The sequence below is a fragment of the Frankia sp. Hr75.2 genome, from assembly GCF_949319125.1.
Taxonomy (GTDB): domain Bacteria; phylum Actinomycetota; class Actinomycetes; order Frankiales; family Frankiaceae; genus Parafrankia; species Parafrankia soli.
In genome coordinates, this window is the sequence record NZ_CASGGV010000166.1 from 1 (window position 1) to 57,671 (window position 57,671).

Here is a 57,671-nt window from a genome sequence, read left to right on the forward strand (position 1 = left end):
CCCCGCCCCCCACCCCGGCCGCCCGCAGGTCGGCGACGGTCATGTCGAGGTACGGCCCGGACGGCAGGCGGTGACCGGCGTGGGTCACGGTCGCACCGCGCTCGAACCGCGCCGCGGCGAGCAGCAGGCCGGAGACGAGCTGGCTGGAATCCGACGCGTCGACCGTCACCGCCCCGCCGGAGACCGCCCCGGTGCCGCGCACGGTGAAGGGCATCCGGTCGCCGTCAATGTGGGCGCCCAGCTCGCGCAGCGCGCGCAGCAGCGGGGCGAGCGGGCGGTCCCGCATCCGGGGATCGCCGTCGAAGCGCACGTCCCCGCGGGCCAGTGTCGCCAGCGCGGGAGTGAAGCGCGCGACCGTTCCCGCGTTGCCGCAGTCGATCGCGGCCGTGCCCCGTACGGCGCCGACCGGGCCGGTGACGACGATGTCGGCGGCGCCCTGGTCCGCGCCCGGCTCACCCGGCCTGCCCGGCTCGGCGCCGCCTGGTGCGGCCTCGTCGGTCACCGTCGCGCCGAGCTCGCGCAGGGCGGCGGCCATCAGGACGGTGTCCCGGGAGCGCAGCGCCCCGCGCAGGCGGGAGACCCCGTCAGCCGCCGCGGCCAGCACGAGCGCCCGGTTTGTGCCGGACTTCGAGCCCGGCACGGTGACGGTCGCCCGGACCGGACCGGTCGCGACCGGAGCCGACCACGGGTCGCCCTGCCCGCGCTGCACTTCGGTGATGGTGGTCACCGTGCCAGCATGCCGGATTCCCGGCGCTAGTCGGGCCGGCGGGCCGAGGCGATCAGGTGAATACCGATTGACTCGCCCTCACGCTCGGCGGCGAGCTCGACCTCGGTGCGCACCAGGGTGGGGAAGCAGGAGACGTCCTCGGCGACGGCCCGGCGGACCGCCTCGGCGGAGAGCACCGTGCGCGGGCGGATCCAGTCGACCTCCAGACCGGCACTGGTGAGCAGGGCGCGCAGCTCCTCGGGCCAGAAGCACCGGGTGATGGTGCCGTCCTCGGCCGGGACGAGCACGACGTCCGCGCGCGGCACGTCGGACAGCTCCGCCCAGCGGTGCTGCTCGGCGAGCCGGGCGAGCCCGAGAAGCAGGGAGTCGACGCACAGCAGCAGCCGGCCGCCCGGCCGGAGCATGCGGTGGATCTCCTCGAGCGTGGTCTCGGTAGCCAGGCAGAACGACAGGGCCCGTGCCTCGGCGAGCACGGCGTCGAACGAGCCGGGACGGAACCAGTCCAGCGAGCGGGCATCACCGACGACCCGCCGCACGGCCCCCGGGCCGGGAGCGGGCTCGCTCTCGCCCGGCGTGTCCACGCTGCTGAGGCTCCCCACGACCCGGACCACCTCGTGCCCGGCCGCGACCATCTGGCGTGCGAATCTGGCCCGCGGGCCGGAGACGTCCAGGACGCGGACCGGATCGGCGGGCAGCCACTCCTTCAGCTGGGCCGAGGCGACCTCCTCGTAGAAGGCCCAGTAGGGGTCGTCACTGCCGGCGGGGGCCTCACACACCAGCGTGTTGGAGGACCCCCGGGACGAGTGAGTGTCGGCGTCGGGGCCAGACAACATGGACCGTTCCTACCCTTCAAGGGGCAATGATGCGAGGCACGTCACATGCGCAAGGTGAAATTCTGACAGATGTTCGGGCCGACCACGCAGTGTCCTTCCCGGGCGGCTCGGACGGAAGTGACCCGGCCGAGCCACCGGCGCCGGTCAGGGCGGCCGCGACGGCAGGCGAGGATCCCCTCCTTGTGGACGGTGGACGACTGCGGGTGGTTCCCGTCCCGCCACGCGCCGAGGTTGTCGGCACCGTCGTCCTCCTGCACGGGGCGGGCAGCGGCACCGACACGCCGGCGCTGACCGCGCTCACGGAACGCCTCACCGCCGCCGGGATCCGGGTGGCCGCCCTGGAGATGCCCTACCGGGTGGCCGGCCGGCGCGCCCCGGACCGCCCCGCCCGGCTGGACGCCGTGCTCACCGCGGCGGTCGCCGCGCTGGGCCCGCCCGACCGCCTGGCGCTGGCCGGGGCGTCGATGGGATCGCGGGTGGCGGTGCGCTGCGCCCGTGCCGTCGGTGCCCGCGCGGTGCTGGCGCTGGGCTTCCCGCTCGAGCCGCCGGGCGGGAAGCCGTCGCGCGGGCCGGAGCTGGCGGGGGCCGGCGTCCCCGTCCTCGTGGTGCAGGGATCGCGCGACGCCTTCGGCATGCCGGTGGCCGACCCGTCCTGCGGGATCAGGGTGCACGTCGTGGCGGGGGCCGACCACTCGTTCCGGGTGCGGGTCCGGGACGGCCGGCCCGTGGGGGAGGTGATCGGGGAGGCCGCGGAGGTGGGCGCGTCCTGGCTGCTCGCCCGCCTCGGGGACGAGCCCTCCGGCACGGTCGGGCACGAGCCCGGGGACACGGTCGGACATGAGCCCGGAGGCATGGTCGGAGACGGGCCCGGCGGCACGGCCTGAGCGCGCCGCGGCTGAGTGCTCACGTCTGTTTCGGTTACCCACCCGCGACCCGTTCGACCCACCTGACCCGCCAGGAATCGAGAACAGCACCCGCCGGGAATCGAGAACAGCCCGCGGTGGTTGGCGCCAGTGGGAAGCGCGGGAGGCCAGGCGTGGCCGGTGTCGCACGGAGGTGGTGCGACCGCCGGAGTGCCCGCGTCACGGAGGTTCGATGACGTTCCAGCACAGCACACCAGGCCCGCGCTCGCAGGATCGCCGGGTGACGGGGCCGGGCCGCGGGCGGCCGGTCGCCGCGCCGGTGCGCACCAGGGCGGTGGCGGGGGTATCGTCCGGCGCGGAGAGCGGTCCAGTCAGGACGGCAGCCGGCGGGCCGGCGATCGGTTCCCGGCGGGGCGAAGGAGTGATCCTGGTCGACGAGACCAACGACGAGTCCACCCAGGAGCGCGGCGCCCGGTTCGAGCGGGATGCCCTGCCGTTCCTCGATCAGCTCTACGCTGCCGCGCTGCGGATGACCCGCAACCCCGCGGACGCGGAGGATCTCGTTCAGGAGACCTTCGTCAAGGCATTCGCGGCCTTCCACCAGTTCCAGGAGGGAACCAACCTCAAGGCCTGGTTGTACCGCATCCTGACGAACACGTTCATCAACACGTACCGCAAGCGCCAGCGGCAGCCGCTGCAGAGCCCGACCGAGCAGGTCGAGGACTGGCAGCTCGCCGAGGCGGAGTCGCACACGTCCACCGGCCTGAAGAGCGCCGAGGCCGAGGCGTTGGAGCACCTGCCCGACAGCGACATCACCGAGGCGCTCCAGGCGCTGCCCGAGGACTTCCGGATGGCGGTCTATCTGGCCGACGTCGAGGGGTTCTCGTACAAGGAGATCGCTGAGATCATGGGCACTCCCATCGGTACCGTGATGTCACGGCTGCACCGTGGGCGGCGTGGTCTGCGAAAGTCGCTGGAGCAGTACGCGCTGGAGCGCGGGCTGGTTCCGGCGGGGTCTGCCGAGAACGAGGGCGGTGGGTCGTGAGCTGCGGAGGACCTCACAACATCGATTGCCGCAAGGTGCTCGACGCGGTCTTTCTTTACCTCGACGGGGAGTGCAACGACCCGCAGCAGCACCTGATCCGGGCACATCTCGACGAGTGCTCGCCGTGCCTGCGGGAGTTCGGGGTCGAACACGAGGTGAAAATGCTCGTCGCGCGCAAGTGCGGCGGGGAGCGGGCACCGGACTCGCTGCGGCTCAGCGTGCTGGCCCGGCTGCGCGCGGCCCGCACGGGCGCCGACGCGACCGAGTTCCGCCCCGACTAGGCGAGCGCCTCCCCGCTCGTGCGGGGAGGTCGGCAGCGGGCGGTTAGGCTGCCTGCTGTGCGTATCCTCGTCACCGGCGCGGCCGGTTTCATCGGTTCCACCGTCGTCGATCGGATGCTTGCTGACGGTCATTCGGTCGTGGGCATCGACGACCTGTCGTCCGGGCGCATGGAGAATCTCGCGCAGGCGGCGGCCGATGCCCGGTTCTCGTTCGAGAAGGGCGATATCACGTCGCCCGATCTCGGTGACTTCGTCGCCCGGGTCCGCCCCGACGCGGTGGCTCATCTCGCGGCGCAGATCGACGTCCGGATCAGCGTCGCCGACCCGCTGCTCGACGCCCGGCTGAACGTTCTCGGCACGATCAACCTGCTGGAGGCGGCCCGGGCCGCCGGGGTGGCGAAGGTCATCCACACCTCGTCCGGCGGGTCGATCTACGGCACGCCGGCCGCGCTGCCCGTCGACGAGTCCGTGCCGCCCGCGCCCGAGTCGCCGTACGCGGCCGGGAAGGCCGCCGGCGAGCTGTACCTCAACGTGTACCGGGTGACCTACGGTGTCGCGACGACGGCGCTGGCGCTCGGGAACGTCTACGGGCCCCGCCAGGACCCGCACGGCGAGGCCGGGGTGGTCGCCATCTTCGGCACCGCCATGCTCGAGGGGCGCCCGACCAAGATCTTCGGTGACGGGACGACCAGCCGGGACTACGTCTTCGTCGGGGACGTCGCCGACGCCTTCGCCCGGTGCGTGCCGGCCCAGGCGGCCAACGGCCTGCGGATCAACATCGGGACCGGCGCCGAGACCACCGTTCTCGACCTGCACAGCCGCATCGCGCGGGTGGTCGGGGTGCCGGACGAGCCCCAGTTCGCCCCGCCGCGCCCCGGCGAGCTGCAGCGCATCAGCCTGGACGTCGGCCTCGCGGAGCGGGAGATCGGCTGGCGGCCGCGGATGGACCTGGACGGCGGGCTCACCCGGACCGTCGACTGGATCCGGGCCCGGATCAGCGCCCACGCCGCCGCCTCCGGCTCGGCCGGCGTGACCGGCTGACGAGACCGGGCGGGAGCGCTGGGCGTCCCACCCGGTCCACCTGTCAGGTGTTCGGGCGCTTGCCGTGGTTGGCCTTGCTCTTCGCCCGCGCGCGCCGCTTGCGCTTCTTCTTCGCCATCATGAACTCCTCTCCGCCGCTCTGAGCACATGGTCGCTCTGGGCACATACTGCCAGCCGCCGGCTGCCGCGCAGCGGCGGCGGACCCGGCTGGTCGGCCTACTCGGCGGCGTGGCCGCTGTCGACGGGGCGGGCGAGGCCGCTGGTGGGGCCGGAGTCCGGGCCCGCGCCGGCGCGTCCGCCGAGCCTGGTCCCGTCGCCGGGCGGGGGCCCGTCACCGCCCGGATGATCGTCGGCGGGTTCGCGGCCGGGCGGCACGTCCCCCGCTCCGGGGCGCTCCGGCGCGGCCGTGGCGCCCACGGGTCCGGCCGGGTCGTCCGCGGGCCCGGTCATGGCGGGAACGAGCCGTGGCGTGCCGTCCCGCTCCGTGTGCTCGTCGCCGGGCGGGCCCTCGGCGAGCGGCTCCTCGGCCGACGGGTCCTGGTCCAGGACGTATCCGTCGTCCTCACGGTCCCCGTCCCGCCCGTCGCTCTCGAGCCCGTCACCCTCGTGATCCCTGACGTCCTCGTGGTCTCTGCCGTGCCCGTCGACGCGGGGTCTCTCGTCTTCGAGGTGCTCGTCGTCGAGGTGTCCCTCGTCGTCGCCGGGCCCGTCGCCGTCGCCGTCGCTGTCGTCCGCGCCGTGTCCGTCGGTGTCCGGTGCGCCAGCGGCCCGCCGGGGTCGGGCGAGGCCGGCGGCGAGCCGGGCCTGCAACGTCCGCCGTGCCCGCACCGGTGCCACCGCGCCGAACATGCCCAGGCCGGCGGCCATGAGGACGTCCCCGAGGCTCACCACGGCCGGTGCGCCCGGCGTCGGGAGCGGCAGGATGTCACTGATCAGGCGCAGCGACGTGTCCCCTCCCGCCACCGTGTGGAAGTGCGAGTCGTGGATGCTCTGGACCGATACGCCGGCCCGGTCGGCGGCCCACGCCGAGACCGGCATGTCCCCGCTGTTGGCGCTGATCACGAGCGCGTTGAGCAGCACGCCGGCGCACAGCAGCGGAAGGCCGGGGAGCCGCCGGTTGGCCACGGCGACGACCACCAGACCGGCTGACGCGAGGATCCAGGCCGGGCTGTGCAGTGCTCCGACGAGCCTGCCGACGGCCAGCACGACCAGTACGCCGACGAACAGCCAGGGCCTGGCGACGTGGACGCGACTGAGGGCGTCGAGGGTTCCGCCCCTCGCGAGCCCCACGGCCAACCCGCACAACAGGGTCAGGAGGAGGAGTACGAGCACATCCGTAAGTGTGGAGGGTCGCCGCTCGATCGCGCAGCACCGCCCGCCGGTGTGACCCTTCCGCGACGGGCCCGGGACGCAGCGGCGCCGACGACGGCGCCGACGACGAGGTCGCGGCCCGTGCCCGCGTGGGCGCCCGATCCGGCGCCGCGCACCGGCATGGCCCGGGGGTGTGGGGTCGTCCTCCCAGCCGGGCGCGGCCCCGCCGCGGGTCGTCCGGATGGCGCGTCGGGTCGATTGCGATCCTGCGCCGACCCGGCGGCTACTACGCTCACATCAGCCGGCGCCGCAGCGCGGTCGACCGGGAGAGCGGTCGACGTGGAGAAGGGGATTCCGATGTCCGAGGAAGTCCGTGCCGAGATGGTCGCCAACGTCTGGAAGGTCGTCGTCGGTGTCGGCGACTCGGTCGCGGCGGGTGACGCCCTGGTAATCCTCGACTCCATGAAGATGGAGATCCCGGTGATCAGCGAGGAGGGCGGCACCGTCGCCAGCATCGCCGTCAACGAGGGCGACGTCGTGCAGGATGGGGACCTGATCGCCGTCGTCGACTCCTGACCGGTCACCGGTGACATGCTGCGCGGGTGACATGCTGCCGCCGGTGGCCCGCGACGGCCCGGCAGGCAGGCCACCGGTGGTGACGTGACGGCGCGGACTTCCCGCCGCCGGTCGCGGGCCGGGTGCCCTAGGCTGCTCTGTCATGGAGGCCTCGTTCTGCGACCGGTGTGGCCAGCTCGCGAGCATTGGCAGTCATGACGTCTGCGCGCGGGCGCGCGCGCTGGAACCACCGCGGTACTGCTCGTCCTGCCGGCGTCGCCTCGTCGTCCAGGTGACCCCGCTGGGCTGGAGCGCGCGCTGCGCCGAGCACGGGACGTCGGTGTCGGCCTGACCCGTGGCCGCTTCCCAGCCTTGGCCGCGGGGCCGGGCTCGTCCCGCTACCCGGCCCTGGGTCGGTGGCGGGGCTCGTGGTCTGGACGAGTAGTCCGACAGTTTCGCCCTCGGTGCCGACCGTCCAGGCTCCGGTTCGCTTCCGCGCGCTCGGCTACTCGCCGTTTGGTTTCTTTCTCGCCGTTTCAGACGGCACGCCCTGCGACGTTCGCTCTGGGAGGGCGAGAAGGATGTCAAACGGCGAGCAGGCCATCCCGACGTGTAGGGGTTTTGTCCGATAAATGACGGCTGGCCGTGCCGTGGTCACCACGAACCACGGTCGACCGCGGTGCTCCGCGGAACACCCGAACTCCCGCGAGCCGTGGTCACCACGAACCACGGTCGACCGCGGTGCTCCGCGGAACACCCGAACCGGACACGAACCCCCGATGATAGATCAACATTAGGGTGACGGAAGGTCCGGACTCACTTGCTCAGAGCGTGGCCTGCAGGGACTTGATCGGCATCCGCAGCTCGGTGAGCATGGCCAGGTCGCTCTCCGGATTCTTGCCGAGCGTGGTCAGGTAGTTCCCGACGATCACCGCGTTGATGCCGCCGAGCATTCCCTGGACATCCAGGTCGCCCAGCGTGATCTCGCGCCCGCCGGCGTAGCGCAGGATCGTGCGGGGCAGCGCCAGCCGGAACGCGGCGATGGTACGCAGGGCCTCGCGTGAGTCCACCGCGGGCAGGTCACCGAACGGGGTGCCGGGTCGCGGGTTGAGGAAGTTCAGCGGCACCTCGTCCGGCTCCAGAGCGGCGAGCTGGGCGGCCAGCTCGGCGCGCTGTTCGAGGGACTCGCCCACACCGATGATCGCGCCGCAGCACAGCTCCATCCCGGCGGCGCGGACGAGCTCGCAGGTCTCCCAGCGCTCCTCCCAGCTGTGGGTGGTGACCACCTTCGGGAAGTGCGAGCGCGCCGTCTCCAGGTTGTGGTTGTAGCGGTGCACGCCCAGGCCGGCGAGCTCGTCCACCTGCTCCTGGGTGAGCATGCCGAGCGAGCAGGCGACGTTGATGTCGACGGCCGCCCGGATCGCCGCCACGCCCTCGCGGATCTGCTCCATCAGCCGCTGGTCGGGGCCGCGGACCGCGGCGACGATGCAGAACTCGGTGGCGCCGGTGGCCGCCGTCGCCTTCGCCGCCTCGACCAGGGACGGGACGTCCAGCCAGGCGGAGCGCACGGGGGAGTCGAAGCGGCCGGACTGGGAGCAGAAGTGGCAGTCCTCGGGGCAGCCGCCGGTCTTGAGGCTGATGATGCCCTCGACCTCGACCTCCGGCCCGCACCAGCGCAGCCGCACCTCGTGGGCGAGCGCGAGCAGGTCGCCCAGTGCCTCGTCCGGCAGCTGGAGGACCGCGAGCACGTCCTGTTCGTCGAGGCCGCGCCCCTCGTCGAGCACCTGCCGGCGGGCACGGGCGAGAATGTCGTCGTCGACGGGTCGGGGTGCCTCGGTGACGTTGGTGGTCTCGACGGTCGGGGACGCTTCCGCGGTCGCGGGCGTGGTCACAGGTGCGGTCACAGGTGATCTCCATCAGGAGGTCGTGCCGGCGGCGTGGCTCGCGGCCAGCGGTCGGGCTGGACGTCCGTCTTCTCGTATCAGCGGTCGGGTGGCGGGGGTTGTGGCCGGCCGGGGCCGGTCGATCCGCGCCGAGACCATTGTTCAGTCATCCTCGTGACTCGTGCCCGTGTTGTGACGTGAGTCCGGCCGGGGTCGTCACACGGCGTACCGGCGTCGGAACTCCGCGGCGTTGAATGCGCCGCCGAGGGCCGGTTCGAGCGAGGATCGCGCGATCTGCAGGAACTGCCCGGTGCCGAGCAGCCCGGCCCCGGCCGGCACCGCCCCGGCCAGCGGCCGCGCGGCGAGCAGCTCGAGGTCGACGATGTTGCTGCGCGCGGCCAGGTCGGGCTCGGCCGGCCAGGAGCCCACGACGATGCCCGCCAGGTCGAGCCCGCGGTTGGCCATGACCTCCAGGGTGAGCGCCGTCGCGTTCAGCGTGCCGAGCCCGGCGGTCGTGACCACGAGAACCGGTGCCGCCAGCGTCCGGGCCAGGTCGGCGAGGGTGGAGCCGTCGTGGTCGTACCGGACGAGCAGACCGCCGGCGCCCTCGACGAGGACCAGCCCGCGGTCGGCCTGCAGCCGCCGCACCGCCACCGCCACCGTGCCGAGGTCGGGCGTGGGCAGGCCGGCCCGCCGCGCGGCGCTCACCGGCGCCAGCGGGTCGGCGTACCGGCTGAGCTCGTGCACGTCGTCGACCCCGGAGAGGTCCCGGACGAGGTCGACGTCGCCCAGCTCGCCGGCCCGGACGCCGGTCTGCGCCGGCTTGACCACGGCGACCGCCGTCCCCCTGTCCGCGGCGAGGGCGGCGAGGGCGGCGGTCACCACGGTCTTGCCGACCTCCGTCCCGGTGCCGGTGACGATGAGCACGCTCACGGCGCGGGGAACCGGCCGATGGCGTCGGTGATCACGCCGACCGCGCGGCTCACATCGGCCTCGGTGAGGTCGGCGCGGGCCGCCACCCGCAGCCGGCTCGTCCCGGCGGGGACCGTCGGGGGCCGGAAGCAGCCGACGGCGACCCCGGCGTCGCGGCAGGCCGCGGCCACCGAGACGGCCCGCTCGGGATCGCCGAGCACCACCGACACCACCGCGCCGGCCGGCTCCGGGGCCCCGGTCGCGGCGGCGATCTCCCGCGCCCGCCGCTGGACCCGCTCCGGCAGGTCCGGGTGTCGGGTGAGCAGCCGCAGCGCCGCCAGTGCGGAGCCCGCGCACGCCGGCGCCAGCCCCGTGTCGAAGATGAACGTCCGGGCGGTGTCGATCAGGTGGTCGCGCAGCGCGGCCGGCCCGAGGACGGCACCGCCCTGGCTGCCCAGCGACTTGGAGAGGGTCACGGTGGCGATCACGTCCGGCTCGCCGGCCAGCCCGGCCGCGGCGAGCGCCCCGCGCCCGCCCGGGCCCACGACGCCGAGCCCGTGCGCCTCGTCGACGAGCAGGACGGCGCCGTGTCGCCGGGCGACCGCGTGCAGGGCGGCCAGCGGGGCGAGATCGCCGTCCGCGGAGAAGATCGAGTCGGTGAGGACGAACGCGCGCCGCCAGGAACGTGTGGCCAGCGCCTCGTCGACCGCATCGACGTCCGAATGTGGCGTGACCAGGACGTCCGCGCGGGACAGCCGGCAGGCGTCGACCAGTGAGGCGTGGTTGCGCTCGTCGGAGAGCACCAGGTCACCAGGCCCGGTGAGGACGGTCAGCATCGCCAGGTTGGCGGCGTAGCCCGAGGAGAAGACGAGCGCGGAGCCGAAGCCGAGGTGCTCGGCGAGCGCGGACTCGAGCTCCCCGTGCAGCGTCGTGGTGCCGCTGACCAGCCGGCTGCCGGTGGACCCGGCGCCGAACGCGCGCAGCGCGGCGATGCCGCCCTCGACCACCTCCGGATGGCGAGCCAGCCCGAGGTAGTCGTTGCCGGCGAGGTCGAGCAGGAGATCACCGTCGGTCCACGGCTGCAGCGAGCCGTGTGCGGGCAGCGCCGGCGCGCCCGTGGGCCCGCGCTCGGCGCGGGGCGCCCGGGGGCGCAGCACGCGGTGCAGCCCGGCCTCGGCCCGCAGCCGGGCCGCCTCGCCCAGCCAGCCGAGCGGGGCGGGGCTGTTCGCGTGGCTGGTCGCGCCGCCCGCGGGGCCGGGCACGGTGCCGGCGGGGCTGGCCGGGACGCCGTCCGATGCGTCGGCCGAGGTCGCGGATGGGGTGGTGATGGTGCTGTCGGGCGTCACGTCGGCGAGCGTACGGCGCATTCCGGCCCGGCCGCCCGGCACGCCCACCACGGCGTCTGGCAGTCTGCGTCCCGTGGGAACCCTCGCCGACGCCCTGCGAGCGAGCACCGATCTCAGCGGCGACGACATCGACCATCTCCATGCGCTCGTCGCGGACTGGGCCCTGCTCGCCGATCTGTCCTTCGCGGACCTGCTGCTGCTTGTCCCGGTGCGGTCCGGCTCGGTGCGGGCGGGGCACGCCGGCGGCATGGAGTTCCAGGTCGTCGCGCAGGTACGTCCCACGACCGGACCCACCGCGTATCACAACGACGAGGTCGGCAGCGTCGTCATCAACCGGTGGGTCGTGCAGAACGCCTGGCGCGAGCACCGGATCGCGCGGGAGGGTGAGCCCGAGTGGGACGGCGGGGTGCCGGTGCGCACCGAGGCGATCCCGGTGCGCCACGGCGACCGGGTGATCGCCGTCCTGGCCCGGGACACCAACCTCGCGACGACCCGGACGCCGAGCGCGCTGGAGTCCGCCTACCTGCAGGGCGCGAACAACCTGGCCCTGATGATCGCCGAGGGTGCGTTCCCGTTCCGGGGCAGCTCCGCCGAGCTGCCCGAGGCGCCGCGGGTCGGTGACGGCATGATGCGCCTCGACGGCGCCGGCAAGGTGATCTTCGCCAGCCCGAACGCGCTGTCGGCGTACCGCCGGCTCGGCCACACCGGGAACGTCACCGGTGAGGACCTGCGCACCGTGCACCGCGCGCTCAACCTGCCGGCCACGACACCCGCGGTCTGGCACGCGATCAGCCGGCGCCGGCCGGTCGAGGTCGAGATCGAGGTGGGCAGCACGGTCGTGCTGCTGCGGGCCATCCCGCTCTTCCCCGGCGCGATCCGCGAGGTGCTGGTCCTCGTCCGCGACGTCTCGGAGCTGCGGCGCCGGGAGGCCCAGCTGCTGAGCAAGGACGCGACGATCCGGGAGATCCACCACCGGGTCAAGAACAACCTGCAGACCGTGGCGGCGCTGCTGCGCCTGCAGATGCGCCGGACGAAGGCGGACGAGGCCCGCGACGCGCTGCGCGAGTCGGTGCGCCGGGTGACCTCGATCGCCGTCGTCCACGAGACGCTCTCCCAGACGCTGGGGGAGTCCGTCCCGTTCGACGAGATCGCCGACCAGATCACCTCGGTGACCGTCGACCTCGCGTCGACCGGGACCCGCGCGACGACCAGGCGGATCGGGTCGTTCGGCCGGCTTTCGGGCGAACTCGCCACACCGTTGGCCCTTGTGCTCTCGGAACTTCTGCAGAATGCTGTCGAACATGCGTTCGATGGATCGTCGGGAGCGATCGAGCTCCGCGTGCGGCGCGCCGAGGACCGCCTCGACGTCGTGGTCGCCGACGACGGCGCCGGCCTGCCGGACGACTTCCAGCTCGAGCACTCACCCCGGCTCGGGCTGCAGATCGTCCGTCAGCTGGTGCTGGGCGAGATGCGCGGGACCATCCGGCTGCAGGCCGGTCCGGCACGAGGGACCGAGGCGCTCCTGTCGATCCCACTTTCTTGAAGTTGTGTGTTTGGGCCTCGCTGGCGCGGGTATGCAGGCCAATGTGTCCTCTGTTCACGATCCGCGTACGGCGGTCGTGTCGTCGCCGCAGGGCGGTCGTGGCGCATCGGGCGCCGCCGATGGTGCCGGCGGGGAGGCCGAGTACCCCGAAGGGGATGCCGACCCGAAAGATTTTTCGGCCGCTCCGTCCGGGTCCGCGCAGGGGTGTGCGCCGGACCAGCGGACAGAGCGGCCGATGGTGATGCGTATCGTGAATCTCGCCTCGGGCATGCGTCGATCGACCCGCGAGCGGATGGGAACGGACCACTGCGTGGCTCCGCAGTGGACATCCGGTCCGTCCGTACGCGGACAGGCGGTTCACGATCATTGTTCGGTTGTGTGCGGCCTACCTCAGGTAGGCCTGATCGGTCCTGATGCCGACCGGCTCGATCGCGCCCAGTGTGGGGCGCCCCGGGCTTGGGCGGTCCGGACTCAGGCGGTCCGGACTCTCAGCCGCACCTGGCGCTTGAGCGTCCGACGTTCATCCTCGCTCAACCCGCCCCAGACGCCGGAATCCTGCCCGGTGTCCAGTGCCCAGTTGAGGCAGTCACTAGTGACTGCGCACCGCCTGCAGACGGCCTTCGCCTCTTCGACCTGGCGTTCTGCCGGACCGGTCGTACCGATCGGGAAGAAGAGCTCGGGGTCCTCTTCACGGCAGAGCGCTCTGTGGCGCCAGTCCATGCGTACTACTCCCTCTCTCGTCTCGGGTCACACTGCACATCAGACGCTCGGTGAGCCGCCTTGGTTGCGTCGCGTCCCAGAAGAAAATTCCGGATGTCTGATCGGGTCGCGGCGACCGGGGCTTGTGCGAGTGCATGTGTGCGGACCCAACTGCACGTGCATCCACCTCGGACATTCGCCACCCTCCCACCGGAACGGGCAGGGGCGCAAGAACCTGCATGGTCCGTCACGCCCGGTCTGGCCGCTACCTGTCCGACGGGGACACAAGCGGACCAAGGATCACCCTGCCCTACGTCGGCCGGTGGTCATCACGAGTGGATCCCGTGGTTTGTAGTACTTCGAGGACCTTCGGATCATGTTGAATCGTTGTGGCGTAACGATGGGTCGGCTCGCCCCGCAGGGTCAAACGATGTTGGCCTGTCGGGTGATGCCGGTTAGTCATCTCGTGCTAGGCTGCCCTCTTGGTGTCGATCTGGCTGTCGCCGTGTGGAGTGGCGCGGTCGGCCGGCGTAGCACTGAGGACCACGCAGGCAACCGCGCTGACAGCGGGGCATACGACCAGCACGTGAACTGACCGCAGGTAACCGACGGCAGGTGAGTCGCGGAACACCCGACCGATCCACTCTCCACGCGGCGTGACCGCATGGAACGGACCGCGCAGGATGGGGCGATGGAGGTTCTGGGCCATCGTGGAAGCCGGACACCCGGTCCGGAGAACACGCTCGAGGCGGTAGACGCCGCGTTACGGGCAGGTGCGGACGGCGTCGAGCTCGACGTGCGCCGCAGCGCCGACGGCGACCTGGTGTGTGTGCACGACGCGCGGCTGCCGCGGTTGGGCGGTCGGGCCGTCATCCGCCGGTCGACCAGTGAGCTCGCCAGCCGTGGCATCCCACTGCTGACCGAGATGCTCGACGTCTGGGACGGCCGTGGCCGCCTCATCCTGGAGATCAAGAACCAGCCGGGCCAACCGGATTTCGACGCTCCACGCGAGCGGACGGCCCGCGCGCTCATCGAGCTGCTGCGGGCTCGCGGGCTGCCGGGCTCCTCCGTCACCGGCGCGCACCTCGATCAGGCGACAGCGCCGGCCCCTGGTGCGCCATCCGACGTCGACCCACAGCTCGCCCAGCTGGCCGCCGGTGCGCCGCCCGGCCCCGGTACGCCATTCGCGAACGGAGCGCTTCCCGCGAACGGAGCGCTTTCCGCGCCCGGCTCGGCGGGTGGGCCGGCCGGCGAATCGAGTGGGTCGAGCTCCACCGGGAACCCGGCGCCGGCAAGCCGATCTGTGTCGGGAATCACAGTCTCGTCCTTCGACTGGTTCGCGATCGAGGCGATCCGCGACGCCGGGCTCGGCGTCGCGACCGCGTTCCTCACGATGCCGCGGATGTCGGTGAGCGGCGGGGTCGCCTACGCCCGCTCGGCGGGCCACACGGAGCTGCACGCGCACGTGTCCGCCGTGCTGGGCGTGACCGACGCGGTCCCGCGCGCGCGGCGGGCCGGCCTCCGCCTCGTCACCTGGACGGTCACCGACCCGGCGACGGCGATCGAGCTGCGCGACGCCGGTGTGGACGGCGTGATCTGTGACGACCCCGTGGGCGTCGGCCAGGCGCTGCGGCGCCCCTGAGCGGGCGCTCTCAGCCGGCTCAGGGGCCTCGGTTGCCTCACCGCCTCAGGCGCCTTCAGTCGGCTCAGGTGACGACGCTCAGGAGCCTCGGGCGATTCGGTCGGGCTAGGCGATGACGCGCAGTGCCCGCGGGTGGTCGGTGAGCTCCACCAGCTCGAAGTTCCCCAGGACCTCGCCGTCCATCTGCACCGCGACCGGCTGATCGGCCCGCAGGGTCACCGCCGCCGCGTCGTGCAGCGTGACGACGTTGCGCCCCCGGGGGGTCGGCTCGTCGCCCAGCATCTGGAGCCCCGTCCGCAGCACGCTCGACAGCCTGGCGCGGCGCAGCCCCACCAGGTCGAGGCCGGTGTCGAAGGAGGCCTCCGGGCAGGCGGCGACCGGCCGGTTGTTCAGGTAGGTCCAGGGCCGGGTGTTGCAGACGATCGCGAGCGACACCTCGACGGGCTCACGGCCCTGCGCCCCGGGCTCGGAGTGGTCGACAGCCGCCCCGCCGGTCTCCCCGGTGCCGGCCGCCCCGCCGGCCTCGGTGTCCCGCGAGTCGCCGTCAGCCGCGTCGCCGTCAGCCGCGTCGCCGTCGGGCGCCGCGCGCCCGGTGGCCACCCCACCCAGGATGCCGCCCGCCGCGGTGATGCTGATCGCCGGGCCGGAGCGCCCGACCCGGCGGACGAGCTCGGCGGTCGCGCAGCGCAGGAAGAGCCCGGCGGTGCTGCGACGTCCCTTGTCACGGCGACGCTCGACCGCGGCGACCACATCGGCGTCGAGACCCATGCCGAGGCAGAAGGTGAAGTAGCGGGTCTGGTCGCCGTACCGGGCCCGGCCCACGCTCACCTGCCGGGAGCGGCCCTCGCGCAGCGCGGCAAGCAGCTCCCCGGTGGCCTCCACCGGCGACGCCGAGTACCCGAGCGCTCGGGCGAAGACGTTCGTGCTCCCGCCCGGGACGACGGCGAGTGCCGGGCCCTCGCCCGCCGGGCCGCTCTCGACCAGGCCGTTGACGATCTCGTTCACGGTGCCGTCGCCACCGAGGACGATCACCACGTCGATGCCGAGCTCGCGGGCCCGGGCACCCAGCTCCAGCCCGTGGCCGCGCCCCTTGGTGACCACCGTCTCCAGGGCGACGTCCGCGGCGAGAGCGGTGGCGAGCACGTCGCGGACCCGCTCGGTAGTGGTGGTCGCGACCGGATTGACGACCAGCAGCCCGCGCATGCCAATACGGTAGCCTGCGCAACCATTCCGGGCGTCGGCTGGGAAAACTCTCACACCGTCCGTGCGGATCCCGCGCCGTGGCGTGGGCCTCGCGGCGTGGTCCCCAGCGCCGTCGTGGCGAACGGGACGTAATCTCGGCGGATGGGTACCAACCGCGGCCCCGTCGGGGCGTCCGGCCCTGCTCCGGCACCGAGCGCGCGGGTCGTACCGCGTCCGCTGCTTGTCGCTGGCGTGCTGCTCGGCGTTGAGACGGCGGTGCTCGCGGGCCTGGGCGCGCTGCTGGTGGTCCGGGGCTTCGGTTCCGACATCGAGGACGTCGGCCGGGCGGAGACCGGTGGTGTGCTCGCTCTGGTGGGCGCGGCCTGCCTGGGCCTGGTGACCTGGGGGGTCCTGCGCGGCCGGTCCGGTTTCCGGTCGCCTGCGCTGGTGACACAGGTTCTGTGTCTCCCCGTTGCCTGGGGCCTGTTGCAGGGTGGTCTGTACGGCTATGGTGTGCCGCTGGTGGTAGTTCCGCTCGCGATCATCGTGTCCCTGGGCTTCGGCGGCGGGTACGCCAGGCCGGCCGAAGATGGCGACGCTTGATCGTGGCGGGCTGGGCGGCCGGGTGAGGAGCTGAACCGACCCGGGCCCAGGGGTCGGTTCGCCGGCAGGCTGTGCCGTGCGGCACCCGCGCCGAGCGCGGGTCGGACGGGCAGCGAACAGGACAGGCGTTGCTGGACAGGCAGGTGCTGGTGAGCAGTCAGGCTCAGGCCGGGCGGTTGGCCGGGCCAGGGGCGGGGGTGCGGCCCCGGGGCGTACCGAATGCTGGTCGGCTCAGCCGTCTTCCAGTAGCCCGCGGCGGAGCTGGGCCAGTGTGCGGGCCAACAGCCGGGACACGTGCATCTGCGAGATGCCGAGCTCGTTCGCGATCTGCGACTGGGTCATGTTGCCGAAGAAGCGGAGCAGCAGGATGCGCTTCTCCCGCGGGGGAAGCTTCTCCAACAGCGGCTTGAGGGACTCGCGGTACTCCACGCCCTCCAGCGACTCGTCCTGCACCCCCAGGGTGTCGGCGACGGCCGGAGCCTCGTCGTCCCCGGAGTCGGGCGCGTCCAGCGAGACGGCCGAGTAGGCGTTCGCCGACTCGAGGCCCTCGAGGACCTCTTCCTCGCTCATCTCCAGGTGACGGGCGATCTCGCTGACCGTCGGCGAGCGGCCCAGCGACTGGGACAGCTCGGAGGTCGCCTTCGTCAGCGAGAGCTTGAGCTCCTGGAGCCGACGGGGCACCCGGATCGCCCAGCCCTTGTCGCGGAAGTGCCGCTTGATCTCCCCGACGATGGTCGGGGTCGCGTAGGTCGAGAACTCGACCCCGCGCTCCGGGTCGAACCGGTCGACGGACTTGATCAGCCCGATGGTCGCGACCTGCACCAGATCGTCGAGCGGCTCGCCGCGGTTTCGGAACCGCCGGGCGAGGTACTCGACGAGGGGAAGGTGCATGCGGACGAGCTGGTCGCGCAGGGCGGCCCGTTCCGGATCTCCCTCGGGCAGCGACACCAGCCGGACGAACAGCGCGCGGGCCCGGATCCGATCCGGCGACCCGGCGCCGTGCCCGGACGCGCCGGAGCGGGAGCCCGCACCGGCGGCGTCGACGGCCTCGTCGGGCTGGGCCTGCTCGCCCACGGCCGAGGCGGGCGGCGGACCACCGTGCTCGGCGCCAGGCCCGGATCCGCGTTCGGCCAGGCCCTCGGCCTCGTGCGCCGTCCCGGTGATCCCGCCGACGTCGGGGCCGGCGGTGTCAGCGCTGGCGATGTCAGCGCTGGTGATGTCGCCGGCACCGCGCTGGCTGAGTGCCGCGACCGGGTCGCCCGCGCGGTTCGTGGGGACCGTACGAGGGGTGGTGGGTGTTCTGCCGGCTGAAGTCACGACGTGCCTACCGTGTCGCCGAGGGCCGCTGTGGAGGCCGCGCCGGAGCCGCGGACGTGCCCGGCCGGGGGCTCACCCAGGTCGGCCCGGACACCGCGGCGCTTCTGGAGGGCGATGCTTACCCGGGAGCCCGGACCGGTCGAGCTGGAGACGTCGCCGGCCAGCGCGGTCAGCACCGTCCAGGCGAACGTCTCGGTGGAGGGCGGCTCGCCGTCGAGGCTCTCGACGGTTACCAGGACTTTCATGACGCCGGGCTCGAGGGCGAACCTGCATTCCAGCGACGAGCCGGGAACGGCGGAGACGAGCAGCAGCGCGCACGCCTCGTCCACCGCGATCCGGAGATCCTCGATGTCGTCGAGGGTGAAGTCCAGCCGGGCCGCGAGCGACGCGGTGGCCGTCCGCAGGACGGTCAGATAGGCGCTCGCGGCGGGCAGGGTGAGCTGGACGACGTCGTGCGGGCCGCCGCCGTGGGTGGCCTCGCCCGAGGTGCCGCCGGAGTTCTCCGCGCCGCCGGTCGAAGGCGTCGGATTCACGTTCCTACCCCCAAGAGCCCGGGTCGTGCGAGGAAGGTCCTCGTCGATGATGTCGGTCTTCGTGCCTTTGTGTCGGGTCTTTCCGCCACCGGGTGTCGCTCGTTCGTGGATCTCGATCTGGCTGGGTCTGGCTCGGGTTCCGTCCCGTGATCGGTGCCTTGCTGTTGCCGGTGTCTTGCGGTCGCCGGCGCTGCGAGGCGGGTTTCCCGCGACCCGTGGTGTTGTGTCCGTTTCCGGACGACACTCCGGTGCCGGCGCCTGCCCGATCCATCGGGGCGTTACTCCGATGATGGCCCTGCCGAGGAGGTCCGACTCGCGTGGGCCCCGTCGTTCACCACCGTACCCAGCCCGCCTGGGGTATCGCAGGTCGGGTGATCAGAAGAGGGCGCCGAAGGCCCGACTGGTCGCGGATGGCCGCTTCCTGCCCGGCCACCTGGGTGTTCTCGGCGCCGGGCACGGCCGACCAGGTGGCCGCGGGCGGCCGGGGTGCCGGTGCGGAGGTCAGGTGACAGTGACCTTCAGGGCACGGTTTCAGCCGGGAAGGCGCACGTCAGGTAACACTGTCGTGATGTGGGCGGGGGCCTGCCAGCGTGTCGATCGCGCGGGCGTCCAGCCGCCAGGTGGTCCACTCCGAGGTGGGTGCCGCCCCCACCGACCGGTAGAAGGCGTGCGCGGGGGTGTTCCAGTCCAGAACGGCCCATTCCAGCCGCAGGTAGCCGCGCCGCCCGCAGATCCGGGCGAGCTCGGTCAGCAGCTCCCGGCCGTGCCCGGCGCGGCGGTGCTCGGGCCGGACGAACAGGTCGATCAGGTACATCCCGCTTTTCCCCGTCCAGGTGGAGAAGGTCGGGTGCCACATCGCGAAGCCCACAACGTCGGCCACGTCGCCGGCCGGGTTCGGCGACCCCGCCACCAGGCAGTGCGCCGCGGGTGGGTCGCCGAACAGGGCCATGGTGAGGTCGTCGGCGGTCATCGCGACCGCGTCCGGCTCGCGCTCGTAGGCGGCGAGGCCGCGGACCAGGGCGAGGACGGCTTCGACGTCCCCGTGCCGGGCAGGTCTGATCATGTCCGCTCCCGGGATGTGATCATTTAGATCCCCGGTGGACGGGATCACAGGCGCTCGCCCCACCGGCCGACGGGACACCCGACCCACACACAAAACCGGGCGCCCCCGCCGGGATGGCACTCGGCCACCCGGGGGAACGCCCGGCCCTACCTGTCGCCCGAGTCTCAGGCGGCGGCCTTCGTCTCCCAGAAGATCGTGGAGATCTCGTCGATCAGGTCCAGGAGCTTCTGGCCCTGTGTCGGGTCGACCGAGCCCTTGGCGCCGGCCGCGCCGGCTGCCTTGGTGGCCTGCCAGAACAGGTCATGCAGCTGGGGGTACTTCTCGAGGTGGTTCGGCTTGAAGTAGTCGGTCCAGAGCACCCAGAGGTGGTGCTTGACCAGCTCGGCGCGCTCCTCCTTGATGACGAGCGCCCGGGCCCGGAACTCCGGGTCCGTGTTGGCCTGGTACTTCTCCTGGATGGCCTTGACCGACTGGGCCTCGACCTTCGCCTGGGCCGGGTCGTAGACGCCGCAGGGCAGGTCACAGTGGGCACTGACGCTGATCGCGGGATGCAGCAGGCTCATGCCGCCGTCCTCTCTGTATCGCCTCGGGTCTGTCGCCCAGGGGCGGCCGCGTCCGCGCCGGGCGGGTCGGCCCTGGGTGGTTGCGATCGCGGGACGTGGATCGCGAGTAGGAGTCCGCGGACCAGTTTCCCGCCTTCTGGCAACCTACCCCCGTGAGGCCACGTGTTTCCGTGCGGGCGGTCGCTGTCCGCGGCGAGTCGATGCAACCAACCCTGAACGACGGCGACACATGCCTCGTGCTGTGGGGCGCGTCACCCAGACCGGGTGACGTGGTGGTGGCGCGGCTGCCCGAGCGCGGGCTGGGGGTCAAACGGGCCGAGTTCACCGACTCGGACGGATCCTGGTGGCTGCGCTCGGACAACGTGCGCACCGGCACCGACAGCGCGACGTTCGGGATGATCCCGGCCGGCGACGTCCTCGGCCGGGTCGTGGCGCGGTACTGGCCGCGCCCGCGTGCACTGCGCCGCAGCCGGCCACCCCGGGCGTGAGCCGCCCGGGCGGGCGGCGGGTCAGCCGCGGCTCGCGCCGGTGCTCAGCGGCCGCAGCGAGTCGTAGAACGCCCGGCAGTCGGCGTAGGTGGGGAGCAGGCCCGCCGCCGCGGCCTGGCTCAGTGTCGGCGCGGCGGTGTCCTTCTCCGACAGCAGCGGGGTCAGCTCGGCCGGCCACGGCAGGGCCAGGTCGGGATCGAGCGGGTTGATCCCGAACTCGCGCTCCGGCGTGTACGGCGTGGAGCACAGATAGGTGATCGCGGCGCCGTCCGTCAACGCCATGAAGGCATGCCCGAGCCCCTCGGAGACATAGAGGCCCCGCCGGTCGACGTCGTCGAGCAGGACGGCCGCGTGCGACCCGAAGGTCGGCGAACCGACCCGGATGTCGACGACACAGTCCAGCACGCGGCCGCTGACACAGGTGACGTACTTTGCCTGGCTGGGCGGCACCTGGGCGTAGTGCACGCCGCGCAGCGTGCCCGCCCGGCTGACACTGGCGTTCGCCTGGGCGAGTTCAAGCCGGTGCCCGGTCACCGATTCCAGCGCGTCGACGCGGAACCATTCGAGGAATGTTCCGCGCGGGTCGGAGTGCTGGCGAGGGGTGAACAACCAGGCATCGGCGATCGGCAGCTCGGTTACCTCCACGACAACGCACGCTACTAGGTTGGGCGCGGCGATTCCCGGTCAGCCTCGTCGCCTGCCGTGTGCCGTCGGTGGACGTCCCGCTTCGACTGGTTGACATCAGGATCGGCCTGACACGCGGGGCTTCCGCTCTGTGAGATGAAGGTCGGCGGATGGTGATCGCGGGCCGGCTCGAGCCGTGTTCGAAACCCCCGCGCGTCGCCTGTCGCACTCCGCAGGTCCACGGACGAACAACGCTCGCGTTTCGAGTGAATCGTCTCACGCTTTATCGGTCGTGGATGTGTCGCGAGGCATGAGATCATTGCCGTCGCGCCTGTGTGGAAACCGGCTTGAAACGCGGTGGATTCCGCACCCGGGTCGGACGATGCGGGCCGGTTTCAGGTCGTTTCCAGAAACGCAACGGCAGCTCCGGTGGCGGCCTTCCAGCGGGTCCCCGGGAGCGGACCGGCGCCGGCCCGCGTCGGCTGGCGGGCGCGGCCGGGGAGCTGATCGGCTGATCGGTAGGGTGGCCGGCGCGAGGACGTGCGGCGGCCGGCCGCCGTGTGCCCTGGCTCCCGCCGTGCCCCGGCCCTCAGGTGGGCCTGGCAGGCGGCCGGGTGTGCCGGACCTGGCGGCGCGGACTCCGGCGGCACCGCCCGTCGGAGTCGGATGGGCGACAGGTAGGGAAACACGAGGCGACAGACGGTTGTGAGCGGCGGAGGTTGGACTCATCCCGGGGAGCCCGACAAGTGCCATTACGTCACAGTTCAGCTACGTCACGGCGCCCGGGCGACGCACGCATGTTTCACGCGGATGTCATCCCGGGTTGGCCGCCGGTGAACCGGACCGGGAGGCCCGGAGCCTCGCGCGTGCCATATTGGAAGCAGCGTCGGGCCACCCCCGTCGCAGGCATGTGGCAGTCCAGCCACCTCACACGTCGAGGTGGCGCAGCAGTGCCCGCCGCCCCGCGAACGCCCGATCTTCGCCGGGGCCCCGGGAACGTCCAGCCACGTCCGGTCAGTGACACCGTTCGCCGGACGGAACCGCCGTGGCTTGTCCGAGGAGCCCCTTTCGTGACCGCAACCACAGACCACACGACCCTCGACTCGTCCCTCGCGGCCCCGACCGATGGGCCCGTCTCGCCCGCGGCACCGGTGACGTCGCCGGGGTTCGACGGGCCGAGCCCGCGCCCGTCCGACGACGACCCCGCCTTCGCGCTGCACCGGGGCGGGAAGATCGGGATCGGGCTGACCGCACCTCTGAACAACCGCGAGGACCTCTCGCTCGCCTACACCCCCGGCGTGGCCCGGGTGTGCACGGCGATCGCCGAGACGCCGGCCCTGGCCGACGAGTACACCTGGCGTTCCAACACCGTGATCGTGGTGACCGACGGAACGGCCGTCCTGGGCCTCGGTGACATCGGCCCCGCGGCCGCCCTGCCGGTCATGGAGGGCAAGGCCGCCCTCTTCAAGCACTTCGGCGGGGTCGACGCCGTGCCGATCTGCCTCGACTGCACCGACGTCGAGGAGATCGTCGACACGGTCGCCCGCCTCGCCCCGGGCTTCGGTGGCGTCAACCTCGAGGACATCTCGGCCCCCCGGTGCTTCGCGATCGAGTCGATGCTCCAGGACCGCGTCGACATCCCCGTCTTCCACGACGACCAGCATGGCACCGCGATCGTCGCGCTCGCCGCGCTGGAGAACGCCGCCCGGCTGACCGGGCGGACCCTCGGCGACCTGCGGGCCGTCGTGTCGGGCGCCGGCGCCGCCGGTGTGGCCGTCACCCGCATCCTGCTCGCCGCCGGCATCGGTGACATCGCCGTCGGCGACAGTCGCGGCATGATCTACCCCGGTCGGGACGGCCTGACGACGGTCAAGGCCGCCCTCGCCGCCGAGACGAACAAGGCCGGCCTGCGCGGCTCGATCAACGAGGCACTCGCCGGGGCGGACGTCTACCTCGGCCTCTCCGCGGGCAAGGTGCCCGAGGAGGCCGTCGCCACGATGGCGCCGGAGGCGATCGTCTTCGCGATGGCCAACCCGGACCCGGAGATCGACCCCGAGATCGCGCACAAGTACGCCCGGATCGTGGCGACCGGCCGCAGCGACTACCCGAACCAGATCAACAACGTGCTGGCCTTCCCGGGTCTGTTCCGCGGTGCGCTGGACGTCCGCGCCAGCCGGGTCACCGAGGGCATGAAGCTCGCGGCCGCCCGGGCACTCGCCGACGTGATCGCCGACGAGCTGGCCGACGACCACATCATCCCGAGCGTCTTCGACGAGCGTGTCGCGCCCGCGGTCTCGACCGCGGTTGCCGCGGCAGCCCACGCCGACGGAGTCGCACGCCGCTAGCACCTCCGCCGCGGCAGGGCTCGGGTCGTCCGGAGCGCTGCGGGCAGGGAAAGACAGAGCCTAACGCGACCGCCGCGGAACCTCAGAGTTCCGCGGCGGTCGCCGTTCGGAATCCGGGAGACCGCCGCCGCCCAGGAGCCCGGGGCGCCGCCTCAGACCCGGCCGCAGCCGGGGCAGGGGCGGTTCTCGTTGGCCTCGGTCAGTGGGCGCAGCGCGCCGCAGCCCTTGTAGGAGCAGCAGACGAAGTCCGCTGACGGGACGATGATCACTGGATCGCCGTCTGTCACGAGCACCACCGGCGGTTCCGGTACGGGCGCCGGCCGGCGCCGTCGCCAGCCGAACCGACGGCCGCCCCCGTCCCGGCCGCCTGTGTCCCGGCTGACTGTGTCCCGGCTGAGGGGGGCCGGCGTACTCCCCTGTGTAACCACGGGATTGAGTTCAACACATCCGGTCCGACCGCGCGACGGCCGGGCTGCCCGAAGCCTGTCAATCGGCCTGTGGTCGATCTCCCGGCTTCCGCGGCGTGCGGCGGGATCGGGGCGAACCATGACGAAGAGCAACGGCGGCGTCGGGCGCTGTCGTATGCCGCGTTCACCGGAACCGGACACGGATCGGACACGGATCGGACCGAGCGTGGAGCGGACGGTTCGGTGGCGTTGGTGGGGAGCGTCATCCTAGGGTTACCCTCGTGCTCGCCGCCGCCGCCGTCTCCATCAACCCGGACGACCCGCTGGCCGGCCTCGTGGTCGGCGACCAGCCGGAACCGGTCGTGCCCGAGGGCTGGACCACGGTCACCGTGCGGGCCGCCGCGCTCAACCACCACGACCTGTTCAGCCTGCGCGGAGTTGGGCTGCCGCCCGAGCGCCTGCCCATGATCCTGGGCTGCGACGCGGCCGGGGTCAGCGCGGACGGCGACGAGGTGATCGTCCATGCCGTCATCGGTGACCCGGCTCGCGGGGGCGGTGACGAGACCCTGGACCCGAAGCGGACCCTGCTCTCCGAGCTGCATCCCGGCACGCTCGCGGAGCGGATCGCCGTCCCGCGGGGGAACCTTGTGCCCAAGCCGGCGGCGCTGTCGTGGGAGGAGGCGGCCTGCCTGCCCACGGCCTGGCTCACGGCGTACCGCATGGTGGTCAACCGGGCGGGCCTGCCGGCGGGTGGTGGCGGGACGCTGCTCGTCCAGGGAGCCGGTGGCGGAGTGTCCACCGCGGCCCTGGTGATCGGCAAGGCGGCCGGTCACACCGTGTTCGTCACCTCTCGGGACGAGTCCAAGCGTAGGCGGGCGCTCGAGCTCGGGGCCGATCTCGCCGTCGAGTCGGGCGCGCGCCTGCCGAAGCGCGTGGACGCAGTGATCGAGACGGTCGGGGCCGCGACCTGGTCGCACTCGGTGCGCTCATTGCGCCCGGGCGGACGGATCGTCTGCTCCGGCGCCACGAGCGGCCCGAACCCGCCGGCCGAGCTCAACCGGATCTTCTTCCTGCAGCTCTCGGTGATCGGTTCGACGATGGGCACCCGCGGCGAACTCGCGGACCTCGTCGAGCTCCTCGACCGCACCGGTACCCGCCCGCTGATCGACGACGTCCGCCCGCTCACCGACGCCCGCGCCTCGTTCGAGCGTCTCGCGGATGGCGAGGTCTTCGGGAAACTCGTTCTCACGCCGTAGCCGGTTGACCGCTCCCGGCGAGTGGGAGGACCCGGTACCTGGGCTTCTGTGGTTCTGCGCCGTTCCGCGTCCGATCTGCGACACTATGTCGTCGACCATCCCGTCCGCGCGGTGTCATGGGCGTGGACGCGGTTGCCGGCATGACGAACACGGGACGGGACATTGGCCCAACGCCTCGGTAGTGCGTACACGTTGGATTCCCTGATCGGCCGCGGCGCCATGGGTGAGGTGTGGCGCGGCCGCTCCGACGACGGGACCGTGTTCGCCTTCAAGGTGCTGCGCGCCGAGCTGGCGACCGACGAGGAGCTCGTCGCCCGCTTCCTGCGTGAGCGCTCCATCCTGCGCCGGCTCGACTCGCCCCACACGGTGCGGGTGCACGACCTTGTGGCCGAGCGCGGGCAGCTCGCGATCGTCATGGACCTCGTCGACGGATCCGACCTGCGCCGGGAGATCCGCCGCCGCCGCACCCTGGCCCCGCTGGAGGCCGTGACCGCGACGAGCGAGATCCTCCACGGCGTCGGTGCCGCCCACGAGCTCGGGATCGTCCACCGTGACCTCAAACCGGAGAACATCCTGATGGCGCGGGGCGACACCGATGCCTGGCGGGCCATGGTCACCGACTTCGGCATCGCCCGGCTGCTGGACGGCTCGACGAGCCTGACGAAGCTGTCGGGGGTGCTCGGCACCCCGCACTACATGGCACCGGAGACCATCGAGGCGGGCCGGGCCGACACCGCCGCCGACCTCTACGCCGTCGGAGTCGTCCTCTACGAGCTGCTCTGCGGGGTGAGCCCGTTCGCGGACCGCCCGCCCATCGCCGCGCTGCGCGCGCACGTCGACCTCGTGCCCGGCCGGCCACCCGGTATCCCCGAGCCGCTGTGGGACGTCGTCGCCGGCCTGCTCGAGAAGGATCCGGCTCAGCGCCCGCGGACGGCACAGGACACTGTGCGCATGCTGGCGGCGGCGGCCGAGGGGCTTGAGGGCCTGCCACCCTGGCCGGCACTGGACGTCCCGCCGGCGGGTACCCGGGTGTCGGGCCCGGCAGCGGCGGTCCTCGACACCGGGCCCACGCGGATGGGGACCCGCAAGTACGACTCGTGGGAGCAACTGGGGCCCGGTGACGAGAACCCGGCCGCAGCCGATCCGCGGCCCGCCGCCGACGCCCTGGCGGCGCCGGGACCGGAGAACGAGCCCGCACGAGCGGCTGATGCCGCGGAGGGGGCGGCCGCACGGGCCGTGAGCGGGGCGGACTCGGGAGGTGGGGCCGACCCGCCGTACCCGCGGTCGCAGCCCGGCGCGGGGCCTGAGCCGGCGTCCTCTCCGGACCCGACGTCGCGATCGGTGCCCGGGCCCGCCCCCGCGCCGCGTCCGGGGCATGCTCACTGGCCGGGGGCCTCCGCGGCCGTCCCCGCGGCGCAGTGGTGGCAGCGGTCCCCGGCGCCGCACACTCCCGTGCCGCAGTACCGACACCCGGCAGCCGGCCAGGCGTGGTCGCCCGCACCGGGCCGTCCGGCGGGTTATGTGACCTGGCCGCACTCGCCACCGCGCCGCCCGCGGTCGTTCTGGCGGCGCCCCGTGGGGATCCTCCTGCTGGTGCTGATCGTGCCGTTTGCCGGTCTGGTGGGTCTCGGGGTGGTCCTGGGGGCGATCGACGCCGTCGAGGAACGCTCGTCCGGTCCCCGGGATCCGGCCGCCGCACTGGCGGAGAACGGTTCGGACGACCCGAACGCCGAGGTCACCGTCCATCTCGCCGACAGCAGGCAACTACAGGTCCGGGGGTCGGTGGAGACCGGGCAGGCGACGGTGGGCGGTGTCGCGCAACCGCGCAGTCTGATCATCAATGCCGTCGCGTACTCCTACCACGAAGAGCCGTTGAAGGTCGGTCAGGTGGAGTTCGACCTGGGCCGGCACTTCCTGCGTTTCCAGACCACGGTCGGTCTCGCCGACGACGCCACGAGCTCGGTGAAATACCTGGTCGAGGTGCACGGTGACGGCCGCCGGCTCACGGAGTACACCCTCGGCCTCGGCGAGGCGGAGCAGGCCGACCTGGATGTGACCGGCATCCTGCGGTTGAGGCTGTCGACCACGCTCCTCGGCGAGGAGGAGACCGTCGACAGCAGCTATGCCTACTACCGCAGCAGCACCGTGTTCGGGGACGCTCGGGTGATCGGCCGACAGGGCGCCGTTCCCCCGAACCCGACAGCGACGGGCTGATCCCGGCGCGGCGCGCCGGCCTGCTCTCGGCCGGTGGCGCTAGAGGTCCGGGTCGTCGTCGGGGCGGGCCAGCCAGGTCGCGAGCTGCTCGACGGCGTCCTCGAACTGCGGGTGCAGGTCGACGAAGGTGCGCAGAGCGTCGGCGAGCGAGTCGAACGACACCGATTCCTCGCCGCGGCGGGCAGCCAGCTCCTCGATGCCCCGGTCGGTGAAGTACATGGTGGAAAGGTATCCGTCCCGACGCTGCGGCGGCCTCAACGAGGTCCGGCGGTGAGCCGGGCCCGGAGCAAGCGGGCCCGGCTCACCGCCGAATGTCTCCTGACCGGCATGCGGCCAGCGGGCACGGGTGTGCCCGCGGGGTGATCAGCCCTCGAAGGCCGCTTCGACCAGCGCGGCCTGCTCGCGCTCGTGCACCGAGGACGAGCCGCCCGCGGGGGCGGCCGCGGCCCGCCGCGAGACCCGCCGCAACCGCAGGCCGTCCGGCAGCGACTCGGGCAGGTTCAGGGCCATGTGCGGGTAGGCGCCCTGGTTCGCCGGCTCCTCCTGGACCCAGACGAGGTCGGTCACGTTCGGGTAGCGGCGCAGCAGCGCGGTGAGCTCCGGCCCGGGGGTCGGGTAGAGCTGCTCGACGCGGAGCAGGGCGAACCGCTGCGCGTCGTTGCGCTTCACCCGCGCGGCGGCCAGGTCGTAGTAGACCTTGCCGGCGGACAGGAGCACGCGCTTCACGCTGGCCGGGTCGCTGACCGCCGCGTCGTCGATGATCGGCTGCCAGGAACCGCCGGTGAGCTCCTCGACGGAGGACGCCGCCGCCTTGAGCCGCAGCATCGACTTCGGTGTGAAGACGATCAGCGGCCGGCGCACGGGCGACAACGCCTGCCGGCGCAGCAGGTGGAAGTAGCTGGCCGGGCTGGACGGCGCCGAGACGGTCATGTTGCCGTCCGCGCAGAGTGAGAGGAAGCGCTCGATGCGGGCGGAGGAGTGGTCGGGGCCCTGACCCTCGTAGCCGTGCGGGAGCAGCAGCGTCAGCGACGAGCGCTGGCCCCACTTGGCCTCACCGGCCGAGATGAACTCGTCGATGATCGACTGCGCGCCGTTGGCGAAGTCGCCGAACTGCGCCTCCCACAGCACCAGGGTGTCGGAGCGGGCCACCGAGTAGCCGTACTCGAAGCCCATCGCCGCGAACTCGGAGAGCAGCGAGTCGTAGGTGTAGAAGGTGCCCACCTGCGAGTCACCCTCCTCGCGCAGGGTGCGCAGCGGGGTGTGCTCCTCGGCGGTGTAGCGGTCGACCAGCACGGAGTGCCGCTGGCCGAACGTGCCGCGCCGGCTGTCCTGGCCGGTGAGCCGCACCGAGACGCCGTTGAGGAGCAGCGTCCCGAAGGCGATGGTCTCGGCCAGGGCCCAGTCGATGGAGGCGGTCTCGACCATCTGCGCCCGGCGCTCGATCTGCGGGCGCAGGCGCGGGTGCATGACGAACCCGTCCGGCAGGCTGACCTGGGTGTCGACGACCTTCTTGACCGCCTCGGGCGACACCGCGGTGGTGACCGCGGCGGCCGCGGCTGCTTCCGCCGGTGTGGTCACGATCCGTGGCTGCGGCGTGGGCCGGGTCGTGGTCTCCCGGGTCTCGGCGAACGCCTTCTCCAACTCGGCGCGGTAGCTCTTCATCGCATGCTCGGCCTCGTCGCGGGTGATGTCCCCACGGCCGATCAGCGCCTCGGTGTAGACCTTGCGCACCGAGCGCTTGGAGGCGATGGTGTCGTACATCAGCGGCTGGGTGAAGGACGGCTCGTCCATCTCGTTGTGGCCGCGGCGCCGGTAGCAGACGAGGTCGATGACGACGTCCTTGTTGAACTCCTGCCGGTAGGCGAAGGCCAGCGTGGCGACCCGGACGCACGCCTCGGGGTCGTCCCCGTTGACGTGGAAGATCGGCGCCTGCACCATTCGCGCCACGTCGGTGGCGTAGACCGAGGAGCGGCTGGACGTCGGCGACGTGGTGAAGCCGACCTGGTTGTTGATGACCACGTGCACGGTGCCGCCGGTGCGGTAGCCGCGCAGCTGGGAGAGGTTCAGCGTCTCGGCGACCACACCCTGGCCGGCGAACGCGGCGTCACCGTGGATCAGCACCGGCAGGACGGTGTAGCCGCTGAAGCCCTTGTCCAGCACGTCCTGCTTGGCGCGGGCCACGCCCTCGAGCACCGCGTCGACGGCTTCGAGGTGGGACGGGTTCGCCACCACCGACACGGGGACGGTGCGGCCGTCCTGGTCGGTGTAGACGCCGTCGGCACCCAGGTGGTACTTCACGTCTCCCGAGCCGTGGGCGGTCTGCGGGTCGACGTAGCCCTCGAACTCGTCGAAGATCTGCCGGTAGGACTTGCCGACGATGTTCGCCAGCACGTTGAGCCGCCCGCGGTGGGCCATGCCGATGACGACCTCGTCCATGGCGGCCTCCGCCGCCCGGCTGAGGACCTCGTCGAGCAGCGGGATCGTCGACTCGGCGCCCTCGAGGGAGAACCGGCGCTGGCCGACGTACTTCGTCTGCAGGAAGGACTCGAACGCCTCGGCGGCGCCGAGGCGCTCCAGCACGTAGAGCTGCTCGGCCGGGTCGGGCCGCTCGGCCGAGCGCTCGACCCGGGCCTGGATCCAGGTGCGCTCCGCGGGCTCCTGGATGTGCATGTACTCGATGCCGACGCGGCGGCAGTACGAGTCGCGCAGCACGCCGAGCACGTCACGCAGCGACATCGTGCGCTGGCCGGCGAACCCGCCGACCGGGAACTCCCGGTCGAGGTCCCACAGGGTCAGCCCGTGCCCGATGATGTCGAGGTCGGGGTGGCTGCGGATGGCGAACTCGAGCGGGTTCGTGTCGGCCATCAGGTGCCCGCGCACCCGGTAGGCGTGGATGAGCTCGAGTACCCGCGCGCCGTGGTCGAGGTCGCCCTCGTGGTGCGCGGAGATGTCGGGCAGCCAGCGCACCGGGACGTAGGGCACGCGCAGCGAGTGGAAGATCTCGTCGTAGAACCCGTCGGCGCCGAGCAGCAGCTCGTGAATGCGCCGCAGGTACTCTCCGGACTGCGCGCCCTGGATGATCCGGTGGTCGTACGTGCTGGTCAGAGTCATGATCTTGGAGATGGCGAGCTTCGACAGGGTCTGCTGCGACGCGCCCTGGAACTCGGCCGGGTACTCCATGGCCCCGACGCCGATGATCGTGCCCTGGCCCTCCATGAGCCGCGGGACGGAGTGCACCGTCCCGATGCCGCCGGGGTTGGTCAGGCTGATCGTGACGCCGGCGAAGTCGTCCATCGTCAGCTTGTTCGTCCGTGCACGGCGGACGAGATCCTCGTACGCCAGCCAGAACTGGCTGAAGTCGAGCGTCTCGGCCTTCTTCACGGCGGCGACGACGAGCTGGCGGCCCTTGGGTGTCACCAGGTCGATGGCGAGACCAAGGTTGACGTGCTCGGGCTGCACCAGGGTGGGCTTGCCGCCGACCTCGGCGTACGAAGCATTCATCGCCGGGTGGTCGACCAGCGCCTTGACCATGGCGTAGCCGATGACATGGGTGAAGGAGATCTTGCCGCCGCTGGACCGGGCGAGATGCCGGTTGATGACGATCCGGTTGTCGGCCAGCAGCTTCGCCGGCACGGCGCGCACGGAGGTCGCCGTCGGGATGTGCAGCGAGGTCTCCATGTTCGAGACCACCCGGGCGGACGCGCCGCGCAGCGGGGTCTGGGCCCCGGCTGCGGCGGGCCTCGCCACCGCCGGCTTCGCCACGGGCGCAGCAGCCGGCGCCGTGGCCTGGGCCTGCGCCGGAGCCGCCGCGGCTGCGGGCGCCCCCGGTGCCGGGGAGGGCGCGGAGGGCACGGGCGGGCGCGGTGAACCGGGGTCGGTGGCGGCGGCCGCCTGTCCGTCGCCGGCGACCAGTGTGCCCGCCACATGCGGGGCGGACGGGTTCGCGGGACGGTAGTCGGAGAGGAACTCACGCCATTCGGCGGAGACGCTCTCCGGGTCCTCGAGATACTGCTGGTAGATCTCGAAGACCAACCACTCGTTGGGGCCGAAGTCAGGTTCTGACGCGGGTACCGTCGGTGCTGTCACGGGGCCAATCGCCTCTATCCACGGTGTACATCTCTGCCTGTTCACAGGCCCTTCGCTACCGTCTGCTCAGGTTACCCGCTGTGGACGGACCCGCTTGAGGTGCCCTGCCGGACGTCACATCACAATTGACACCATTTGGCCGGGTCGATCGGTCGGCCGGCGTTCCCGCCGTGCCGCCCGTCGGCCGTCGGTGGCTTTCCCTGACACCAGAAGCAATGGTCAGGCCACGGACCCGGTTCGCGTCGGCCGTCCGGTGCAGAGCGCGAGGTCTTGTGACGCCCGTCCGGAGCTCCCGGTGCCAGGCTCGCGCCCGACGTTCACCGGCCGATCGGGAGGCCCGGCGCCGTCGCTCTGGGTGACTGCCTGCCGGAGGGCGGCGGGCGCGGGAGTGAGCACGTCAGGGGAGCCGTCAGAGGGGTGGAAAGCCGAGTGGTCGATCACGAGGAGTCATCCGCCGGCCGGGTCCGTCCAAGCGGCAAGATCCGCCTTGGGGTGGACGTCGGCGGCACCTTCACCGACCTGGTCGCCGTCGACCCGGACGGCGCGGTGCGGTTCGCCAAGGTTCCCTCGGTGCCCGTCGACCCGTCCGACGGAGTGCTCGCCGCCCTCACCGCCGCGGGGCTGGACGGACCACTCGTGGGCACGTTCGCCCACGGCACCACCGTCGCCACGAACGCGCTGCTGGAGCGGGCCGGTGCCCGCACGGCCCTGGTGACCACCCGCGGGTTCCGGGACGTGATCGAGATCGGCCGGCAGAACCGGCCGTCGCTCTACGATTTGACCCTCGACCGGCCGCCCGCCCTCGTCCCGCGCGAGCTGCGCTTCACCGTGGCGGAACGGTGCGGCCCGCACGGGGTGCTCGAGCCGCTGCGGGCCGCCGAGGTGGACCGGGTCGTCGAGGAGGTCGCGGCCGTCCCCGGCCTCGACGCGGTCGCCGTGTGCCTGCTGTTCTCCTTCGCCCACCCCGACCACGAACGCACCGTCGCGGCCGCCCTGCGCGCCCGGCTGCCCGGGGTCACGGTGGTGGCCTCCAGCGAGGTCCTGCCGGTCTTCCGCGAGTACGAACGGTTCACCACGGCCGTCGCCGACGCCTACCTGACCCCGCGGCTGTCGTCCTATCTGCGGGCGCTCGAGCGGCGCTGCGCCGCCCGGGACGTCACCGTCCCGATGATCATGCAGTCCTCGGGCGGGGTCACCGAGCTGGCCGAGGCGGCCGGCCACGCCGCCCGCTGCGTGCTCTCCGGGCCGGCCGGGGGAGTGGTCGGCGCCGCGTACGTGGCCGGCCTGTCCGGCGTGCGCGACCTGCTGACCTTCGACATGGGCGGCACCTCCACCGACGTGGCGCCGGTCCTCGACGGCCGCGCGCTGACCACCTCCGAGTCGGTGCTCGCCGGGGTACCGATCGTGCTGCCCACCGTGGACGTCCACTCGGTCAGCGCCGGCGGCGGGTCGATCGCCTGGGTCGACGCCGGCGGCGCGCTGCGCGTCGGCCCGCGCTCCGCCGGCGCGGACCCGGGACCGGCCTGCTACGGCCGCGGCGGCACGCGGCCCACGGTGACCGACGCCGACCTCTGCCTCGGATACCTCGCCGACGGCGCCGGGCTCGGCGGCGAGGTCACCCTCTCGCGGGCGGCGGCCGAGGCCGCGCTGGGCGCGCTGGGCGCTCCCCTCGGGCTCTCACCGGTCGAGACCGCCGCCGGGGTGGTGGCGGTCGCGGACGCCGAGATGACCCGTGCCCTGCGCGTCGTCTCCGTGGAACGCGGCCTCGACCCGCGCGAGCTCGTGCTGGTCGCCTTCGGCGGAGCCGGCGGGACGCATGCCTGCGCGCTCGCCGAGGAGCTCGGGATGACCAGGGTCCTCGTCCCGCTCGCGGCCGGCGTCCTCTCCGCGCTGGGCCTGGCGATCGGCGACGTCCGGCGTGACCACGCCCGCCCGCTGATCGGCCGTCTGGGCGAGGTCGACCTGGCGGCCGCGTTCGCCGACCTCGTCGCGAGCGCCGACCTCGCGGCAGGCGCCGGCCTGGCCGGGGGCCACGATTCCGCGGGCGCGGTCGTGCTCCAACACCGGCTGGACTGCCGCTACGTGGGGCAGTCCCACGAGCTGACCATCGACGTGGCGGAGCCCGGGGGCGGCGGCAGCGAGGCCGCGGGCGGCGGTGGTGCGGCAAGCGGCGGTGGTGCGGCGGACGGCAGCGGTGCGGCGGGCGGCTGGGCGGCGGGGGCCGGCGGGCTCGTCGACGCCGTCCGTGCTGCCTTCGAGGCCGAGCACCTGCGCCGCTACGGGCACATCGCGGCGGGCCGCGAGATCGAGACGGTGGCCGTCCGCCTGGTGGTGACCGTGCCCGGGCCCAGACCGAGACCGGTCGCCCCGCGCCCCGACCCCACGGCGCGCCGCGGCCGGCGCCGGGCCTGGACGGACGGCGCGTGGCACGAGATCGACGTGATCCCCCGGGCGGCCCTCGGACGGGGAGACACGGTGACCGGCCCGGCCGTCGTGGAGTTCGCCGAGGCGACCTGCCTGCTCCGCCGTGGTTGGACCGGCGTCGTGGACGACATCGGGACGATCGTCCTCACCCACACGACGCCGTCCGCCGTCTGAACCCGTCCGCCGTCCGCCGTCTGACGGAGTCGGGTGGGCGGCGCTGGATTGTTTGACGGGTATCCAGCGAACGGGAACAGGGTCGGGGTGTGGGCCGTTACTGTGAACAGCGCCGGTCCGTATCATGGCCCCCGGACCCAAATTGAGTCGCTACGTGCGACATCGCGCCGCGAGGCGACCTGGCGGGCCGGCGCCCTAACACGTTGCGCCCCGTCCTCTCTCCAGAGGTCGGGGCGCCGTCGTGTCCGGGGGTTGTCGAGCCCGCGGGCTCAGGTGGCCTGGCGGAAGTGGTCCCATCCGGTGCCCCGCCGGTAGTCGAGCCCGCCGACGAGCACCCCGTGACCCGCGCCGCGGTCATCAGGCCGGGTCCCGTCCGGGCCCACATGGGTGGGGGCGGCCGAACCCGAGGCCGCATCGGCGGGGACGGCCAGTACCCGTCCGATGACGACGCAGCCGGCCGGGAGCAGGGCGGTAGGAGCAAGGCAGGCGACCAGCGCGTGGTCGTCACCTCCAGTGAGAACCCAGGTCAGCGGATCGGCGCCCAGCACCGCGGCGGCGTCCCGGATCGGTCCGGGCACCGGCAGCGCCGTGGGGTCGATGTCGATCCACACGGCGGAGGCCGCCGCGACATGGCCGAGATCGGCGAGGAGACCGTCCGACACGTCGCACATCGCGTGCGCCCCCGCCGCCGCGAGCAGCGGGCCGAGCGCGTAGGGCGGGTGGGGCCGCCGGTGCGCGTCCACAACCTCGGCGTGCGCCCGCAGGATCTCGGGGGGGAGCTTGGTGGCGCGCAGGAGGGCGAGGCCGGCCTCGGCCCATCCGATCCGTCCCGCCAGCACCACCCGGTCGCCGGGGCGGGCGCCGTCCCGGCGGATCGGGGCTCGTCCGGCGAGGTCGCCGAGCGCGGTGATCCCCAGCACGATCCCGGCGGCCGAGCTGACGTCGCCGCCGGCCACGGACGCGCCGACCAGCGCGCACTCGTCACGCAGGCCGTCGGCGAGCTGCTCGGCCCAGGCGACGGGCAGCTCGCCGGGCGCGGCGAAACCCACCACCAGGGCGGTCGGGCGCGCGCCCATGGCGGCGACGTCGGCGAGGTTCTGCGCCGCCGCCTTGCGCCCTGTGTCGTACGCGGAGGACCAGTCGCGCCGGAAATGCCGGCCCTCGACGAGCAGGTCGGTCGTGACGACCACCCGTCCGTCGGGAGCGGCCACCACCGCCGCGTCGTCACCGGGCCCGAGCAGGACGTCCGCCCCGACGGGGAGGCGTCGGGTGATCGCCCGGATCAGCCCGAACTCACCGGTCTCCGCCACCGTCGGCCCGCTGCCGGTGCTGCCGGTGCTGCCGGTGCTGCCGGGGTCGGTGGTGTCGTCGGTGCTTTCGGTGTCCGGCTGGCCGCGTGTGCTCATTGTGGAGCCACGGTAGTCGGCCGGTCCTCGTCTCCGGTGCGTGTCTGGACGTTGGCTGACGTCTTCCGCCGGACCCGGATCGGGGCCGTCGGGCCCCGCCCGCGTGACGAACAGCAGCCGCCGGATACCGGCGCGTGCCCCTCTGGTACCCCTTCCGTGGGCTCCTCACCGGGTGACGCGCGGCGCTGAGCTGGAGCTGAGTGAGGGCTGGACCGCGACTGCAACATCCAGGACATCTCGGCGTCATGTCGCGCTGCGACTCTGACGCGCGTGCAGCGCCCCCACCGCCACCGTCTGCGACCGGCCCCTACCGAGGCCGCCGTCGCCGTCCGGTCGTCCGCTGTCCCGTCCGCCGGTGCGCCCTCCGATCCGGAGCGCCGAGCGACGACCAGGACGATTCCGGCCTACGCCGGTCGCCGGCACGGGTAGAACGCGAGTGGCCCTGCAACCCGGACGAGGAAAGATCGAGGGCCGGCACTATCTGCCCTCCACCCCCGAGACAATCAGCTGGGGTGCCCTCCCGACCGCGCGGACGCGGCCGGTCCTCAGCATCGACCCCGGCACGACCGTCACCATCGACACCGTCAGCCAGGAAGGGATCCTCGAGGACCAGGGGCGGGACCCGGACACGTTCTTCCGCGGTTTCGGCGTGGCGCCGTCCGAGGTGCTCGAGGACGCGCGGGCGATCGCCGCGTCCGGGATACCGCACCGCTTCGGCCGCGACGGCGCGCACATCGTGACGGGCCCGGTGTACGTCCGGGGCGCCGAACCCGGCGACGTGCTGCGGATCGACGTCATCTCACTGCACCCGCGCGCCCGCTACGGCGTGATCTCCACCCGGCACGGCGCCGGCCTGCTCGCCGGCGAGTTTCCCGAGACCCCGGCACCCGACCTCGACGCCGACGCCCGGCGCTGGCAGGCATATCGGACGGACACGTCCTTCTGCGCGGTCGAACGCCGCCGCGGCCGGCTCTTCGGATCCATGCCGAGCGGCCGCGACACCCGAATCCGCTTTCCGCTCAACCCGTCGCTGGGCATCATGACCGTTGCCGCGGACGTCCCCGACGGCCCGGTCGCCTCCGACTCGGTGGGCCGGCACGGCGGCGCGCTGGACTGCCGTGATCTCGGCCCGGGCTCACATCTCTACCTGCCGATCCAGGCACCGGGCGCGCTCTTCGCCGTGGGTGACCCCCACTACGCCATCGGCGACGGCATGATCGGCGCGACCGCGCTGGAAGGTCCGCTGCGAGCCACCCTCCGCCTGGTGACCCTGCGGGACGCGGCGGCCCGGGCCGCTCTCGGCTCACTGCGGGAGCCGTTCATCGAGACCGACGAGCTGTGGATAACGTCGGGATTCGACCCCGATCCGCGGGAGGCCCTGCGCCGGGCGGCCCGCGCGGCGGTGATGTTCCTCCAGACGAAGGTCGGGCTGGACCGGGCGGCCGCGGTCGCTTACCTGTCCTCGGCGGCGGACTTCGGGGTCGGCAGGCTGGCGGGCGGCCCGGAATCCGGGTACTGCCGCATCCGGCGCGCGGACTTCAGCGAGCCCACACCGGTGAAGGCCCGACTGCCCCGAGCCGGTTTCGCCCGCATCGTCGGCGGCACGGACGGCGACACCGACCGCGACCATGACACCGACCGCGACCATGACCATGATGCCGGCCGCGGCGGTGACGGTGACCATGATGCTGGCCGGGATCGCGGTGGTGACGGTGACCTTGACGTCGACCGTGGTCATTATGGCGGTGGTGACCATGGCGGTGGTGGTGACCATGGCGGTGACGAGGCCCGCCTCCCGGAGCAGAACCACGTTTCTGACCGGGACCGTGCCCCTGAGCGGGACCGTGCCCCTGAGCGGGACCGCATGCGCGACGCCCCGCCGCCCCAGCCTCTGGAAACCCCCACCGACGACGGGGCCGCCTCCATTACCCGGGGCCCGGCCGCCTGACCGGAGAGGCCTCTCAATACAAGCGTGGCGGGTGAGTGAGCGTATGGACTCATTCACCCGCCACGCATTTATCGGGGTTAGTTAGGCGTCGTCTAGGCCTTCTTGGTCGGAGAGGGGGATGGGGCGCCAGCGCTGGCGACGTTCGTCGGGGTCGGAGTGGACGGAGGGCATGCCGCCGACCGGGGGAAACGAGCCCGCCATCATGCCGTTCTGCGGGACGTTCGGGAGGCCGGCCGCCCCGTCCGGTGCGACTGGCCCGAATGCTCCGGCCGCCGCGCCGGTCCCGCCAGCCGCCGTGGTCCCGCTGGGCGGCATGCTGCGGCTGGACGATGTGGTGTCGCCGGGTGTCGGGGTCCCGCCGGGTGCCGTGGTCCCACCGGGCGGCATGCTGCCGGTGGGGGATGGCATCGCGTTGGGCGGTGCTGATCCACCGGGGGTTGCCGTCCAGTCGATGCGCGTCAGATCGTCGAGGGGCTCCGGTGCGCTGGGGCGCGCCGGTCCGCCGGCCTGGGGTGAGCTCGAGGGAGTCCTCCCGCCGGGGGAGGCGGCATCGCCAGGCAGTGACGGTGCGTTGGGCGAGAGCGATACGCCCGGCCAGGAGTCCGGACCCGGGTAGATGTGCGGGACGCCCGGGAACCCGTTCGGGGCGGTCCCGACCGATGCCCAGCCGGTCGGTGACCCGCCGGAGGTGGGCCATCCCGCGGTCGCCGAGCTCGGTGTGGCCGCGTTCGCCGGTGGGGTGGCCGGGGTCTGGGTGCTCGGAGTCGGGCCTCCGGCCGGTCGCGATCCGGGGGTCTGTGGTTCCGAGGCCGCCGCAGCGGCGGCCTGGCCCGAGCCGGGTGTGCCGCTCAGCAGGGGTGCCCCGTTCGCACCGGGTGAGCCGGACGGGCCGGGTGTCGCGATTGGGCCGGACGGGCTGGTCGAGCCGGCCGGGGCCGGGGGCGCGGTGCTGGGCAGGGCCGAGTCGGTCCGAGGGTCCCAGGAGGCTCCCGCGGCCCCGGGAGCGAGGTCCGGGTCGGTGGCCCCGTGGCCCGTGATGCCCGGGCCCGCGAGTCCGGAGCCGTGGGTGCCCCGGCCCACGACACCCAGCCCGAGGACGCTGAGGCCCGCGTCGCCGACGTCCGTGTTGCCGCGGTCCGCGTTGCCGGTGCCCCCTGATCCAGGGCCGGTGGCGCCGATGCCTGCCTCGCCCAGGCCAGCGGTGCCGGTGCCCGCGCCGATGCCCCCGCCCGGCTGGGCGGTGCCCGAGCTGCCCGCGTCCCGACCCGACGGCTCCGCCGGTGTGGCGGTCGAGCGTGCGTAGCCGTGGAAACCTGTCGCTGAGGGGTCGCTCTGGGGGGTTGGCCCCGAGCCCGGACCGAACGTGGCCGGGCTGGCCGGCGCCGGCGGCGGCACGGACGCCGGCGGCGGTACGGACGCCGCCGCGGCCGCGGGCGCCGCCGGCGCCGGCGGTACGGGGCTCGCGTAGGCGGGGGCGGCGAGGAGCTGGGTCACCAGCATCGCCGGATCCGGCTGATCGGAGACCGGCGGCGCGAGCGCCACCGGGATGGTGGGGGCGATGCCGGCCGCGGCGAGCCGGGGCCACAGCGGGGCGAGCGCCGCCTCCGGGTCGATCTCGAACTCCGAGCGGCGGACCCGCCAGATGCGCCAGCCGACCCGGCGCAGCTCGCGTTCGCGGGTCAGGTCCCGCTCGACGTCCTCGGTGGAGCGGGTCGCGTCGCCGTCGCATTCGACGGCGAGCCGGGCGCGGCCGCCGGAGACCACGAGGTCGAACCGCCGGCCGTTGATCTCGACCTGCGGGGTGACGTGGTATCCGCGTGAGCTCAGCGCCAGGAACACCCGCTGCTCGAAGAGCGAGTCGAACCTGGGGTGCGGCAGCACCGGGCTCACCTCGGACGGCGAGAGCGGGGTCGCCATGATCGCCATCGGCGCCGACACCGAGTGCGCGAGGACGTAGCTGAGGTAGCTGTGCCGCAGGTCGCCCGGGTCCAGGTCGGCGGTGGAGACCGAGTGGAACAGCCAGACCTGGTCCCGGGCCCGGGACGCGGCGACGTTGAACCTGCGCTGGTACTCCAGCCTGGTCAGCGAGGTGGTGGACGTGCCTGGCGCGATCACGAGCGACAGGAAGACCACGTCCCGCTCGTCCCCCTGGAAGTCCGGAGGCGAGCCCACCCGCAGGTGGCGCCGCAGCTGCTCGGCCGCGGACATCCGGGCGGACAGCTCCGAGCGGATCAGCTCCGCCTGCGCGGTGCCCTGCAGCACGACGATGCCGAAGCTCAGCCCCCGGTAGCGCGGGTCCTCGGCGCAGTTGAGCACCTGGGTGACCAGCGCCTCGGCCTCGATCGGGTTGCGCGGGCCGGCGGGGGTCGAGGTGGTGTAGGCGTGCGGCACGAACTGCGCGCGCAGCGGGGCGAGGCGGTCCGCGCCGAACTGCCGCAGCGGGACGAGCGGGGCGTCCCGGTAGAACATCGCCGACGACCACTCGATGATCTCCGGCATGCACCGGAAGTGCTCGCGCAGCCGGACGACGTCCCCGAACCGGGTCCGCAGCAGCGAGAACAGGCTGGACCGCGGCGTGAAGCCCACCCGAAGCCAGCTCGGGATGTCCGGCAGGAGGGTGTCGAGCCTGGTGAAGACGGGTTCGAGCTCCTCGACGGACGCGTCCGGCGGGGTGCACTGCCGGTCGTCCCCGACGACGATCACCCGGGGGGCCAGCCACAGCAGGAAGAGGCTGTCCAGGCCGGCCTGACTGCCCTCGTCCACGATGACGACGTCGAAGCTGTCGCGTACCGCGGGGATGGTCGACAGGACCTCGCTGATCGGCATCACCCAGGCCGGGACGGCGGTCTGCGCGATGCGCATGGCCTCCCGGGCCGCCTGCCGGTAGCGCTCGGCGTGGCGTCCGGTGAACCGGCCGCCGGCGGCCATGGCGTCGGCGTAGGCGCGCAGGGCGGCGGACTGCTCGGTGCCCATCCGCTCCAGGCAGTGCTTCCAGGCCAGGGCGCCGGCCAGCTCGGCGGTGGCGGAGGCGACCAGCTCGTCGGCGGCGTCCAGGTCGGCGTCGAGGTCGGTCTGGTCGACGGCGCGGACGCGGGCCAGCCAGGTCGCGGCGACGGCGTGCGACCAGGCCCGGCCGAACGACTCCATCCGCTCCGGCCCGAGGCCGTTGAGGCCGACCCCGGTCATGCCGAATCCGCCCGCACCGAATCCGCCCGTACCGGATCCGGCCGTACCGAATCCGCCCCCGCTGAATCCGCTAGCCGCGAAACCGCCTGCCGAGAAGGCGCCTGCGGCGAATCCGTTCGGGCTGTTCCAGCCGCCTGCGCCGCCCGCCGCGGAGCCGTGACCGCCCCATTCCGGGTTCGGGTTTCCCGCGGTGAGGTTGCCCAGCGCGAGCAGGTCGGCGAGCAGGGGATGTGCCTCCCGGACACGTCCGAGCAGCTCGGCGCGACGGCGGGCCCGCGCGCGGCCGTTGAGCGCGCCCGCCGTCGCCTCCAGGGCCGCCACGTACTCGGCGGGGTCGCGCGCCTCGACCGCGATCGCGAGCAGTGCCAGCTCCGGGACGGCGTCGGGCTGGCCGGCCGCCGCGACGAGGTCGGCGGTGAGGTCCCGCAGCTGGGTGCCGGCGACCGTGGCGGACTGTCGCAGCCGATGGGCGTTCACGGCGGCGCCGACGTCCGCGCAGGACGTGGGCGAGTCGAGCGTGATCGTCTCCACGCCGAGCGCGTCGAGCAGCGCCGCGAGCCGGTCGCGTGCGGCGACGGCGACGTCGATGGCCCGTGCGGCGTCCTGGGCCTCGGTGAGCCGGGCCAGACGCACCTCCAGCTCGACGGCGGGATCGGGGGCGACGCCCAGCAGCGACCACGCCCGGGTGGCGGCCTCGAGGGCCACCTCGGCCCGCAGCCGGCACAGGGCCAGATCGAGCAGCTCGGGGGAGCGGGGCGTGACGCCGTCGACGGTGGTGCCGTCAAGGAGCAGACCGGCGTCCTTCTGCGCCTTTGACCGGAACAGTCGGCGCAGCGAGCCGCCGGCCTCCATGTGCTCGCGCAGCGCCAGCGCGGACGACAGCAGCCTGGTCAGGTCGCTGCCCGGACCCTCGCCGCCGGTGGGGAGCTCGACCCGGTGCAGGCCGAGCTCGACCACCGCCTGGCTGGCCTCCGCGATCGCGGGTGCCGCGGCAGCGACCTTCGTCCACAGGACGGCGGCCCGCCCGGCGAAGGCGTCGGCGAGGGCGTCGGCGACCCACTGCTGGCGGACGGCCCGCCGGCCGACGGCATCGAGGGCGCGCCGCACGTCGTCGGCGCCGGCCGCCATCCGTTCCGCCGCCTCGTCGCCGGCCCGGGCGAGCGCGTCGGCGATCACGGGCGCCATGAGCACGGCCTGCCGGCTCAGTGCGTCCTCAGCGGCCTTCGCGGCTGTCAGCGCGACCCGCTCGATGTGCGCGAGGACGGACAGTTCGGAGCGGGTGGGCAGCTCGCCGAGCTCCGGCGGGAGGCCGAACGCCCGCTGCTCGCGCAGGGCGGACAGCGCCAGCGCGGAGGTGATCGGGGAGGGCACGGTCGGCGGGTCCGAAGGCCCGCCGCCGGATCCGAGCAGCCCGGTCGATCCGCCGGCCGGTCCGAAGCCCTCCGCCTGCCCCGAGCGGTCTGCCCGTCCTGAGCCGTTCGCTGGCCGTGAACCGTCCGCCGGCGTCGGCTCCTCGGCCGGCGTGGATTCGCCACCCGCGGTAGCCGACCCGTTGGGCGCGCCGGGCCCGCCCGCGGTCTCCGAGGCGCCGTCGACCGCCTGGCCCGGCCGTGCGGTCTCACTGGGCTGTCCGGCCCGACTGGGCCGTGCGGTCTCACCGGACTGTGTGACCCGGTTGGACTGTTCGGTCCGGCCGGGTTGCACGGTCTGGCCGAGCGGGGTGCGCTGGCCCGGTGGGGCCAGGCGCGCCGCCGGGCCGAGCACGAGCGGCGAGGTGGGCGGCGCGGCGGACGTGTCGCCGAACCCGGCGAACCCGCCCTGCCGGGAGGACGCCGCGTCGGCGGCGGCGCGGCCGGGTGGGGTGGCGTCCGGCGTGGTCAGCAGCTGCCAGAGCTCGGCGGCCTCCGCGTCGGTGATCGGTGGACGCGGCCAGCCGCCGCCCTCCGGCCCCGGCACGGGCACCGGGATCCAGCCGTGCTCGGCGGCCTCGTCCCGCAGCCGGGCGGCGATCTCCGCCCGGGTGCCCGACCAGCCCGGCCCGACCTCGTAGGTGCCGTGGCGGCGCCACTCCGCCGCTCGCCGGGCCGCGACCGCGGTCGAGATCCGGTCGCGTTCCGCGACAGCGGAATCCCGGCGTGAGCGCGCCGTCCGGATCCGCTCGTCCTGCGACCCGGCGTCGTAGACGGCCTTCTGCGCGGCCAGCGCGCTCACGCTGGTGGCGAGCTCGCCCGCGCCGCTCTCGGCGCTGTCGGTGAGCGAGACGCACAGCCGGCGCAGCTCGGGCGGGAGCTTCTCCTGCAGCACCCGCAGGGCCTGGCCCTTCTGACTGGTCACCAGGACCCGGCGGCCCTCGGCCAGCAGCGCGCTGATTAGGTTCGCGATGGTGTGCGTCTTGCCGGTGCCCGGCGGGCCCTCCACGACGACGCCGTTGTCCATGCGCAGCCGCCGCATGACCCGCGCCTGCTCAGGGCTGATCGGCAGCGGCGAGAGCCACTCCTCGGCCTCCGCGGGACGTCCGGACTCCGCCGGTTCGCGGTGCCGTCCGGCGCCACGCTCACCCGGGGCGGCGGTGATCGCGCGCGGGCCCGGTCCGGCGCCCGGGTCGGGGTCGGGGCCGTCGCGGGAGGCGAGCCACGCCAGCCGTTCGGAGGTGTCCAGGGTCTCGACGAGCTGGGCCAGGCCCAGCGGCGGACGGCCGTCGCCGCGCAGCGCGTCCAGCATCTGCTCGTAGTAGTTGAGCAGCGCGGCGTGCCCGCGCGAGCGTAGGACGAGCGCCGGCGCGAGCGTTACGGCGGCGCTCGGCCCGGCCGGGCCAGGCGGCGGCCAGCCCGGACGGTACCCGGCGGTCGTCCCGTCGACGGCGAGGGTGAGCCAGTCCCGCAGCAGGCGCTCGTCGTCGGCGCCCAGCGGGGCGGCGTCCCGGGAGCGCAGGCGCTCGTGCAGCGCGTTGGTCCGCTCGGGCCGGAACGCGGGGACGCCGTCGAGGAACGCGCTGTCCTCGAGCCGGGTGGACGTGCCTCCCGGCACCCGCAGCCGGACGGCGGACGTCATCGGGTCGACCTCGACCACCAGCCGGGTGACCAGCAGGTGCCGGCGGACCGGGCGCGGCAGCCACCAGGTGAGCAGGCCGGTGGCGAGCACCAGCTCCAGGGTGTCGCCCTCCTGGGCCAGTCGCTGCGCCACCCCGTACAGCGTGGTGTGCAGGTGACGCCGGTCGGCGTCGGCCCGGGCCCGGGCACTCCACACGTGCCAGGCCCGCGCCCACTCCGTGAAGGCGGCCTGGACGTCGGCGGGTACCTGCTCGGCCTCGTCCTCGATGCCGTCCTCGGCGCCGTCCTCGACGCTGGCAGCCCCGGAGCTGCCGGCCTCGCCGCCGGTCGGCTGGCTGGCGGTCGGCTGGTCGCCGTCTTCGTGGCCGCGGGTCTCGTTGTCGTCCGACCCGTGGCCGGCTGCGCCGTGGCCGTCGGTTCCCTTACCGTCGGTTTCGTTGCTGCCGGCCTCGCCGGGGCCCGCCCCGGTCCGCGGCTCGCCGTGGCCGGGCTCGCCCGGGGCGGCGGTGTGCCCGGTCCCGTCGGGGCTGACGCCGTTCGGGCTGACGCCGTTGTGACCAGACCCGTTGTGACCAGACCCGTTGGAGCTGATGCCGTTCGGGCTGATTCCGGTGAACTTGATGCCGTTGAAGCCGGCCCCCTTGGGGCTGGCGCCGTTCGATCTGATCCCGTTGGGGCTGCCACCGTCTGTCGTGCCCGGCACGACGACGCCGTTGCTGGTGCCGGCTCCGTTGCGGGTCGGGCTGTTCGTGGGCGGCCCGTCGCCGGGGGCCTTCCCGCTCGTCTCGGCGGCCCCGCGCGGTTCGGCGGCACCGCGCGGTTCGCTGTTACCCGCACCGCCGTCGGCCGGCTCGGTGGCCGGCGCCTGCGCGCCGTCGCTGCCGGCGCCGGCTGATCCGTCCGGTGCCGGTGCCGGTGGCTGCTGCGGCTGCGGTGGTAGGGCGAGAGGCGGGGGTGCGGGCTTGGCGGGTGCCGGAGTCGGGCGGGGCGGGGGGTCGTAGACGAGTACCGGCGTGGCGGTCAGGTCGATGTCGGCGGGTGGCACCGGGCCGTGCAGGACGATTCCCGGGTTGGGCAGGCCCGCGGCGAGGCCGCCGCCACGCACCGGCAGCCGCACCCGTCCGCGCAGGATCTCGGGCAGCGGTGGGGCCGGCGGCAGCAGCGCCGCGGCGGGTGCCTCGAGGAGCACCTCACCGGCGCCCGCGTGCTCGAACAGGGACAGGCCGGCGGGGAGGTCGGCGAGCCAGATCACCAGCGGGTTGTCGTCGACGTCGACGACCTGTTCGGACTGGGAGACGGCCACCTCGTGCAGGAACCGGACGAGCCGGTGGCAGCGGTCGCTCAGCGCCGCGTTCCGCTCGCGCAGGGTGGCGGCGCGCTGCTCGGCGTCCGCGGCGGCGGTTGCCCTGGCCTCCGCCTCGGCGGCGCTGACCGCCTCGGCTGCTGCGTCCGCGTCGGTGGGTACCCCCGGGCCCGTGGGCGCGCCGGCGTTCGGATCACTCGCGGCCAGGCCGCCGTCGGTGGCGTCGCTGGCCCCCGTGCCGCGGGTGCCGGCCGCGGCCGCGTCCGCAACGGCGGCAGCGGCGCGGGCGGTGCTCCGGGCCGCGGCCCGGGCCGCGCGGGTCATGCCGCCGTCCGTGGTCATGCTCCGGGTGTCCACGGCTCGGGTCTCCGAGTGCCGCGCGTCCACGTGCCGGGCGTCCGAGTGCCGCGTGTCCGCCTGCCTCGCGTCCGTCACTCCCGAATCCGCTGTTCCCGAGTCCGTCGTCATATCTCTCCCCGATTCCGGCCGGCGAGTGCCGGCGTCGGAACTCGCGACAGGACATCGCGGATGTCCCGTCTCGTGCGTTCCAGGACCGGTACGCCCGGTACCGGAACTCGTGCAAGCCTCCCGGACGAATGCGGACGACGCGGTCGCGACCCGCGGATATCGGTGCTCATCCGCATGCACAGTTGGCCCAGGGGGTGTGGCGATCCGGGGCGATGGCCCCCGGAACCGGGGCAGCCCGGCCCGACGCGCCCCGCCCGGGCCGCTTGTTCGTGGGATCCGGCGTGCTCTCCGGCGTGCCGTGACCGGCCCCGGGGCCCGGATGCGACAACATACGCATCCGTGAGGTCACGGTTCTTTGCCGACACCCACGTGCACTCCAGGTACTCGCGGGCCTGTAGCCGCGACTGCGACCTGGAGCATCTGGCGTGGTGGGCGGCCCGAAAAGGCATCCGCGTCGTCGGGACCGGCGACTTCACCCATCCGGCCTGGTCGCAGGAGCTCGCGACCAAGCTGGTGCCGGCGGAGCCGGGACTGTTCCGGCTGCGTCCCGACCTGGAGCGTGACGTGCTCGCGACGCTGCCCGCGTCGTGCCGCACCGCGACCCGATTCATGATCTCTACGGAGATCTCCACCATCTACAAGCGAGGCGACCGTACAAGGAAGGTTCATCACCTCCTCTACGCGCCCGATCGCGAATCGGCCGGTCGGATCACGTCCGCACTGGCCCGAATCGGCAATCTCTCCGCAGACGGACGGCCCATCCTCGGCCTGGACTCCCGTGACCTGCTCGAGATCACGCTCGGTGCCGGCGAGGGCTGTTACCTGATCCCCGCGCACGTGTGGACGCCCTGGTTCGCCGTGTTGGGCTCAAAATCCGGGTTCGACGCTGTCGAGGACTGCTACGCCGACCTCGCCGAGCACGTCTTCGCGCTGGAGACGGGCCTGTCGGCGGACCCGGAGATGTTCTGGCGGATCTCCGGGCTGGACCGCTACCGGCTGGTCAGCAACTCCGACGCGCACTCCCCGCCGATGCTCGGGCGGGAGGCCACCGCCTTCACCTGCGAGCCCGACTACTTCTCGATCCTCAGTGCGCTGCGCACCGGCGACGGGTTCGGTGGCACCGTCGAGTTCTTCCCCGAGGAGGGGAAGTACCACCACGACGGCCACCGCAAATGCGGAGTGGCGCTGACGCCGGAGCAGACCCGCGCGGTCGGCGGCATCTGCCCCGAGTGCGGGCGTCCGCTCACGGTGGGCGTACTCAACCGGGTGGACACGCTCGCCGACCGCACGGAAGTGCACCGACCTGACACGGCGGGTGACGTCACGTCGCTGGTGGCCCTGCCCGAGATCGTCGGCGAGATCCTCGGAGTCGGGCCGAAGAGCAAGTCGGTGGCGACGCAGGTCAGCACCCTCGTCTCCCGGCTCGGCCCCGAACTCGGCATCCTCTCGGACGTCCCGCTGGACGCGATCGCGGAGGTGGGCTCGCCGACGCTGGTCGAGGGCATCGGACGGCTGCGCCGGGGCGAGGTGATCCGCCAGGCCGGCTTCGACGGCGAGTACGGCGTCATCCGGCTCTTCCAGCCCGACGAGCTCACCGCCGACGCGGGCACGCTGTTCGACCTCGGCACCCCCGGCCTCGCGACGGCGCCGCAGGCCGGCATCCGCCGGGGCCGTGGCGCCGGCCGGGGCGGCACCGCGCTCGCGCCCGGTGCCGCCGAAGCAGCCGAGGTCCCCCAGGCCGCCGGAGCTACCGACGTCGCCAAGGTCACCGAAGCCGGTGACCTGTTCCCGGGCGATGACGCGGTGGAGCGCAGCGGCCCGCCGTCGGTGCTCGACGGGCTTGATCCCGACCAGCGGCGCGCGGCCGAGCACGTCGGCGGGCCGCTGCTGGTCCTCGCCGGCCCCGGCACCGGGAAGACCCGCACGCTCGTGCACGCCATCGCGCACCGGGTCCGTGAGCTCGGCGTGCCCGCCGAGCAGTGCCTGGCGGTCACGTTCACCCGCCGCGCTGCCGGCGAGCTGCGAGAACGGCTCGATGTTCTGCTTGCGCCAGGCCCGGCCGGGACGCGTGCTGAGAGCACACCCGCGGACGGCACGCCCACAGATGCGGCGTCCACGAGCGGTGCGGCCGTGGACGAGGCACCAGGAGACACGGGGAGGCCCGGTGCCGGCGCGCTGGCGACGACTTTCCACGGCCTCGGCCTGCTGATCATCCGGGAGCAGCATGTGGCGCTCGCGCGGGCGCCACGGGTGCAGGTGGCCGACGACGCCATCCGCGGGGAGCTGATCGACGAGGCGATGCACGGGACCGACGGTCCCGAGGCGCGGCGCCGTGCCGCGGCGGAGCTGGCCGAGCTCAAGCGGCAGCGCGCCCTGGGGCGCACCTACCGGGACCACGCGCTCGCCGGGGTGCTCGCCCGCTACGACGCCGCACTGCGTGATCGCAACATGGTCGACCTCGACGACCTGCTCACGCTGCCGTTGGGGCTGCTGCGGTCGAACCCGGACCTGGCGGCCGAGTACCAGCGGCGCTGGCGGCACGTCTGGGTCGACGAGTTCCAGGACATCGACGAGGTGCAGTACGGCCTGCTGCGCGAGCTCTGCCCGCCCGCGGCCGACCTGTGCGCGATCGGCGACCCCGACCAGGCGATCTACAGCTTCCGCGGCGCCGAGGTCGGCTTCTTCCTGCGCTTCGAGCAGGACCGTCCCGGCGCCCGGCGGGTCTCGCTCACCCGCAACTACCGCTCGACGCCCACCATCGTCAGCGCCGCGCTGGACGCCATCGCGCCCACCACCTTCGTGCCCGGCCGCGAGCTGCGCGCGGTGACCGGCCTGGACGAGGACGGCCCCGTCGTCGTCCGGCAGTGCGCGAGCGAGGCCGAGGAGGCCATCGCCGTGGCCGACCTGATCGAGGAGGCCCTCGGCGGCACCTCGTTCCACTCCCTCGACTCGGGCGTGGACGGCTCGGAGCGGGGCCGGCTGTCGTTCGCCGACATCGCGGTGCTCTACCGGACGGCGCGCCAGGCCGAGCCGGTGATGGACGCGCTGGTGCGCCGCGGGTTCCCGTTCCGCCAGCATGCCCACACCCCGCTCGCGGACGTCCCGGCCGTCGCCGCGGTGCTCGCCCTGCTGCGCGATCGCCGTGACACCGCGCCCCGTACGGTCACCGCGCTGCTGCGGGACGCGGCCGCGCGGCTCACCGACCTCGCCGCGGCCGCCGGCACCGAGCTCGGCACCGCTGCCGCCCTCGCGCCCGGTGTCGCTCAGCCCGGCGGGGTCCCGGCGGGACGGCTGCCGAGCGAGGCGGAGATCCGACGCGCCGCGGAGCTGCTCGCCCCGGCGGCCGCGGTCGCCGGGGACGATCTCGGCGCGTTCCTCACCTCGGTGACCCTGGCGACGGAGGTGGACGGGCTCGACCCGCGGGCGGACCGCATCTCCCTGCTCACGCTGCACGCGTCCAAGGGGCTGGAGTTCGGCCTCGTCATCATCGTCGGCTGCGAGGACGGCCTGCTGCCGCTGCGCTGGGGTGGGTCGAGCCCGTCGGCCGACGCCGAGGCGGAGGAACGGCGGCTGCTCTTCGTCGGGATGACCCGGGCCCGCCGCCAGCTCGTCCTCACCCATGCCGCCCGGCGCCGGCGCGGCGGCGACCTGGCCGACACCGGCCCGTCGGCGTTCCTCTCCGCCATCGACGGACGTCATCTCGACAAGCGCACGCGGACCGCGCAGGGCACAGCCGCCGCCGCACGTCGCCGGTCAGCCGGCCGCCAGCTCCGCCTGATCTGACGGCGCGGCGGCTGCCCGATCTGACGGCCGGGCCAGCCGCGTCTGACGTGACGGACGCGGCTGGCCCGGGGCGTATCCGTCGGGCCAGCCGCGCCCGGGCGGTCAGCCGATCCGGGCGAGGGGGAAGTGCCGCGCCGCCGCGTCGAGGACGTCCAGGAGGGTGTCGATCTCGGCGTCGGTGTTGGCCGCGGTCACCTGGATCCGCACCCCGACCTGCTCCCGGGGCACCAGCGGGAACGGCGCCACCGTCACGTAGATCCCGCGCTCGTAGAGGAAAGCGCCGAGCGCGTCGGCCCGCGCCGGGTCGGTCAGCGGGATCTCGATGATCGGGTAGCCGGAGGTGTTCAGCGTGGTCAGCCCGAGCGCGCGGATCCCCGCCAGCAGGCGGGCGGTGAGGCCGTACAGGGCCACCCGCGCCCGCTCGCCCCGCTCGGCGTTCACCCGCAGCCCGACCTGCGCGGTCGCCAGCGAGGCGACCGGGGGCGGGCCGGAGAAGATGTACGGGTTGGCCATCGTCTTCAGGAAGTCCTTGAGCTCGGTCGGGCACGTCGCGAACGCGAGCAGCGAGGAGTAGGACTTCGAGAACCCGCCGACCAGGATCAGGTCGTCGTAGCTCTGCCCCAGGTGCCGCACGATCCCGTTGCCGCGCAGGCCGTACGGGGTGGGCTCGTCCGGCGCGCGCTCGCCGATGACCCCGAAGCCGTGGGCGTCGTCGACGTACAGGACGGCCTCGTACGCCCGGACCAGCTCGAGCAGCTCTGCCAGCGGCGGGCCGTTGCCCGTCATGCTGTTCACCCCGTCGATCGCCACGACCCGGGGATAGGTGGTACATGCCCGCAGCCGGCGTTCCAGCCGATCGAGCCGGTCCTCCCGGAAGCGCCGGACGGTGGCGCCGCGGCCCAGCGCCATCGTGGCGCCGTCATGCACCGAGCTGTGCGCGTGCAGCTCGACGAACAGGGTGCCCTGGCCGACGAGTGCGGGCAGCACCGACAGGTGGATATGGCTGATGGTCGGGAGTAACAGCGTGTCCGGCGCGCCGAGAAGGTCCGCCAGCGTCTCCTCGATCTCCACGAACAGTCGTGGATTAGCGATGATGCGTGACCAGCTCGGGTGGGTTCCCCAGAGATCCAGATACTCCGGAACGGATTCGATGATCTCTCGGTCGAGATCGAATCCGAGATAGTTGCAGGACGCGAAATCGATCAGCCAACGGTCGCCGATGCGAATGCGCCGGCCGTCGATCTCGTCCACCCGCGAGTCGTAGAACGGCGACTGGCGGCGCATGTGGTCCATCTCCGCCATGACGCCGTAGGGCCGGGCCAGGACGTGGCGGATGCCTGCGCCGGCGTGGGCCTGCGGGCGCCCGGCCGGGGGAGTCCCGGTGTGACTGGGGGTTCCGGTTCCGGTTCCGGCCCCGGGCGCGGGCCCGGGCGGCGCCTCGTGGGCGGCCGGCGCCGCGGGGTCGGCCAGGTGCGGGGAGATCTGTTGCGGAGAGAGCGGTGTTGTTACAGATGCCGTCTGGACGGTGGTGGGTGGTGCCGGGACGTCGATCATTGGCCTGCGGACCGGTTCGCTGGACGGGGGCAGGGATTCCGAGGTCTGCGACACCGGCTTCCTACTTCCGGTCGCAGGTCGGGCATGCGGGCATCGGCGCCATCGCCGTCACCGGCCTTTCAGGATCGCCGGAAACATTCTCTCCGGGTCACGGGAAACGAAAGAAACGACGGAGTGCCGCCCGGTGCGCCGTGAATCGTATTGTGAAGATCGTGGCGCACGGCGAAGACCTATGTCTGCACATTAGCTCGGAGAAGGGGCTTTTTCCACCGATGGCGAAGATTCCCCCGCTCTGCGCCGGCCGACCGGGCGAGGCCGGTGGGCCGGCTGCTCTGATCGGGGGCCGGCTGCGCCGGGCGCCGCCACGGGCGGACAACCCTGTGGGGGCACAGTGTTATCGTCCCCGGCATGTCCGAGACCGCGTCCGCCTCGAGCCGCCCGACGTCGAGTGCGCCGGCTTCGAGCACGCCAGCTCCGAACACGCCAGCTCCGAACACGTCGACGTCGAGCGCGTCGACGTCCAGCAGGCGGGCGTCGGGGGACCGGCCCGCCGTGCGCGACCTGCCGTACTCCGGCTTCGGTCTCTCCCGGTCGGTCACGCTGTTCCGCGCGCACCGCAAGGAGCCGGTCGACCCGGCCGGTTTCTACTCGCTCATCGCGGCCGACTCCGTCCGCCAGCTCCGCCGGTACACGACGCTGTCCGGCCAGCTGGTGCTGGATGTCGGCGGCGGCCCCGGTTACTTCCGGTCCGCGTTCCTCGACGCGGGCGCCAGGTACTACTGGGTCGAGCCCGACGTCTCCGAGATGGAGGCCGGTGGTCTCGATGTGCCCGGCCGGATCCGCGGGAGCGCGCTCGAGCTGCCGTTCCGGAGCGACTCGATCGACCTCTGCTACAGCTCGAACGTGCTTGAGCACGTACCCGACCCGTGGCGGATGTGCTCGGAGCTGGTGCGGGTGACCCGCCCCGGCGGGCTGATCTTCCTCAGCTACACGAACTGGCTCTCGCCGTGGGGCGGGCACGAGACGGCGCCGTGGCACTACCTCGGTGGTGACCGCGCCGCCGACCGCTTCGAGAAGCGGCAGGGCCGCCCGCCGAAGAACCGGTTCGGCCAGACGCTGTTCCCGGTGTCCGTCGCGGGCACCCTCGCCTGGGCCCGCCAGCGCTCCGACGTGGTCGTCGTCGACGCGATGCCGCGCTACCTGCCGGACTGGGCGAAGGCCATCCTGCGTGTCCCCGGCGCTCGTGAGGTTGTCACCTGGAACCTCGCCATGCTCCTGCGCAAGATCTAGTGTTTTAGCGCCCTGCCAGAGCCCCGACCTCCGGGCCCGGCCGTCACCGCGCGGCCCGGCCCGGGTCGGCGGGCTCCCCGGGCGGCGCCGGTGGGCGTCTCGGGGGGCGGGTCTCGGCGGGGCCCGGCTTGCGCGGCGGCGCCAGGCGGGAGACGGGCAGCCGGTCGCAGACCATCCGCGCCTCGTCGTCCCGGACGGCCCGCAGCGTCGCGAGGAACTCCGCGCGCGGCACCTCCCGGGCCCCGAGTGTCGTCAGGTGCGCCGTCGTCAGCTGGACGTCCAGCAGCGCGCCGCCGGCCCGGCCGAAACGGTCGAGGAAGTCGACCAGCGCGACCTTCGAGGCGTCCGAGGCCCGGTGGAACATGGACTCGCCCATGAAGACCTGTCCGACCTGGACGCCGTACATCCCGCCGACGAGCGCGTCGCCGTCCCAGATCTCGACGCTGTGTGCCCAGCCGAGGGCGTGGAGCCTGGCGTAGCCCTCGATCAGCTGCTCGGTGATCCACTGGTGCGGCCCGTCGCGGCGGCAGGCCCGGACGACGTCCACGAAGCACTCGTTGAGCGTGCTGGTCCAGGTGCTGTTGCGCATCCGGATGATGAGTGAGCGCCGGATCCGCATCTCGCCCGGCGCGAGGACGGTCCGCGGGTCCGGGCACCACCAGGGCGGGTCCACGTCGTCACCCGGGCCGTCACCGGCGGCACCAGCCGCACCGGCGGTGCGTTCGGGCACGTGGCCGATGAGCGGGATGACGCCGCGCGCGGCCGCCGCGCGCAGTGCTCCGCGCAGCTCGGCCGCCTCGGCGAGGTCGTCCGCCGGCCAGGGGAAGGCCCCGCGGCGGTAGGCGCCGATCAGCGCCGGGGGGGTGAGCCCCCCGCCCGCCGCCACCGGTCCGTAGGCGGCTGCCCGCTCCAGGTATGGCTCGAGCAGGGGATGATCCCAGCCCGACCGGGGGGGTTCGGGTAGCGGCGGGGTCAGCCCCACAGCTGGCCCGCGGGGGTTCGCGCGCCGGTGCCGCCGTCATCGTGATCGTCGATCTCGGCCGCGATCCTGGCCGCGGCCTCCGCCGTGGCGGCAGCCTCCGCCTGTGCGACCGCCTCCGCCTGGGCAAGGGCTTCAGCCTGGGCCACCGCGACCGTCTCGCCCGCAGCCTCCGCCGAGGACACATCGACCACCTCAGCTGCCACCTCCGCCGCCGCCTGCGCTGTCGTCGTGGCCTCCGTCGTCGCCTCCGTCGTCGCCTCGGCGGCGGCCGCGTCGACCGCTGCCCGGACGACCGGTGACGACAGCATCGCCGTGACCTCGTCCGCGGGCCGCGGGCGCCCCAGGAAGTAGCCCTGGGCGACGTCGCAGCCGTAGTTCCGCAACTTGTCGAGCGCGCTCGCGCTCTCCACGCCCTCGACCACGATCCGCAGGCCCAGGGCGTGCGCGAGTCCGACCGTCGACCGGACGATCGCCTCCGCCTTCGCGCGGCGCAGCCCGGATCCGTCCTCGAGTCTCGTCACGAACGACTTGTCCATTTTCAGCATGTCGACCGGAAGCTCCTGGAGGTACGCCAGCGAGGAGTAGCCCGTGCCGTAGTCGTCGACGGCGATCTGCACGCCGAGCTCGCGCAGCTCGCCGAGCACCGCTGCGGTGCGTACCCGGTCCAGCATCAGCGTCGTCTCGGTGATCTCCAGCTCGAGCGCGGACGGCAGCAGCCCGTACTGGGCGAGCAGCCCGCGCACCTGGTCGGGGAACGCGCGGTCGAGCAGGTCGGAGGCGGAGAGGTTCACCGCGACGGCGACCTCCAGGCCGGCCTCGCGCCACCGCCGGCACTGGGCGAGCGAGGTCTCGAGCACCTCGATCGTGAGCATCCGCATCAGGCCGGCCTGCTCGGCCAGCGGCACGAACGACTCGGGCGTCAGCAGGCCGCGGGTGGGATGGCGCCACCGCACGAGGGCCTCGACGCCGTGCGACCTGCCCGAGGCGAGCTCGACCTTGATCTGGTAATGGACCTCGAGCTGACCGGTGCCCAGCGCGGCGCGCAGCGACTCGATCATGTCCAGCCGCAGCAGCGTGTTCACCTCGGCGCCGGGGCGGTAGTACTCCACCCCGGTCCGGCCGGACTTCGCGCCGTACATGGCGACGTCGGCCCGCTGCAGCAGGGTCTGTGCGTCGGCGGCGTGGTCCGGGTAGAGCGCCGCGCCGATGCTCGCGCCGACGTGCAGGGTCATCCCGCCGACCTCGAAGGCGCCGGACAGCGCCACCAGGACGCGGTCGGCCACCCGCCGGGCGGTGTCGGCGTCGGCGTGCTCCAGCAGGACGGCGAACTCGTCCCCGCCGAGCCGGGCGTGCAGGTCGCCGGGCCGCAGCGCCCCCGCGATGCGGGACCCGACCTCGACGAGCAGCGCGTCGCCCACATGGTGGCCCAGCGAGTCGTTGATCTCCTTGAACCGGTCGAGGTCGAGCAGGAGCAGCGCGAACGAGTCCCCGTCGGCGATGTTCCCCTCGAGCGTGGACAGGCGCTCGATGAACCCGCGCCGGTTCGTCAGGCCGGTGAGGTCGTCGGTGCGGGCGAGCACCTTGCTCTCGGCGAGCTGCTGGACCTCGACGAAGGTCATCGCCGCCCGGGCCAGCGCGGTGAGGACCGTCGCCGCCGCGAGCACCACGGTGAGCAGCGGAAGATCCATCATGGACCCGATGACCAGCAGCGCCAGCGCGAGGACGGTCAGCACCAGCGGTACCGCGATCACGCTCCAGCCGGACATCCGCGCGGGCTTCCGCCAGGGCTGGCGCTGCCAGGCGGCGAACGCCGGGGCCAACAGGGAGAGCACCCAGACGATGTCCAGCAGGCCGCCCGGCGCGTAGTCGCCGTCCGCCATCAGCACGAACACGCACGAGTCGGCGAGGGCGAAGCCGACGAGCCCGCCGCCGAGCAGCCACCACACCCGGCCGGGATGCCAGCGCAGCAGCCCGAAGACCGTCACCACCAGCAGGACGAGGAGCAGGTCGGCGAGCGGGTACACCAGGCCGACCACGACGGAGGAGATGTCCGCGGGGCCGTCCGTGGTGAGGCGCGCGCCGATGCCGCTGCTGAGCGCGGCCACCCCGAGCACACCGACCAGCGCGTCGAGCCACACGCTCGCGTGGAACCGCAGCACCCGCTGGCGCAGCAGCAGGATGACGGCCACGTAGCAGGCCGGATAGAAAAGCAGCCAGCCGACGTCCGCCGCCGACACCTCGACCGCTGCCCCCTCGGCCGGGCCGCTGACCGCGAGACTGAAGTAGACGCTGGCCGCGCCGTAGCTGATGATCCCCGCGCCGAACAGCGCCCAGGGCAGCCGCTCACCGCGCAGCAGGACGGCACGCAGGATGCACAGCAGCCCCGAGACGAGCGTGACGAAGGACCGCAGCGCGACGACGGCGGGTTCACTTCCCCGCGTCCCGGTGATCGTGACTGCCACGAACAGCACGGCCGCGAGCAGCAGCAGCATCTGCGCCAGGCGGATCAGGCGGAACCTGCGTGGCGCCGGCGGCGAGATCGTCAAGCGTCACCTCGCCGGATCCGGGCCGGCCGGCCGGGAACCGGCCCGCCGCGCATGGTGGTGACGGGCTGCTGGACCAGGTGGCGTCGAGTACAGGAGAGGTCTCCTCCCCACCTTGGCGCCCTGGCCCGGCTGACGGCGCACTGACGCGCGCGCTCGCGCCCGGGCGGGCATCGCGGAAGCGGCGCTGTGACCGACATGACTGGGCCGGTCTCGGCGGCCGGACCGCTCTCGATGGGCGCGGCCGGCGCGCGGGCGTGCACGGCACACCCGGGCCGGTCTCGGCCCGGTCGTAGGGGGATCGCACCCGCGGCGGGTGGGCCGCCGGCACCGCGGGGCGCCGGGGCGCGGGCCGTGGCACCCCCAGGCGCGCCGTCGGAACGATCCGCCCGAAAGAAAAGGCTACGGCGGTTCCGGGCACCCCGCCACCGGGACCGCGCCGGGTCGCGTCGCCGGAACAGGCTGTGACCGGTGCGACGACTGACAAGCCCGGACATGAGAGGAATTCTCATACATGGGTGTTGGCAGGTCGCGACGGGTGGTGGTCCGTGGCCGGGTGCCTGGGTGGGCGTTGTGCGCACCACCTCGCCCGTCGCTGTGGGCCATAGGTCGTGGAGGCCCGACGGCGGCTCCGGCCCGCGGCCGTGGGGTGTGCTCGGATCGTGGCCGCGGGGCACGGGTGTGAGGCGTGTGCAAGGCAGGCATGGGGGGCGGAACGAGGCCGGGTGGGCGGCGCGCGGGCTGGCCCGTTGGGGAATGCCTGCGCGGGCGGGTGGGGTTTGATGCCGGGGACGGTGGCGACGCGAACGCGCCGTGCCCGCCGGCCCGTGCTGTCCCGCCGATGCGGGAACGTCGCCGGGTGGGGCGGACGTCCACCGGACATGGTCGCGGGCGACGCGGCCCGCGGTGAGCTCCCGGAGGAGAAAAAGAAGTGCGACTTGGTGTACAGATTCCCGACTTCACCCGGCCCGAGGGGCCTGCCGACCTGGGCCGCGCGCTCGCCGAGGTCGCCCGTGAGGTCGACGAGGCCGGCTTCGACTACCTGGCGGTGATGGACCACTTCTTCCAGATCGAGATGGTCGGCCCGCCCGAGAACGACATGCTCGAGGCCTACACCACCCTGGGCTTCCTGGCGGCGCACACCCGCCGGGCGACCCTGCTGACCCTGGTGACCGGCACCGTCTACCGGGAGCCCGGAATCCTCGCGAAGATCATCAGTACCCTCGACGTGCTCTCCGGGGGCCGGGCGATGCTCGGAATCGGCGCGGCGTGGAACGAGCAGGAGTCCGTCGGGCTCGGCATCCCGTTCCCCCCGGTCGCCGAGCGCTTCGAGCGCCTCGAGGAGACCCTGCAGATCTGTCTTCGGATGTGGTCGGACGACGAGAGCCCCTGGACGGGCAAGCACTACCAGCTCGCCCGGCCGCTCAACTCGCCCGCCGCGCTCACCCGGCCGCACCCGCCGATCATGATCGGTGGGGGTGGGGAGAAGAAGACGCTGCGCCTGGTCGCGAAGTACGGGCAGGCCTGCAACCTCTTCTCCGGCCCTGACCTGCCGCACAAGCTCGACGTCCTGCGCCGGCACTGCGACGCCGAGGGCCGCGACTACGACGAGATCGTCAAGACCTGCTACTACCGCTTCGACCCGGGCAAGTCGGGCGAGAACGTCGGGCGCATCCTCGACGAGCTCGGCGAACTGGCCGAGCTCGGCATCTCGGTGGCCATCGGCGGCGTCGCCGACATCTGGGACGTCGAGCCGCTGCGGGTCCTGGGTGAGCGGGTCGTCCCCGCCGCCGCGGACATCTGAGGCCGGCGGCGGCCGGCGTCGGCGGGGTTCGTGTCCGTGCCGGCGCCGGCGGGCTCGGCGGCCCGCCGGCGCCGGTGCGCGGACCTGTCGTACGGGGATCTGCTGTACGGGGACCTGTCGTACGGGTATCTGTACGCGGACCTGTCGGATCAGTCCTTCCACAGCTCGCGGACGCTGTCCGCGACCGCGGCTGCCTGGTTCCGCCCCGCCCGCGCGGACGCGGCGCGGATCGCGGGATCGAGGATGTTCGAGCCGAAGGCGGCCCGCGACGCCTCGTCCGCGGCCACGACGAGGACCCGGCTGCCCGCGCGTTCGAGCCGCCGTACCTCGGTGGGTATGCCCATGCCCAGAATGGGCGCAACGATCAGTACCCGTTCGTGGCCTTCCGCGAGAT

General features: G+C 73.4%; 41 protein-coding genes (1 of these 41 running past the window's edge). 18 read left to right on the forward strand and 23 right to left on the reverse strand.

The features are described from left to right. Positions 1-727: 3-phosphoshikimate 1-carboxyvinyltransferase (locus AC559T_RS13340; RefSeq protein ID WP_498868902.1), on the reverse strand; the 727-nt coding region annotated here is incomplete at its 3' end. Between the two features lie 26 nt (positions 728-753). Continuing rightward, on the reverse strand, positions 754-1,560 hold the full coding sequence (locus tag AC559T_RS13345) for a methyltransferase domain-containing protein (protein WP_020458602.1): 807 nt from the start codon (positions 1,558-1,560) through the stop codon (positions 754-756). Positions 1,561-1,589: 29 nt separating this feature from the next. Here AC559T_RS13345 and AC559T_RS13350 point away from each other — a divergent pair, with 29 nt between their 5' ends. The 4 genes from AC559T_RS13350 (at position 1,590) to AC559T_RS13365 (ending at position 4,790) form a co-directional block, all read left to right on the forward strand. Next, a complete protein-coding gene (locus AC559T_RS13350) occupies positions 1,590-2,444 on the forward strand; it encodes an alpha/beta hydrolase family protein (protein WP_112107929.1) in 855 nt (284 codons plus the stop codon). 211 nt (positions 2,445-2,655) lie between these two features. Then, positions 2,656-3,468, forward strand: coding sequence for a sigma-70 family RNA polymerase sigma factor (locus AC559T_RS13355; protein ID WP_020458604.1), 813 nt, complete (start codon positions 2,656-2,658; stop codon positions 3,466-3,468). Beyond that, positions 3,465-3,749 (forward strand): mycothiol system anti-sigma-R factor, encoded by a 285-nt coding sequence (gene rsrA, locus AC559T_RS13360; RefSeq protein WP_020458605.1) that lies wholly within the window; start codon positions 3,465-3,467, stop codon positions 3,747-3,749. Before AC559T_RS13355 ends, rsrA begins: the two co-directional genes overlap by 4 nt. 57 nt (positions 3,750-3,806) lie before the next feature. Beyond that, entirely contained in the window at positions 3,807-4,790 is a 984-nt protein-coding gene (locus tag AC559T_RS13365; protein WP_071059374.1) for an NAD-dependent epimerase/dehydratase family protein, read from the forward strand. A 43-nt stretch (positions 4,791-4,833) separates the two neighbouring features. On the opposite strand, the gene AC559T_RS13370 is transcribed toward AC559T_RS13365, so the two are convergent. Then, positions 4,834-4,908: a 50S ribosomal protein bL37 gene (locus AC559T_RS13370; RefSeq protein ID WP_369299096.1), complete on the reverse strand. Its 75-nt coding sequence runs from the start codon at positions 4,906-4,908 to the stop codon at positions 4,834-4,836. Between the two features lie 98 nt (positions 4,909-5,006). Beyond that, positions 5,007-6,122: a DUF5317 domain-containing protein gene (locus AC559T_RS13375; protein ID WP_498868903.1), complete on the reverse strand. Its 1,116-nt coding sequence runs from the start codon at positions 6,120-6,122 to the stop codon at positions 5,007-5,009. 336 nt (positions 6,123-6,458) lie between these two features. On the opposite strand from AC559T_RS13375, the gene AC559T_RS13380 reads away from it, so the two are divergent. Both AC559T_RS13380 and bsaP read left to right on the forward strand, forming a co-directional pair. Next, entirely contained in the window at positions 6,459-6,677 is a 219-nt protein-coding gene (locus tag AC559T_RS13380; protein ID WP_020458608.1) for a biotin/lipoyl-binding carrier protein, read from the forward strand. A 142-nt stretch (positions 6,678-6,819) separates the two neighbouring features. Then, a complete protein-coding gene (gene bsaP / locus AC559T_RS13385; protein WP_083390623.1) occupies positions 6,820-7,008 on the forward strand; it encodes a biotin synthase auxiliary protein BsaP in 189 nt (62 codons plus the stop codon). A gap of 472 nt (positions 7,009-7,480) precedes the next feature. Here the strand turns inward: bsaP and bioB are convergent, their stop codons facing one another. The 3 genes from bioB to AC559T_RS13400 form a co-directional block, all read right to left on the reverse strand. Further along, positions 7,481-8,560, reverse strand: a complete 1,080-nt coding sequence (gene bioB / locus AC559T_RS13390) for a biotin synthase BioB (RefSeq protein WP_112107920.1) — start codon at positions 8,558-8,560, stop codon at positions 7,481-7,483. Positions 8,561-8,755: 195 nt separating this feature from the next. Beyond that, on the reverse strand, positions 8,756-9,472 hold the full coding sequence (gene bioD / locus AC559T_RS13395; protein WP_071059377.1) for a dethiobiotin synthase: 717 nt from the start codon (positions 9,470-9,472) through the stop codon (positions 8,756-8,758). After that, positions 9,469-10,818, reverse strand: a complete 1,350-nt coding sequence (locus tag AC559T_RS13400; protein ID WP_207912180.1) for an 8-amino-7-oxononanoate synthase — start codon at positions 10,816-10,818, stop codon at positions 9,469-9,471. The genes bioD and AC559T_RS13400 overlap by 4 nt, the downstream gene beginning before the upstream one ends. Before the next feature lie 52 nt (positions 10,819-10,870). On the opposite strand from AC559T_RS13400, the gene AC559T_RS13405 reads away from it, so the two are divergent. After that, on the forward strand, positions 10,871-12,340 hold the full coding sequence (locus tag AC559T_RS13405; RefSeq protein WP_041253694.1) for a sensor histidine kinase: 1,470 nt from the start codon (positions 10,871-10,873) through the stop codon (positions 12,338-12,340). Positions 12,341-12,811: 471 nt separating this feature from the next. On the opposite strand, the gene AC559T_RS13410 is transcribed toward AC559T_RS13405, so the two are convergent. Next, positions 12,812-13,060, reverse strand: coding sequence for a WhiB family transcriptional regulator (locus AC559T_RS13410; protein WP_018502284.1), 249 nt, complete (start codon positions 13,058-13,060; stop codon positions 12,812-12,814). Positions 13,061-13,730: 670 nt separating this feature from the next. On the opposite strand from AC559T_RS13410, the gene AC559T_RS13415 reads away from it, so the two are divergent. After that, positions 13,731-14,681 (forward strand): glycerophosphodiester phosphodiesterase, encoded by a 951-nt coding sequence (locus AC559T_RS13415; RefSeq protein WP_498868904.1) that lies wholly within the window; start codon positions 13,731-13,733, stop codon positions 14,679-14,681. Between the two features lie 105 nt (positions 14,682-14,786). On the opposite strand, the gene AC559T_RS13420 is transcribed toward AC559T_RS13415, so the two are convergent. Continuing rightward, entirely contained in the window at positions 14,787-15,884 is a 1,098-nt protein-coding gene (locus AC559T_RS13420; RefSeq protein WP_498868905.1) for a diacylglycerol/lipid kinase family protein, read from the reverse strand. A gap of 141 nt (positions 15,885-16,025) precedes the next feature. Between AC559T_RS13420 and AC559T_RS13425 the strand changes: the two genes are divergently transcribed. After that, positions 16,026-16,466 carry a hypothetical protein gene (locus tag AC559T_RS13425; protein WP_498868906.1) on the forward strand — a complete coding sequence of 147 codons (441 nt, stop codon included), beginning with the start codon at positions 16,026-16,028 and terminating at the stop codon, positions 16,464-16,466. Positions 16,467-16,697: 231 nt separating this feature from the next. On the opposite strand, the gene AC559T_RS13430 is transcribed toward AC559T_RS13425, so the two are convergent. The 4 genes from AC559T_RS13430 to sodN form a co-directional block, all read right to left on the reverse strand. Beyond that, complete coding sequence (locus AC559T_RS13430; RefSeq protein WP_498868907.1) at positions 16,698-17,783, reverse strand: RNA polymerase sigma factor SigF; 1,086 nt, start codon at positions 17,781-17,783, stop codon at positions 16,698-16,700. Then, a complete protein-coding gene (locus AC559T_RS13435; protein WP_018502289.1) occupies positions 17,780-18,316 on the reverse strand; it encodes an ATP-binding protein in 537 nt (178 codons plus the stop codon). Before AC559T_RS13435 ends, AC559T_RS13430 begins: the two co-directional genes overlap by 4 nt. A gap of 550 nt (positions 18,317-18,866) precedes the next feature. After that, positions 18,867-19,379, reverse strand: a complete 513-nt coding sequence (locus AC559T_RS13440; protein ID WP_112107918.1) for a GNAT family N-acetyltransferase — start codon at positions 19,377-19,379, stop codon at positions 18,867-18,869. A gap of 164 nt (positions 19,380-19,543) precedes the next feature. Beyond that, on the reverse strand, positions 19,544-19,942 hold the full coding sequence (gene sodN / locus AC559T_RS13445) for a superoxide dismutase, Ni (RefSeq protein WP_018502291.1): 399 nt from the start codon (positions 19,940-19,942) through the stop codon (positions 19,544-19,546). A 152-nt stretch (positions 19,943-20,094) separates the two neighbouring features. Here sodN and AC559T_RS13450 point away from each other — a divergent pair, with 152 nt between their 5' ends. Then, a complete protein-coding gene (locus AC559T_RS13450) occupies positions 20,095-20,430 on the forward strand; it encodes a S24/S26 family peptidase (protein ID WP_498868908.1) in 336 nt (111 codons plus the stop codon). A 21-nt stretch (positions 20,431-20,451) separates the two neighbouring features. On the opposite strand, the gene AC559T_RS13455 is transcribed toward AC559T_RS13450, so the two are convergent. Next, a complete protein-coding gene (locus tag AC559T_RS13455) occupies positions 20,452-21,075 on the reverse strand; it encodes a dTDP-4-dehydrorhamnose 3,5-epimerase family protein (RefSeq protein WP_018502293.1) in 624 nt (207 codons plus the stop codon). Positions 21,076-22,124: 1,049 nt separating this feature from the next. Here AC559T_RS13455 and AC559T_RS13460 point away from each other — a divergent pair. Continuing rightward, complete coding sequence (locus AC559T_RS13460) at positions 22,125-23,399, forward strand: NAD(P)-dependent malic enzyme (protein ID WP_498868909.1); 1,275 nt, start codon at positions 22,125-22,127, stop codon at positions 23,397-23,399. 152 nt (positions 23,400-23,551) lie between these two features. Here the strand turns inward: AC559T_RS13460 and AC559T_RS13465 are convergent, their stop codons facing one another. After that, positions 23,552-23,695: a hypothetical protein gene (locus tag AC559T_RS13465; RefSeq protein ID WP_498868910.1), complete on the reverse strand. Its 144-nt coding sequence runs from the start codon at positions 23,693-23,695 to the stop codon at positions 23,552-23,554. Positions 23,696-24,087: 392 nt separating this feature from the next. On the opposite strand from AC559T_RS13465, the gene AC559T_RS13470 reads away from it, so the two are divergent. Together AC559T_RS13470 and AC559T_RS13475 are read left to right on the forward strand one after the other, a co-directional pair. Further along, positions 24,088-25,062 carry a zinc-binding dehydrogenase gene (locus AC559T_RS13470; RefSeq protein WP_368954292.1) on the forward strand — a complete coding sequence of 325 codons (975 nt, stop codon included), beginning with the start codon at positions 24,088-24,090 and terminating at the stop codon, positions 25,060-25,062. Positions 25,063-25,254: 192 nt separating this feature from the next. Further along, complete coding sequence (locus AC559T_RS13475; RefSeq protein ID WP_498868911.1) at positions 25,255-27,276, forward strand: protein kinase domain-containing protein; 2,022 nt, start codon at positions 25,255-25,257, stop codon at positions 27,274-27,276. A 39-nt stretch (positions 27,277-27,315) separates the two neighbouring features. On the opposite strand, the gene AC559T_RS13480 is transcribed toward AC559T_RS13475, so the two are convergent. Both AC559T_RS13480 and AC559T_RS13485 read right to left on the reverse strand, forming a co-directional pair. Continuing rightward, positions 27,316-27,495: a DUF6104 family protein gene (locus tag AC559T_RS13480; protein ID WP_018502297.1), complete on the reverse strand. Its 180-nt coding sequence runs from the start codon at positions 27,493-27,495 to the stop codon at positions 27,316-27,318. A gap of 144 nt (positions 27,496-27,639) precedes the next feature. Then, the gene (locus AC559T_RS13485; protein WP_112107913.1) at positions 27,640-31,362 is read right to left on the reverse strand and encodes a multifunctional oxoglutarate decarboxylase/oxoglutarate dehydrogenase thiamine pyrophosphate-binding subunit/dihydrolipoyllysine-residue succinyltransferase subunit; all 3,723 of its coding nucleotides are present in this window, start codon (positions 31,360-31,362) and stop codon (positions 27,640-27,642) included. A gap of 429 nt (positions 31,363-31,791) precedes the next feature. On the opposite strand from AC559T_RS13485, the gene AC559T_RS13490 reads away from it, so the two are divergent. Beyond that, entirely contained in the window at positions 31,792-33,960 is a 2,169-nt protein-coding gene (locus AC559T_RS13490; RefSeq protein WP_498868912.1) for a hydantoinase/oxoprolinase family protein, read from the forward strand. Between the two features lie 269 nt (positions 33,961-34,229). Here AC559T_RS13490 and AC559T_RS13495 read toward each other — a convergent pair whose 3' ends face one another. After that, complete coding sequence (locus AC559T_RS13495) at positions 34,230-35,366, reverse strand: thiamine-phosphate kinase (protein ID WP_498868913.1); 1,137 nt, start codon at positions 35,364-35,366, stop codon at positions 34,230-34,232. A 436-nt stretch (positions 35,367-35,802) separates the two neighbouring features. Between AC559T_RS13495 and AC559T_RS13500 the strand changes: the two genes are divergently transcribed. After that, entirely contained in the window at positions 35,803-37,314 is a 1,512-nt protein-coding gene (locus AC559T_RS13500) for an acetamidase/formamidase family protein (protein ID WP_498868914.1), read from the forward strand. 81 nt (positions 37,315-37,395) lie between these two features. Here the strand turns inward: AC559T_RS13500 and AC559T_RS13505 are convergent, their stop codons facing one another. Continuing rightward, a complete protein-coding gene (locus tag AC559T_RS13505) occupies positions 37,396-45,321 on the reverse strand; it encodes a PDDEXK-like endonuclease domain-containing protein (protein ID WP_498868915.1) in 7,926 nt (2,641 codons plus the stop codon). Between the two features lie 339 nt (positions 45,322-45,660). On the opposite strand from AC559T_RS13505, the gene AC559T_RS13510 reads away from it, so the two are divergent. Further along, on the forward strand, positions 45,661-49,104 hold the full coding sequence (locus AC559T_RS13510) for a UvrD-helicase domain-containing protein (protein WP_498868916.1): 3,444 nt from the start codon (positions 45,661-45,663) through the stop codon (positions 49,102-49,104). A gap of 102 nt (positions 49,105-49,206) precedes the next feature. Here the strand turns inward: AC559T_RS13510 and AC559T_RS13515 are convergent, their stop codons facing one another. Continuing rightward, positions 49,207-50,658, reverse strand: a complete 1,452-nt coding sequence (locus AC559T_RS13515; protein ID WP_498868926.1) for an aminotransferase class I/II-fold pyridoxal phosphate-dependent enzyme — start codon at positions 50,656-50,658, stop codon at positions 49,207-49,209. A 552-nt stretch (positions 50,659-51,210) separates the two neighbouring features. Between AC559T_RS13515 and AC559T_RS13520 the strand changes: the two genes are divergently transcribed. Beyond that, positions 51,211-51,948 carry a class I SAM-dependent methyltransferase gene (locus AC559T_RS13520; protein ID WP_020458633.1) on the forward strand — a complete coding sequence of 246 codons (738 nt, stop codon included), beginning with the start codon at positions 51,211-51,213 and terminating at the stop codon, positions 51,946-51,948. Positions 51,949-51,991: 43 nt separating this feature from the next. On the opposite strand, the gene aat is transcribed toward AC559T_RS13520, so the two are convergent. Next, entirely contained in the window at positions 51,992-52,930 is a 939-nt protein-coding gene (gene aat, locus AC559T_RS13525) for a leucyl/phenylalanyl-tRNA--protein transferase (protein ID WP_498868917.1), read from the reverse strand. Then, the gene (locus AC559T_RS13530) at positions 52,921-55,476 is read right to left on the reverse strand and encodes a putative bifunctional diguanylate cyclase/phosphodiesterase (protein WP_498868918.1); all 2,556 of its coding nucleotides are present in this window, start codon (positions 55,474-55,476) and stop codon (positions 52,921-52,923) included. Before AC559T_RS13530 ends, aat begins: the two co-directional genes overlap by 10 nt. Positions 55,477-56,404: 928 nt before the next feature. On the opposite strand from AC559T_RS13530, the gene AC559T_RS13535 reads away from it, so the two are divergent. Then, on the forward strand, positions 56,405-57,277 hold the full coding sequence (locus tag AC559T_RS13535) for an LLM class F420-dependent oxidoreductase (RefSeq protein WP_020458637.1): 873 nt from the start codon (positions 56,405-56,407) through the stop codon (positions 57,275-57,277). Between the two features lie 149 nt (positions 57,278-57,426). On the opposite strand, the gene AC559T_RS13540 is transcribed toward AC559T_RS13535, so the two are convergent. Further along, positions 57,427-57,671, reverse strand: the 3' portion of a protein-coding gene (locus tag AC559T_RS13540) for a patatin-like phospholipase family protein (RefSeq protein WP_071059397.1). 586 nt of this gene lie beyond the right edge of the window; the window shows 245 of its 831 coding nt (coding positions 587-831); the start codon falls outside the window, past its right edge; its stop codon occupies positions 57,427-57,429.

Bases quoted from the DNA above. Each gene is read 5' to 3' on its own strand.
- AC559T_RS13420 (WP_498868905.1), bottom strand. From the start codon at position 15,884: ATGCGCGGGCTGCTGGTCGTCAATCCGGTCGCGACCACCACTACCGAG.
- AC559T_RS13400 (WP_207912180.1), bottom strand. From the start codon at position 10,818: ATGCGCCGTACGCTCGCCGACGTGACGCCCGACAGCACCATCACCACC.
- AC559T_RS13440 (WP_112107918.1), bottom strand. From the start codon at position 19,379: ATGATCAGACCTGCCCGGCACGGGGACGTCGAAGCCGTCCTCGCCCTG.
- sodN (WP_018502291.1), bottom strand. From the start codon at position 19,942: ATGAGCCTGCTGCATCCCGCGATCAGCGTCAGTGCCCACTGTGACCTG.
- AC559T_RS13425 (WP_498868906.1), top strand. From the start codon at position 16,026: ATGGGTACCAACCGCGGCCCCGTCGGGGCGTCCGGCCCTGCTCCGGCA.
- AC559T_RS13505 (WP_498868915.1), bottom strand. From the start codon at position 45,321: ATGACGACGGACTCGGGAACAGCGGATTCGGGAGTGACGGACGCGAGG.
- AC559T_RS13345 (WP_020458602.1), bottom strand. From the start codon at position 1,560: ATGTTGTCTGGCCCCGACGCCGACACTCACTCGTCCCGGGGGTCCTCC.
- AC559T_RS13355 (WP_020458604.1), top strand. From the start codon at position 2,656: ATGACGTTCCAGCACAGCACACCAGGCCCGCGCTCGCAGGATCGCCGG.
- bsaP (WP_083390623.1), top strand. From the start codon at position 6,820: ATGGAGGCCTCGTTCTGCGACCGGTGTGGCCAGCTCGCGAGCATTGGC.
- AC559T_RS13350 (WP_112107929.1), top strand. From the start codon at position 1,590: ATGCGAGGCACGTCACATGCGCAAGGTGAAATTCTGACAGATGTTCGG.
- AC559T_RS13380 (WP_020458608.1), top strand. From the start codon at position 6,459: ATGTCCGAGGAAGTCCGTGCCGAGATGGTCGCCAACGTCTGGAAGGTC.
- AC559T_RS13415 (WP_498868904.1), top strand. From the start codon at position 13,731: ATGGAGGTTCTGGGCCATCGTGGAAGCCGGACACCCGGTCCGGAGAAC.
- AC559T_RS13480 (WP_018502297.1), bottom strand. From the start codon at position 27,495: ATGTACTTCACCGACCGGGGCATCGAGGAGCTGGCTGCCCGCCGCGGC.
- AC559T_RS13515 (WP_498868926.1), bottom strand. From the start codon at position 50,658: ATGATCGACGTCCCGGCACCACCCACCACCGTCCAGACGGCATCTGTA.
- AC559T_RS13495 (WP_498868913.1), bottom strand. From the start codon at position 35,366: ATGAGCACACGCGGCCAGCCGGACACCGAAAGCACCGACGACACCACC.
- AC559T_RS13410 (WP_018502284.1), bottom strand. From the start codon at position 13,060: ATGGACTGGCGCCACAGAGCGCTCTGCCGTGAAGAGGACCCCGAGCTC.